The sequence below is a fragment of the Winogradskyella sp. genome (genome assembly GCF_045105575.1).
Lineage (GTDB): Bacteria > Bacteroidota > Bacteroidia > Flavobacteriales > Flavobacteriaceae > Winogradskyella.
In genome coordinates, this window is the sequence record NZ_JBGCDQ010000022.1 from 57672 (window position 1) to 108395 (window position 50724).

Genomic DNA, 50724 nt, shown 5'->3' on the forward strand with positions numbered 1-50724 from the left:
TAATTCGTTCTGGTAACCAGGAAGGTTTAAGTTTTGTAAACACAGATATGGTGCAGAATGTTGGGTTTTCTGCTGGCGGATTTCAGGCTAAATATGGAGATAAATTATCCTCTGTTTTAGATATTACGTATCGTAATCCTGTTGGTTTTGGTATCAGAACAGATTTAAGTTTGTTAGGCGGAAGCATTACTGCGGAAGCCGTTTCAAAAGATGGTAAATTTTCAGGAATTGCAGGTGTGCGTTACAGAGACAATACCTTATTATTAAATAGTCTTGAAACCGAAGGTAACGTAGAACCAATTTTTGCCGATGCACAAACGTACTTAACGTATCGTTTTTCGAGTAAATTTCATCTTAACTTTTTAGGAAACATTTCAGCTAACCAATATAATTTTCAACCTCAAAATAGACAAACTAATTTCGGAACTTTAGACGATCCAGTTGCGCTTTTAGTGGCTTACGACGGACAAGAACAAACCCAATACCAAACCTATTTTGGAGCCTTAAAAGCTAATTATTTTGTGAACGATAAGCTTACGCTAAAACTTATTGGTTCGGCCTACCATGCTTTAGAACAAGAATACTTCGACATTTTTGCACAATACCGTTTAGGAGAAGTCAATACCAATATTGGAGATGAAAATCTGGGAGAAGTAGAATTTAGTGAAGGCATAGGCTCGCAACTTACCCACGCACGGAATGATTTAGATGCCTTTATTGTGAATGCAGAGCATCGTGGTGATTATAAGATTGATGATGAAAGTACCTTAGAATGGTCGGTTAAATACACACATGAAGATATTAGAGATCGCCTGGCAGAATATGAAATTATAGATTCCGCTGGATTTTCCATCCGACCTCCACGTTTCAGTCAACCAAATCCGCAACCGTATGAGCCATTTACTGGACCTCTAACTGCTTTTGAAGACATAAGAGCTTTAAATTTTGTAAAAATAAATAGATTTCAAGCCTTTGTACAATATAGTAAGCGTACCGATTGGGATGGCCACGAAATATTTTACAATGCAGGTATTAGATCACATAGCTGGGAGGTTAGCGGAGAAGCTATTACAGATAGTAAAACCCAAACGGTATTTAGTCCACGAGGTCAATTTGCAATAAAACCCAATTGGGAAAAAGACATGCTCTTTAGAGTGGCTGCAGGTTTATATCACCAACCACCGTTTTATAGAGAATTAAGAGATTCTTCTGGAACCGTACAACCCAATGTTAAAGCACAAAAATCCTTTCATATTGTTGTAGGTAACGAATATAGTTTTGATATTTGGGACAGACCCTTCAAACTCGTCACAGAAGCCTACTACAAAGGCATGACTGACGTTAACCCTTACACGCTAGAAAATGTAAGAATTCGTTACAGAGCAAGAAATAATGCCGAAGCTTATGCTTACGGTTTAGATGTAAGAATTAATGGAGAATTTGTGCCAGGTACAGAATCCTGGTTTAGTTTTGGTTATTTAAAAACGGAAGAAAATATTGACAATCGTGGCTTTATTGCCAGACCAACCGATCAACGTTTAAAGTTTGGTGCTTTATTTCAGGATTATGTGCCCAATATGCCAGATTTGAAAATGTATTTAAATTTGGTCTATAATACTGGTGTTCCTGGTGGATCTCCAAGTTACGCGGATCCATACGATTTTCAACTGCGTTTGCGTGATTACAGACGAGCCGATTTAGGAATTTCATATCAATTGGTGAATCCTGAAAAAACATACAATTCAAAATGGAAAAAATCGTTTAGAGAGCTATCCCTTGGTTTCGAAATTTACAACATGTTCAACAATCAGAACTCTATCACCAATACTTGGGTCAGAGATGTGTATTCGCAACGTCAATTCGCCACGCCTAACTTCCTAACTCCTCGTGTTTTTAATCTGCGCTTATCTGCACGTTTTTAAAGAAAAAGTTGATTTTAGTGAAAATACCGTCAATTTTTTAGCGCAACAGCATAAAAACTCGTTGTTCCGCAAGCCAAAAAATCTATAATTCCTTAAATTTGAGATTAACTAACATCACTTTAGATTACCCTACTAAGCTTTAGTTTAAATCTTTAAGAATTATGAAATTTTCTTTCCTTACCTGTTTTATATGTTGTGTTAGCATTTCGTTTGCGCAACTTAGTGTTCAAAACGATGCTTATATTTTTGTTAATGACGAAGTGCTCTTCGTTACCGACGATGTTAATATTGATGATGCAGATTCTAAAATATACTTAAGGCAAGAAGCGCAACTACTTCAAGGAGCAGGCACGACTGGGAATTCTGGTGTTGGTGAATTGAGTGTTTATCAAAGAGGAAATGTAAACCAATGGAGTTATAACTATTGGTGTTCGCCAGTTGGTAATAATTCTGCAGCTTTTGGTAATGAACCTGCACGTGTTAATTTAATTGATGACGCTACAGGTGTCGCAACACCTGGTGATCCTTTGGGTTTAACAGCTAGTGTCGATGCCGCTTTCACAACATTACCTGACGGTACAGCAACACCATTAACAATTTCACAACGTTGGTTGTGGACCTTTCAAACATCAGATCAATATTTAGAATGGGTGTTTGTTGGAGGAGCAGGTAATATTAGACCAGGTCTAGGTTTTACAATGAAAGGTATGGGAACTGGCGTAACAGGTAATCAGCTTTACGACTTTCGAGGAAAACCAAATAATGGCACTATTACGAATGATGTCGCTACTGGCTTAAATACCTTAGTGGGTAATCCCTATCCTAGTGCCTTAGATTCTGCTGCATTTATTCATGATCCTACAAACCAAGCTTCGATTACTGGCACTTTGTTATTTTGGGAGCAGAGTGGTTTAGTTCCTTCCCATGTTTTACAATTATATCAAGGTGGATATTCTGCTTTTACAATAGATGCACTTGGCAACATTATCACCAATGCACCTGCCGTATTTTTCACTTATGATGAACAAGATAGCCCACCGACAAATTTACCTCCTGGTCCTGGAGGAATTGGCACTAAACAATCCTTAAGGTACATTCCAATAGGACAAGGGTTTATGGTAGAAGGCATAGTTGGTACACCAACTGCACCTGAAGATGTGGTTACAAGAAATTCACATCGTGCTTTTCAAAAAGTAACTGATGGTCAAAGTGTTTTTTTTAGAAGTAGCAGTAATAACTCTAACGATTTGGATGACTCTGAGGGTATTGAATACCAAAGTAACGGCTTATCAATTGTACCAGAAGATTACAAGCGTTTTAGAGTCAACGTCGATTTTACAGTCAACGAAGCACAATATACCAGGCAACTCGTTTTAAATTTTCATGATACAGCAACTGCTGGTTTTGATTATGGTTTAGAACTGATTCGTTCAGAGAATGCTGATTCAGATGCCTACTTTTTATACGATGAAAAAATATTTACAGGTCAAGCCTTCCCTTTCGACGAAACCTTAGCGATTCCTTTAGCTATCGATGTAGAAGAAGATCAACCCTTACGTTTTAGAATTTTTGATATTCAGAATTTTGATGATTCACAAGGTATCTACCTTCATGATACAGAAACTGATATCTACACAAATTTAAGAAATCTAGATCACGAATTGAATATCGTTGCAGGAAGTTATACCAATCGTTTCGAGATTGTATTCTCTAACCAAGCTTTAAGTATTGATGATAACTTGGATGTGTCGTCTGTAAAAATTCAACAAAACAATAACGATCACCAATTAACGATTTACAATCCAAATGGTTTAGATATTACAACCATTGAAGTTTTTGATGTTGCAGGCAAACGCATTATGCAATCAAATTTTGATAGTGTTGAATCGCAATACAATGTATCTACAATGCGTTTAAGCGATGGCGTGTATGTGGTTAATGTAGCATCAAAGGACAGTACTAAAACAAAATCTCAAAAGGTTATTATTAAGAATTAACAAATTCTTTTAAAACAGAAATCACATAATCGAGTTCTTCCTTAGTATTATAAATACTAAAAGAAAAACGTACCGAAGGTTGTTTTAATTTTTCAACATCTAAAATAGCACTTAACACATGCGATTGTTGATTGCTTCCGCTTTGGCAAGCACTACCTTTAGAACAGGCAATCCCTTTTAAATCGAGTTGAAACTGAAGCATCGGAGCTTTTTCTGGCGCAATAGGTAAACACACATTCACTAAAGTATAGGTGCTTTTTTCAGAATTATCGCAACTGCCATTGAAGCTAGCACCTGGCAAATGTGCTTTTATTTGATCTAAAAAATAGGCTTTTAAGTCTGAAACGTAAGTTTTATCAGCTTCAAGATTGGCATAAGAGATTCTTAAAGCTTCATCCATACCCACAATATTATGGATAGATTCGGTACCAGCTCTAAATCCGCGTTCTTGTTCACCACCGAAAATTAGTGGTTTTAGTCCAGATTCTTTTCTTACAAAACAAAATCCGACACCTTTTGGTCCATGAAACTTATGCGCACTTGCTGCCAAAAAGTCAATAGGTATATTTTTCAAATCAATATCATAATGACCTACAGACTGAACCGTATCTGTATGAAATAAAGCATTATATGTTTTACAAAGTTGCGCAACACGTTCAATATCTAAAATATTACCGACTTCGTTATTAATATGCATTAAACTGACAACCGCTTTCTTGCTAGACGCTAATAATTGTTCTAAATGTATGTAGTCTATAGAGCCACATTTCGCCACATCTACAAATTTCAGATTAACATTATATTCTTTTTGTAATTGTTCAGCAGTATGTAAAACCGCATGGTGTTCAATTTTTGAAGTTATAATTTCCGTTACGCCTAAATCTCTAACAGCACTTCGTAATGCTAAATTATCGGCTTCTGTACCACCAGAGGTAAAGACAATTTCAGAAGCATTGACATTAAAATAAGATGCAATATTTTTTCTACATTGTTCCAAAAGCGCTTTTGACGAGCGTCCAAAACTATGGGTCGATGATGCATTTCCGTAACTGTCTTTTAAAACTTGAGTCATACGCTCTATCACTTCAGGTCTTATGGCTGTCGTGGCTGCGTTATCTAAATATACTTGCTTCATCTTGCGTTCAGATTTATGTGCGGTTTAAAAAATCTTAAAAATTATCACCTAGCAACGCTTCATATAAAAAAATTGCTCATTGCAAAAATAGCTTGATAAAGGCAAATGTCATCTCATTTTGATTAAAAATTGTGGTTAACGTGAGTTGTGAGACATCTATTTATTCATAAAATTAATTTAATATTAAAGCGTTATAACTTTACTAATCTATATTTTTGTTTAAAATTAAATTTATGATACGTCAGTTTTATCTTTGTTTTGTTTTAGTGTTTTCAGCTTTTATTATGGGCTGCGATGATGGCGATGTTTTAACGGTAGACTTAGATTTTAGCCAAGAACTCGAGCGCTGTGAAAACTTTGAAGACTTTCATTTAATTTATGATACTAGAGACGATCCTAGTGAGGCACTGATATTAGTTTTTAATAAAAATAACGCAAATGATCAGTTTTTTTTAAATCCAACTACTGTAAATGAGCCTGTCATCCTTAACATTGATCAAAATAATGTGAGATTTATTTACAGAACCTACAATAGAAATCTCAATAGCACTGAACTTTGTGAAATCTTGCCACCTGGAACTTTAAATATACTTGATGACTACGAAGCAGATTCTGGTGAGGTTACAGTGAGTGTTACCATTTTAGACGACGATAATGATGGCATACCTACGGAATTTGAAGGACTCGCAGGCGAACCAGATGAATTTGGACGTTATATGGATTCAACAGATACTGACTTAGATGGTTTACCAGATTACTTAGATTCAGATGACGATAATGACAATGTACCCACACGCTTAGAAATTGATAATAGTGATGAAGATAATAACCCTTTTACGAACCCGATGAATACGGACTTTGGCCTAACTAACGGAGATAATTTGCCAGATCATTTGGATCCTGACGATGATGGAGATGACATACCTACACGGTTAGAAGATGTTAACGGTGATCAGGACCCAAGAGGTGTAGAAGACGAAGTTGTCAACACAGAAGGTGACGATATATTTCGTTATTTATACAATCACCCAATTGCCGAAGAAGGTTTTCCTGATTCTGGAAAAAAAGTAACACTTTACAATAGAGTAGTTACGACTCGGTTTACAATAACTGGAATTGATTTAGAAATCTTAAGAAGTACATTCGTTGATTTTGGAACATTAATTGGACCTTCATTACAAATTCTACCAGAAATATTTATAGAAGATGATGAAGACTAAGGCTCCACATTCTGTAAAATTTTTATCTCAGTAGCACCTAATCCATAGGTTTTATAATCTGCATCATAGCAAATGACATTATTATAACGACTAAACAGTGTTTTTAATTCTTGCCGAAGGACGCCTTCACCTACTCCATGGATAAATACAATTTTAGGAATGCGTTTGCGCATGGCAAATTCTAACTGCCCTTTAGCAGTGTCTAATTGTAAATTTAGCATATCAAAATTGGTCATTCCTCGAGACGACTTTGTTAAATGATGAATATGCAGATCGACTTCAAACTTAGGCGCATTGCGTTCTTTTGGTTTTACCGTTGGTACTGATTTTCGTTTTTTAGCGGCTTTCTCTCTTTTTATAGCTTCAAAATCCGTGTTATAAACGGAGTGTTCAATTGAATTTTCAGTACTAGAAAGGATCAGTTCATTGGCTTGAAATTGTAAATCGAAACCTTCAGCATCTTCAACTGTAATTTCGTTTTCCGACATTTTTGTAATGACTCCTCTAATGTCATCATCTATGGTTTCAACGCTGTCGCCTATCTTAAACCTCATCTTCTTTTTCCGTTTTAATAAATGATTCTTCTTCCTTATCGAACTTACTAGGAATATTTCGAGACATTCTATAGATGCCAAACATTAATACTACAATGCCGCCCATTAATAAATAGGTGTTTTGTGATTCCTCCGCTTGTGCATAGACGGCAATAATACCACCTACAACTATGCAGATAAAATTAATCATTCGAGATAGATTCATAATAACGTTTTAATACCTACAAAAGTAAGGTTTAGAAAAATTATTTAATGCAATTGAAGAAGTATTTCGCAAATTGTTAATTTAGCAGCATGTTATTATTTACAAAAGGACTCGAAGATTATATGCTCCCTTGTTTTTGGAAACAGACCTTTAATGTAGATTGCATGGGTTGTGGCACACAGAGATCTGTTGCCTTAATTTTAAAAGGCGATTTCATAGGAGCTTTCTATATGTATCCTGCTATATATTCTCTTATTTTAATGTTTCTATTTCTTTTAGTACATCTGAAATATAAATTTAAGCATGGTCATCGTATTATTTTAGGGCTATTTATCTTAAATATTAGTATTATTGTAATAAGTTTTATTTTAAAAACCTTTTAAATCAACTAAAAATGGAAAAACAACAAATACCAAATGGTACTTTAGTCCTAGTAATGGGAATTTTATCAATCATAGGCTGCTGCTTCTATGGTATTCCTGGATTAATTTTCGGAATCGTAGCTATAGTTCTCGGTGGTAAAGCAACCAAAGTTTATGCGGCTGCACCAGACGATTACACAGGTATCGGTAATGTAAAAGCTGGTAAAATAATGGGAATCATCGGTGTCGTTTTAAGTATCTTAATGATTTTATTTTATGTATGGATCTTAACAACTTTTGGATGGGAAGCCATGCAAGATCAAGAATTAATGCAAGAAAGAATGCAAGAATTATTTGGACAGCCAATGTAAGCTACCAAATGTTATAGAAACAAAAAAGCGATTTTCTTAATTGAAAATCGCTTTTTTTTATACGTTTTTTTGAAAAATCTATTTTTCAAATTGCTTTAAAGTGCTTGTGATTATAGACACACAATCTAATAATTGGTCTTTAGTCATTACCAATGGTGGAGCAAAACGAATGATATTACCATGTGTTGGTTTTGCTAATAATCCATTATCTCGTAATGCCAAACAAATATTCCAAGCCGTATCGCTATCTTCAGTATCATTTATTAAAATAGCATTTAATAACCCTTTTCCACGGACTCCATTAACAATAGAACTGGTTTCTATGAATTTAGACAATTCTGCTCTAAATAATTCTCCTAAGTCTTGTGCGTTGTTTGCTAATTCTTCATCCTTTATAACTTCTAAAGCTGCCATACCAATGGCTGCAGCAACAGGATTACCACCAAATGTACTACCATGATTTCCTGGTTTAATAACATTCATAATAGCATCATTTGCTAAAACTGCAGATACAGGATAGGCACCTCCACTCAAAGCTTTACCTAATATTAAGATATCAGCTTTTACTTCTGGTGTGCCAGAACAATGCTTATCGGTACAACTACAATTTCCGCAAGTGGCTAATAAGCGACCTGTTCTTGCAATACCTGTTTGTACTTCGTCTGCAATAAATAAGACGTTATGCTTTTCGCATAAGGCTTTTGCTTTAGCCAAATAACCATCACTTGGCACATAAACTCCTGCTTCTCCTTGAATTGGTTCTACTAAAAATCCAGCGATATTCGGGTTGCTATTTAGTGCGTTTTCTAAAGCTTCAAGATTGTCATATTCAATTTTAATAAACCCTTTAGTGTAAGGTCCAAAGTTTTTTCGCGCTACAGGATCATTACTAAATGAAATGATTGTTGTTGTTCTTCCATGGAAATTGTTTTCACAAACTACAATTTCGGCTTCGTTCTCTGCAATACCTTTAACTTCATAAGCCCATTTTCTACAGATTTTTAAAGCTGTTTCCACTGCTTCGGCACCTGTATTCATTGGTAACAATTTATCGAAATGAAACGTTTCGGCAGCATATTTTTCAAACTTACCTAGCATATCATTATAAAATGCTCTTGATGTCAAAGTTAAGGTTTGTGCCTGATTGGTCATTGCACCAACAATTTTCGGGTGACAATGGCCTTGATTTACCGCAGAGTATGCAGATAAAAAATCGTAATATTTCTTTCCTTCTACATCCCAAACATGCACTCCTTCTCCTCTACTCAGTACTACTGGTAAGGGATGGTAATTGTGCGCACCATACTTGTTTTCTAAATCTATCGCTTCTTGCGATGTTACTTGGTCTAAAACAGCCATAAAATAAATTTTTAAATGAATAAAATATCCATTCCTTATCTACCTTTATCCTTTCGAGAAGTCGAAAATTCAGCGTGGGAAAGAAATCATCCCTGAGAATTTGCAAATTACGAATAATCTTGCTGAATTAAAATTAGTTGGCGTCAGAAATTTTTCCAGAAAGTGATGACACCTGAAGTTCAAGGCGTTTTATTTCTCTAATAATCGCTTTCTTATCCATTTGCATCCAAGAAAATAATTTTAACATACTAGACCCAAAAAGACTTATCGTCCCGAAAATTCCCCATTTAATGAGCTCGTTAGTTGCTTCGGCACTACAGAATTGAATAGCGCAATAAATAAAGAAACCAAAAAAGACGACTTGTACTAAACTCATTATAATAACGATCCAGCTGTTTTTTCCTGAAAAAATTCCAAATACACTCTGTAAAAGGTTTTGCTCTTCTAAATCATCATAGAATTTAGCTTCTTCTTGCGTTAATGTGTCTTTAATTAATTGATCGATGTCTTCTGTGTTAGTTTTCATAATTTTTGTGTTTTAATGTTATTTTTAATTTTTCTCTAGCATGAAACAGTCGCGATTTTACTGTTCCAACGGATATGTTTAGTAAGTCACTTATCTGTTTTATGCTATACGATTGGGTATAGAAAAGGCCTATAATCACTTTCTGGTTTTCTGGTAATTGATTGATGGCTTTTAATAACCGTTGTTTTAACTGTTGGTTTTCTAAATCGTCTTCTGCGTCATCTTCAATGTCTTTATTATCATTAAATGGTTGCTTTTGTTGTTTTGATTGTAATCGTAACCAATCCGTTGCTTTATTAATTACAATTCTGTACGCCCAATATTTAAATTGCTTCGGTTCTTTTAAATGTTCTATTTTATTGATGATAATGCTCCAACTATCTTGTGCAATATCCTTTGCAGCCTCTTTATCTTTAACCAACCAATATGCTTTATCACAGAATAGTTTATGCCATCGCTTTACCAAAGCTGCGAGTGCTTTTTTATCACCAGCTTTGTATGCTTTTACTAACTTCTCATCTATTTCTTGGTTAGTTTTCAATATAACTTAGTTTGTTTGGTGGCTATTTATGACGCTTCTAATCTAAAGACGTAGAAAAATTAAAAAGGTTCAAATTATTTTAAATATTTTAAAGTTAAGCTAAATAATACAGATCCGATTCAGGCTCACTATTTGTAAAATTGCAGCTATATTTGCACATAAACAATCCTAAAAATGCCAAAAAGAGAACGCAATAAATTTGTAAAACGCGGACAAATTATAGACATCTTAATCGAAGGTTATGCTTTTGGAGGCAAAGGCATTGGACGTATACGAAACGAACATGGCGAATTTGTGGTGTTTGTTCCCAACACCTTACCTGGTCAGTTGGTGAAAACGCAAATTAAAAAAAGTAGTAAAAAGTACGCTGAAGGCAAACTATTTGAAGTTTTAAAACCCTCTGAAGACGAAATTGAACAACCTTACCAAAGTATTCCTGGTGCTCCATATATTAATCTACCTATTGAGAAACAACACGAGTACAAAAAGGAAAGTACCCTTCAATTATTTAAGCGTATCGGTAAAGTTGCTGATATTGAAGCTAAATTTGATGAATTTGTAACCTCTCCAAACACCTTTCATTATAGAAATAAAATGGAATATGGCTTTTCCGCGATTGGTTATAACCACGAGTTGAAAACTGATGTGGACGAATTCACGCTTGGCTTTAAAAAACGCGGCACTTGGTGGTGTGGAGATAATTTGAATAAAGATTCAGGATTGTTTGATGCTGAATTTGAAAATAATTTAAAACACATTAGAACCTATTGTATTGAAACAGGTTTAGATCCTTGGCATGCACCAAAACGCGAAGGTTTCTTTCGTTATTTTGTAGTTCGGAAATCCTTTAAAACCAATCAATTGTTATTTAATTTGGTGACCACTTCACCCGAATTAGATAAATTTGATTTAGATAAATTCGCAAAGTATTTGGTAGAACTTTTTGGCAATCGTGTCGCAGGATTGTTACATACCATAAACGATGAAACAGGAGATAGAACCATTGCTACGACAGGACGTATTTCGCTAGTTTATGGAGACGATAAAATTGTAGAAGAATTATTAGGTTTAAATTTTGAAATTAGTATGAAAAGCTTTTTTCAAACCAACCCAAAATGTGCTGAAAAACTATATACAAAAGTGGTTGATTATGCTTTAGAAAACAAAGACGCTATTGACAACACTATTGTTTTAGATCTATTCTGTGGTACAGGAACTATTGGTCAAATTATAGCCAATAAATCTACAAATACAAAAATTGTAGGTGTAGATATTGTCGCTGCTGCCATTGAAGATGCTAAAGAAAATGCGAAGCGTAACCATATTGAAGGTTTAAAATTCTATACAGCAGATGTGGGTAAATTTTTAACCGAGCATCCAGAATATACAAATAAGATACGTACTATTATTTTAGATCCTGCTAGAGCTGGTATTGCACCAAAAACGCTTAAAAAAATAATAAACCTCAATGCAGACCGTTTGGTTTATGTATCTTGTAATCCGGCAACACAGGCCAGAGATACAGAACAATTAATGGAAGCTGGTTATGACATTAAAAAAATGAGCTTGGTAGACCAATTTCCGCACACAGCACATATTGAAACCGTCGTTCTTTTTGAAAAATAACAAACTCTGAAAACAATTAATTTGAAACGCATACTTCTTTTTCTAAGCTTTATTTTACTAATAATTGTAATTACGTTTAGTTGCGAACGCGATGATATTTGCCCTGAATCAACTGAAACAACTCCACGTTTAATTATAGAATTTTATGATTTTGAAGATTCTGAAGTCTTAAAAAACGTACCACGACTTACAGTTTATGGAGAGGGCATCTTTGTAGATGACAATGGTGTACCGTTTGAACCCGAAGAAGCAACAGACGGGATTTTATTAGAAACATCTGCTGGTGCCGAACCTACCTTTGTTTTTAATACCAATAAAAACAGAATAGCCTTACCTCTAAAAATTGCTGATGATTTAGGAAACGACTTTGTAACAACGCGGTTTATTTTGGAGCGTGATACCAACTTAAGACTCGATACTGAAAATCCGACCACATCTAACAAAGATATTTTAGAAATCCGATATAATTCAGAATTTATATATGTGTCAAGAGCTTGTGGTTACAAGAGCTTATTTAATAGTTTAGAAGTTGAAGAAAATGGCAATGATGGCAGCTTATGGATACGCAATATTATAGAAGACCCAAGTTTGGAATCTGGAATAACCAATGAAAACACAACACATGTTCGCATCTTGCATTAGAAGTCTTGCTATACTACTGTTGTTTTCTACGATGGTATTTGCGCAAGATGAGAAAAAAATAGTTAACGATACTTTAGTCTTCAAACAAAAATATGGATTAAGACTTGGTGCAGATATCAGCAAACTGGCGCGCACTTATTTTGACGACAACTATTCTGGTTTTGAAATTATGGGAGATTACCGAATCACAAAACGCATCTATATTGCTGGAGAAATTGGTAACGAAGAACGCACTTTGGAAACAGACTTTTTAAATAATACTACAAAAGGCAGCTATTTTAAAGCTGGTATTGACATGAATTTCTACACCAACTGGCTCGATATGGAAAATATGATCTATGGTGGTTTCCGTGTTGGAGCAAGTTCCTTTAGCCAAACCCGAAATAGCTATACCATTTACGATGTTAATAACCAATATTGGGGCGAACAATTTATTGTCGATGAAGCCCAAGAATTTAATGGTTTATCAGCGCTTTGGGTAGAATTGATTGTAGGCTTAAAAGCTGAACTTTTTAATAATTTTTTCGCAGGTATTAACGTGCAATTAAAAGTGCTTGCAACTGAATCTGAAATTGACAATTATCAAAATTTATATATTCCTGGTTTTAATAGAACGTTTGATAGTAGCCGAATTGGTGCTGGTTTTGGGTTTAACCTGTCTTATTTAGTCCCAATTTTTAAGAAGGATAAAATTGTGGTTCAAGAGAAGGAAGTGGAATAGTAATAACTTTAAATTCCAAGCTCGATAACTATCGAGACAAAAACGAAATTCTAATTTAATACGCATATAATCTGTATTCTTAGTTTAAAAGCAAAGTGATCCTCATTCTAACAAAATAAATCCCTATCTTTTCTTTATTAAATTAAAGTCTATGCATAAAGATGATATTGCTGATTTAATTGAAGCTAAGCATGTTGAATTAATAGCGTGGTTAGAACATCAAACCGCTGAATCTTGGACACAAGGACCTGCAAATAAATGGACTGCAGGACAGCAGGCTTTGCATCTTTTACAAAGTATCGTTCCTTTGAATAATGCCTTAAGTATGCCAAAATTCTTATTGCGTTTTAAATTTGGACGTGCCAACAGACCTTCTAAAACTTACGATGATCTCGTAAAACGCTACCATGAACGTTTATTAGAAAAAAAAGGTGAAACGTTTAAAGGCTCTCGTAACATGAAAATACCTCCACTTTCAGATAAACAGTATATTTTAAACCGACTACAAACAGAGCACAAAAAACTGCAATACAAAACCAAACGTATTAGCGATAGAAATTTAGACCTTTTGGTTTTACCACATCCGCTAATGGGTAAAATGCCAATTCGTGAAATTATCATGTGGACGACTTGCCATGTGGACCATCATACTGAGATTTTGAAGCGTAATTATTAATAATCTCGTTTTGTATTACCGAATTTATTTAAACCTCTTATTGGTGAATAAAGTGAGATTCTGAACCAAGTTTAAAACCAGAACAATTAAAAATATTACAACTAAAGACGTTCTAAATACTCTAAAACATTCCCTTCAATCCGATTCTGAATATCAGAAACATCACCTTTCACAAAAGTGTCACCTGTAATATTTTCATACAATTCAATATAACGTTCACTTACAGACGTAATATAATCATCATTCATAAACGGCACTGTTTGGCCTTCTAAGCCTTGAAAGTTGTTAGCTATTAGCCATTGTCTCACAAATTCTTTAGACAGCTGTTTTTGAGCTTCACCTTTATCTTGGCGTTCTTGATAACCTTCTGCATAAAAGTAACGCGAGGAATCTGGTGTGTGAATTTCGTCAATCAATACAATTTTTCCGTCTTTGGTTTTCCCGAATTCGTATTTCGTATCTACTAAAATTAAACCGCGTTCTGCTGCGATTTCTGTGCCGCGTTGAAATAACTTTTTGGTATAATCTTCAAGCACTAGATAATCTTCCTCAGATACAATACCTTTTATTATGATATCTTCTCTAGAAATATCTTCATCATGGTCTCCCATTTCGGCTTTAGTAGCTGGCGTAATTATGGGTTCTGGAAATTTATCGTTTTCCTTCATGCCTTCTGGCATTGGCACTCCGCAGAGCATGCGCTTACCAAGTTTATATTCGCGTGCAGCGTGGCCAGACATATAACCTCTAATGACCATTTCTACTTTAAACGGTGTACACAAATGACCAATAGCAACATTCGGATCTGGTGCAGCAACCAACCAATTAGGTACTAAATCTTCAGTAGCCTTCATCATTTTGGTTGCAATCTGATTGAGAATTTGACCTTTAAAAGGAATGCCTTTTGGCATCACCACATCAAAAGCACTTAAGCGATCTGTAGCAACCATAACTAATTGCTCATTGTTAATATTATAAACCGCTCTTACTTTTCCTTTGTAAACGCTTTTTTGATTCGGAAAATTAAAATTGGTATCTATTATGGTATTTGCCATTATTTGAATCTATATTTTTTATTTAAAAATTTGGGATGGTACGAACAAGTCGAGACTTGTCCCTAAATACATCCCATACAAACTATTATTTCACACAATTTTCCCCTTTTGAATATTTTATTTTATAAGTATAAAAATGGATATTATTTATGTCAATGCTCTGTGCGGACAAGTCGCGACTTGTCCCTACGTTAATCCCGATTCTCAATACTCTTATAAGCCGCTATCACCTTTTTTACCAATTTATGGCGAATGACATCTTTATCATCTAAATATATCATGCCAATACCTTCCACATTTTTCAACACCAAAAGGGCTTCTTTTAATCCAGAAATGGAACGACGTGGGAGATCAACCTGACCAGGATCACCAGTAAGCATAAACTTGGCATTTTTACCCATTCGGGTTAAAAACATTTTCATTTGGGCATGCGTTGTATTTTGGCCTTCATCTAAAATCACAAAGGCATTATCCAAGGTACGACCACGCATAAAGGCTAATGGAGCGATTTGAATTACGCCTTTTTCGATATAACTTTCTAATTTTTCGTGCGGAATCATATCACGCAAAGCATCGTACAAAGGTTGCATGTATGGATCTAATTTTTCCTTTAAATCACCAGGAAGAAATCCTAAATTTTCACCAGCTTCTACCGCAGGACGCGTTAATATAATACGCTTAACTTCTTTGTTTTTTAAGGCTTGAACAGCAAGAGCAACACTAACATAGGTTTTACCAGTACCAGCAGGGCCAATAGCAAAAACCATATCGTTTTTACGCATGCTCTCTACTAGTTTACGCTGATTTGCAGTTTGTGCTTTTATCAATTTACCACCAACACCATGCACTATAACTTCGCCACTTTTAGTAGAGGTCTTATAATCATCACTGCTTTGGCTGGTTAAGACACGCTCAATAACATTTTCATCTAGCTTATTATATTTGGCAAAATGCTTAATGAGCATCGTCATTCTGCGATCGAACTCTTCGAGTAAATCTTCATCTCCATAAGCTTTAATTGTATTACCTCTGGCAACCAATTTAAGTTTAGGAAAATACTTTTTAAGTAAAACGATATTTGCATTTTGAGCACCGAAAAATTCTTTTGGTGTAATTTCTTCAAGTTCTATAATAAGTTCATTCAAAAGCCTGTTTGATTTAATGTGTTAATCTATTTTCTTTTCTTAGTTTTGTATACACACAAAGCTAATAATTTTACAACCACAATTCTTAAAAAAATATCAACAATCAATCCATGGCGATAATCACTTTAACGACTGATTTTGGAGAAAAAGATCACTTTGCAGGAGCCATAAAAGGAGCTATTTATAGCGAACTTGAAGCGATTAGAATTGTAGATATTTCGCATTCCGTAGCGCCATTTAATATTTCGGAAGCGGCATATATTATTCAAAATGCTTATAGTAGTTTTCCTCAAGGAACGATTCATATTATAGGAATTGATTCTGAGTTAAACCCTGAAAACAAACATATTGCAGTAAAACTAGACGACCATTACTTTATCTGTGCCAACAATGGTATAATGAGTATGGTTTGTGCCGAAATTGCTCCACAGAAGATCGTTGAAATTAATATCCATGATAGAGTAGAAACCAGTTTTCCTGTATTAGATATTTTTGTAAAAGTCGCTTGCCATATTGCACGTGGTGGTACCTTAGAGGTAATAGGAAAAGTTATTAACACTATTAAACCTATTAAAAATTTAATTCCGTTTGTTAATGACGAACAAAACCAAATTATTGGAAGTGTTATTTATATCGACAATTACGGTAATGTGGTGACTAATATTAAACGAAAGTTTTTTGAAAATGTTCAGAAAACCAGAAAGTTTGAAATTTCAGCAAGAAACCACAAGTTTGAAAAAATACACAATAGGTTTAGTGATATCATAGATTTTAAAATTGAAGAATCTAAACGCACCGTTGAAGGTAAAGGTTTGGTTGTTTTTAATTCGTCTGGGTATTTAGAAATTGCAGTTTATAAAAGTAATTGCAGTACCGTTGGTGGAGCTTCAACCTTAATGGGTTTAAAAAACATGGATACGGTTACTGTTAATTTTAAAAGTTTACCATCAGTGCTTCCGCGAGGTGTTGACGCCTAAAATCATAGTCATAATAGAATTTTCGTTAGTAAAGATTAAAATAGGGTTTTAAAATATGTTAGTAAGAATTGTAAAAATGAGTTTTGAACCTTCAAAAATTGAAGAATTCTTGGCTAATTTTGAAATGGTTAAAGAAAAAATTCGAAATTTTGAAGGCTGTCAGTTTTTAGAACTTTATCGTGATCAGAATAGCACCAATATATTTTTCACCTACAGTTATTGGAATTCTGAAGATGATTTGAATACGTATCGCCATTCAGACTTATTTAAAGGAGTTTGGGCAAATACGAAACCCATGTTTAATGCTAAGGCTGAAGCCTGGAGCGTCGATAAATTGGCGAGTTTGGATTGACGATGTACGAATTAAGAATTAAGAATTAAGGTAAAAAAAATGTATATCGCTAAGGCGCAAAGACGCAATACTGAATACTGAACACTGAACACTGAACACTGAAAATTAACAAATGCTCGCAATACTTAAAAAAGAAATAAACACCTTCTTCGCCTCGCCAATTGGTTATTTGGTTATTGGTGTATTTCTATTATTAAACGGATTGTCCCTTTGGGTATTTAAAGGCGAATTCAATATTTTAGACAATGGTTTAGCAAGTTTATCTCCGTTCTTTTTATTGGCTCCGTGGATTCTTATTTTCTTAGTACCTGCAGTTACCATGCGCAGTTTTAGTGATGAAAAAAAACAAGGTACTTTAGAGCTACTCGTCACTAAACCTATTTCTCATTTTCAAATTGTACTGGGCAAGTATCTTGGTGCTTTTGTTCTTATTATAATAGCACTGATACCAACGTTTCTTTATGTGTACACGGTTTCGCAATTAGGAAATCCGGAAGGCAATTTAGATATGGGAAGTACCATTGGGTCGTATTTTGGGCTGCTCTTTTTAATTGCTGCTTATACTGCTATTGGTGTGTTTGCGTCTACGCTTTCTGATAATCAGATTGTTGCTTTTATAATCGCAGTGTTTATTTGTTTCTTTTTCTATTTTGGATTTGAAGGACTGTCCAACTACACCCTTTTTGATAATTTGGTCTATTTAGAAAACTTAGGCATGTCTGCACATTATAATAGTATGAGTCGTGGAGTTATTGATACTAGAGATTTGGTCTATTTTATAAGTATTGCGTTTGCGTTCTTATTGTTTACAAAACTGAGAATCCAAAAACAATAATATGATTATTACACCTTTACTTGTCGTGTTTCTTGTGGTTGTTTTTATACTCCTGTTTCTGTTTTTAAACACGGTTGATAAACGCAAATGGTTATCTGCATTACTAAGTTTAGTCTTAACACCTTTGGCATTTTTCTTTATGTTTTATCCGATGCTAAATATTTTTAGTAGCTACCACCATCAAAAATATTTTGATAGCGAGGCTTGGCTCGAAAATCCAGCATTGCGTTACGAAATGATTGATAACACCATAACTTCAGATACGCTTATTGGTACTTCAAAAGAGGAGATCACAAATTTACTTGGTAAAGAAGAATGGTTATCTTGGGACGATGCAAAAAAAGCGCATGATACTAACAAATGGAATTACGGACTTGGCATAGAACCTGGTGCATTTACAGACACCAAAGATTGCGTGGAAATTACATTTCAGAATAATAAAGTCGTTGCCGTTAAAACTTATGAAGAACCAATAACGTACGAGAATGAAACAAAATAAATCTATACTTTATAGTGTGGCTATTGTCATCGGACTTATTGTTGTGAATGCAATAGCTGGTTCGGTGTACCATCGCTTCGATTTAACTAAAGACCAACGCTATACACTTTCGGAGGTTTCAAAAAATTTAATAAAAGACTTAGATTCGCCTTTAATTATAGATATCTTTTTGGAAGGTGATTTTCCTTCAGAATTTAGATTACTTCAAACTGAAGTGAAACAACTGGTAGATGAATTTCAGCTTGAAACCAATCAAGTTATCGTCAATTACATCAACCCTATTGAAGATGAAACCACACGTCAACAATATATTGAAGAATTGACCAAACAAGGCTTAGAACCTTACATCAATACTGACAATAGCACAGGTAAAGTGACGCAAGATATTATTTTTCCTTGGGCTTACGCTAGCTATAGAGACAAACGGGTTAAAATTCCACTATTAAAACGCAGTATTACTCAAGGTTTACAAGAACAAATTAACAATTCAGTACAAGCTTTAGAGTATGCGTTTGCGGATGGTTTTAGTAAATTGGTAAATGCAAAAGCTAAAAAGATTGCTATTTTAAAAGGCAACGGTCAATTAGATGATATTCTTATTGCAGATTTCCTTAAAACCATTAAACCCTATTACAATATTGCACCTTTTACTTTAGATAGCGTAGCCAGTAATCCGCAAAGCACCTTAAATAAATTAAAAGCATATGACCTTATAGTTTCAGCAAAGCCAAGTGTTGCATTTTCTGAAAATGAAAAATTAGTTTTAGACCAATACGCCATGAGCGGAGGAAAAAGCCTTTGGCTTACAGAAGCTGTGGTTATGGATAAGGATAGTTTGTATAACGACACAGGCACCAGTGTTTCTATAATGCGCAACTTAAATTTGAATGATTTTTTCTTTAAATACGGAGTACGCATTAACCCTGTTTTAGTAAAAGACCTCTTCTCTGCTCCCATAATGCTAGCCATTGGCGAAGGAAGTGAAGCACAAATGCAACCCATTCAGTGGCAATATTCGCCTTTGGCTGCCGCTAATCCTGGACATCCGATTACTAAGAATTTAGACCTAGTGCGATTTGATTTTTCGAGTCCGATAGACACTTTAAAAAATACTATTAAAAAGTCTATTCTTGTTCAGAGTTCACCAAAGTCTAAAACGGAAGGTGCACCAACTACCATTTCATTAGCCAACGTAATGAACGCGCCTGATGAAGCCAGTTACAATTTAGGACCTCAAAATTTAGCAGTCATTTTAGAAGGTGAATTTTCATCGGTTTACGACCAACGTGTATTGCCTTTTAAAGTCAAGGATTTTAAATCAAAAAGTATAGCGACCAAAATGGTTGTTATTTCCGATGGAGATGTCATTAAAAATGATGTGATTAAAAACAGACCTCAAGAACTCGGTTTTGATCAACTTACAGGAAAATCTTTCGGTAACAAAGAGTTTTTGCTCAATACCGTTAATTATCTATTAGACGACAACGGACTTATAAACATAAGAGCCAAAGACATCAACATTGCATTTTTAGATGCCGAAAAAACCAAGGAAACTAGAGGCACTTGGCAATTTATTAATATGGCTTTGCCACTTATAATTTTAGGGTTATTTGGATTTTTATTTAATTACTTAAGAAAGCGCAAGTACGCCTCTTAAAATTTAGTACATTATTAGAAAAAAACCATCATTTGACTTCTATATTTGTTAATAAGTTTGTTTTACAAAACCCTTGGATTAAGATATATTTGTAGGACGAATTAAAGTTTTAAATACATATATTCAACATGAAATTTATTGTTTCAAGTACCTATTTACTAAAGCAACTTCAAATATTAGGTGGAGTTATTAATAACAGCAATACCTTACCTATTTTAGATAATTTCTTATTTGATTTGAGCCAGTCTAAATTATCAATTTCGGCTAGTGATTTAGAGACAACGATGTCTGCAACGATTGACGTAGAAAGTGATTCTGAAGGTAGTATTGCATTACCAGCACGGTTGTTATTAGATACGTTAAAGACGTTTCCGGAGCAACCTTTAACTTTTGTGGTTGAAGAGAATAACACCGTTGAAATAAGTTCTAATCACGGTAAATATGCTTTGGCCTATGCTGATGGTGCAGAATTTCCCAACGCTGTGTCTATTGAAGATGCAAGTACCACAACCATCATGGGTGATATTTTAGCCACTGCCATTAGTAAAACGATTTTTGCTGCTGGTAATGACGATTTAAGACCTGTAATGAGTGGTGTCTTCTTTCAATTTTCTCAAGATAATTTAACCTTTGTCGCTACTGATGCGCACAAATTGGTGAAGTACACAAGACATGATGTTAATGCAACTGAAACTGCAGAATTTATTATGCCTAAAAAACCTTTGAATCTTTTAAAAGGTATTTTAGCAGGAAGTGATGACGATGTTTTAGTAGAATACAATGAATCTAATGCGAAGTTTACTTTTGAAAATTCCGTGTTAATTTGTCGTTTAATTGATGGGAAATATCCGAATTACGAAGCGGTAATTCCTAAAGAAAACCCGAATAAATTAGTTATCGACAGAACACAGTTTTTAAACTCTGTGCGTCGTGTCAGTATCTTTTCTAACAAAACCACACATCAAATTCGTTTGAAGATTGCTGGTGCGGAATTAAATATTTCTGCAGAAGATATCGATTACTCTAACAAAGCAGAAGAACGTTTAACTTGTGATTATCAAGGTGACGATATGCAAATAGGATTTAACTCGCGCTTTTTAACAGAAATGATTAATAACCTTAACTCAGATAACGTACAGTTAGAAATGAGTTTGCCAAATAGAGCTGGAATCTTAACACCAATTGATGGTTTAGATGAAGGTGAGCATGTGACCATGTTAGTGATGCCTGTGATGTTGAATAACTAACAAATTCTTACCAAGGCAAGAATCTCATATACAATACGGTATACATAAATATTAAAAAAATGCTTATCAAATGATGAGCATTTTTTTTTCTTTACATCTAAATTTACGTCTTTCGAGTTAGAGATTCCTGCCTTCTCAGGAATAAAAAAGGCTCACCATACGGTAAGCCTTTTCATGTCCATTTCTTTAATTTAACTAACTAATAAAATTAATAGACAATGGATAGCTTGGTAATTCTCCATTACTAGCTTTTATGGCGTTAATAATTGGCATTACAAATGCCAAAATTCCGATGAGTATTAAAGTTACGATTCCTAATCCAAAAACAAGAATTAAAGGAATACTTAATAGGGAATAGATGAGTACACTCAATTGAAAATTCAAAATAGCCTTGCCGTGAGTGTCCATACTATCCACTTGATCTTTTTGTGTTGCCCAAATAATTAATGGTGCTAAAAGCCCACCAAAACCTGTAACATAAGTTAGCAGTTGTGATAAATGAGTAATAACTAACAATTGATTATCTGTGCGTTTAAGGGTGTGGTAATTTGATTCCATAGTTATAAATTTTACATCTATAGGACGCATATCAGTTTCAAATGTTACAAAAATAAAAGACTTTTTTTTTTAGTGATTTAGAAAAAACAAAAAAAGTCTCAGTCGTTATTAGCTTCATCCTTCTTTTTACCACTAGCCATAAAATTGACCAGTATACCAACTAAGGTAAGACATACTGCTGCAAAAATGGCGATCATAACGACACCATTTGTCCAGCTATATAATGAGATATTTTGTAAAATCATGGTATTAAATTTAGTTATTATAATACCGTAAAAATAACAATCATGCTTAGAAACAAATATGATATTTATCAGGAAATAGATTATTGTAAAATAAAAATGCTAATCAGCATTTTATGTCGCTTTAGTGAGAATTTATAATAGCAATAAGTTCATCTTTTTGAAGCACGCCAGATTGTCTCCAAACCTGTTTCCCATTTTTAAATAAGAGCATCGTTGGCACACCTCTTACTTTGTATTTAGTTGCTAAAGCTTGATTCTTATCGACATCGATTTTAATAATACTAACATCCTCTCCTAAAGCAGCTTTTACATCTTTTAAAATTGGAGCTAGAACTTTACAAGGTCCACACCAATCGGCAAAAAAATCAACTAAAACAGCTTGATCTTGATTTATTAACTCTGAAAATTTACTCATAGCTTAGTTGTTTACTTTATACATCAAAGGTAATTTATTCTTTTATTAGAACTTTTTTTCAGACTTCCCTTTTTGTTTTTTAAAATGAGTTTCAAACCAAATGGGTTGCTCAATTTCAAAATCATACATATACTCAGCAATTTGAGTAATTATGGCTTCGGGAAACGCCTGCTTTGGCATCACTCCAAAGCGTTTTACGGCACCAAACATTTTAACATCTTCTGCATTCGGGTTTTTAATCCAAGCTTGCAATGCTGCTACAAAGGCTTCTTTTGTAATAGTATCATTGATATAATGCTTCTTAATTGCAATCATTGGTGGACCAATTCTCGCATCTTGTGTCGCCGTTGGACTATGGCAGATGTAGCAATTAGTCTCCATTAATGTCTTTCCTGGGTGGTCTTTTGCCTTTTCTGTTTTAGGGACAGCACTGTAAGCATCATTCTTCTTTTCACCAGAATTACAGCTCATTAAAATCATAAATAAAACGAGTATTCCTGTACTATTTTTCATATCAGATTGATTTTTAATAAAAATACAACGGTAATTATTCTCAAACCGTAACTAATGTTACAATAGCAACGGATACAAACGACAGAAAATGTATTTTTGCTATTAGCTATGGATTCACTCACACAAATTGTTTTAGGCGCAGCCGTTGGCGAAGCTGTTTTAGGTAAAAAAGTTGGTAACAAAGCCATGTTATATGGAGCTATTGCTGGTACTATTCCAGATTTAGATGTTTTAGCCTCAAACTTTACAGATACCGTTTCGGCTTTAGCCATTCATCGCGGCTTCACCCACTCTATTTTGTTCTCAGTGCTATTTGCTCCAGTTTTTGGATGGCTCGTTTCGCGTTATGAAACCTTTAAAGATTTTAAAGGGTGGTCATGGTTATTTTTCTGGGCGTTTTTAACACATCCTATTTTAGATGCACATACCACTTGGGGCACACAATTGTTTTGGCCTTTAGATTTAAGATTAGCGTTTAAAACCATATTTGTGGTCGATCCGCTGTATACCGTTCCATTTTTAGTGTTTTTGATTTTAACTATGTTTCAAAAACGGACGTCTAAAAAACGACAGATTTACAATACTATCGGACTCACAATAAGCACCATATATTTAGGTTTTACTTTTATTTTGAAAGATGTAGCATTTACCAAATTTGAAGATGCCTTGCTTACCCAAAGCATCGCTTACAATCAAATAGACACAAGGCCGTCACCTCTCAACACTATTTTATGGAATGCTAATATTGAAACCGAAAACGACTATCTATTAGGTACGTATTCGTTTTTTGACAGTAAAGAAATCACTTTTGAGACCTATCCAAAAAATCATCACTTGTTAGGAAACCTAAGTAACAACGAAAAAGTACAACGCATGATTGCCATTTCGGAAGGTTGGTATACCATTACTAAAACTAACGGGAAAGTATATTACAATGATTTACGATTTGGACTACTGAGTTTAGAACCACAATCTGAAGAATTTGTATTTAAATTTGAAATTATTGAGGACGCTTCGGGTAATGTAAGTTTTATAGAACAAGAAAAAACACCACAAGATGCTAAAAAATTAATGTCTAGTTTGTGGGAACGTATTAAGGGCAATTAATTCGTGTTAATGCAAACGTGTTGAACAGAATACGGCACGAAGAACAGTCGCGTAAAACTAAAATAACTCTTAACTTAAGAAAATCAATTAAACATCCTTGGAGCTAAACTACTATCTAGCACAAACGGATTACTATTACCTTGGTAGGTTTCAATAAGCGTATTTCTATCTAATTCTGCCTGATCGACAGGGTCATTGCTGTGCCATATGAGTAAGATTGCCTTCATATAATCAAAAAAAACATCATTTGCAGTAGACATGTAACTGTTGATATTAGTCGCATTATAAATGCTATAAAAATAAAATACCACACGTGCAATATCTCCTTTTTTTTGCTCTTGTGGCTCTAAAGAAAATTGTTGAATTAAAGCTAATAGTGGATAAGACGTTTCATTATCAATCTCTGTATAACGCTCAATATTTGTAACTGGAATTGTATTTAAAGTTTGGTTTAAATAATACCAAGACTCGGTATCACCATCGGTAATCTCATTAAAAGGACAACTGCCTCTTGCCGAATTTACCTCAACACGAGACGGAAATAAATTAAATAAATCACTTCGAGCAGGCTCTTCTGACGCTCCCATACTTTGTGGAAAAATATGTTCTGCATTCATACCTAAATTAAAAGCATGGATGGAAGGATCTAAATCGGTGCTATAATCCATTAAAATTGTAAAATCTGTATAGACACCTTTTAATTCTTGAGTTATTGGGTTGACATCAACTACACTATACATAATATCTCTAGCATCAGTATAACCTAATGTTTGATCTGGAGTATAATTAGTTTGCAAACAGGTTAAAAATTCAACTAATGTAGAGGCAGTTGCGCAAATTTGTTCAGGTTGTGATGTTACAATAGCATGCCACGTCACACCATCAAAAATGTTAAGCTTATTGGAATCTGTATTATAAATAATAAGCCCTTTAGAATCTGTTGTAACTGCAATTGCATCACGTTGTACCGAAGTCATTCGTGGTGGAAGAAATCCTTGGGTTTCACTGTCAATATGCAATGCAGCTGAATTATCTGGTGTGTTTGTACCAATACCAACTTGACTGAATAAAATAGTAGTCCATAAAAAGGCTAGTAAAAGAAGTGTAATATGCTTCATAAACTATTTGCTGCACCTTTAGTATTAGCCGTTGCACTTACACTCCAAACTCCAGATGAAGAGCGTTCTAATGATCCATCTGGGTCAGTAGCATTAGTTTCTGAAACACCAATATCTGTACTCAATATACCAGAAGCTATACCATCTGCAGCAGTGAATGTTCCTTCATAACTGAAAAATTCAATAAGACCAGAAGGACCGCTTAACGCTATGCCATCGGGAGTACCATTTTGAATTTGAACAGGTTCAAATACATAATAACAATATAATCCGTCGCACGTTTGTGTTAGATTATTTAAAGTTTCAGTATCATAAGAGGATTGATTATTGCCATTATATAACGTTACCGTGTACAGCGATAAATCAGCTGGCTGACTTCCTAAATTCCCTGTTAACCTCACTTCTACAAACTCATTAACATCTGGCGAACCTGTATTATCATAATGAAATTCATTTAGTCTGGCTATACTCGCACTCGCTGTGCCTACAGCACCTGCATAATTGGTTCTAACTTCCAAACCTGTTAAGGCTCCTGTTGCTGAAGTAGGTGTTACTCCAAAACTGATATATTTACCATCATCAGTACTTGTGAGTGTATAAGCCAAATTCGTTGCTCCAGTTATAACCACCTCATTAGCACCAGACGCATCATCTGCGCGATACCATTGATAAATAGAATTATTTTCAATATCTAATTCTGCGTCTTGATATGTGTAAGACGCACTAAGCACAGCTCCAACATTTAAACTTCCACTAAATGATACATTCGTAGCTACAGGAACTGTATTTGTTGTTGGACAGTAAATCGTCTCCCAACCACTACCATTATAAACTTGCAAACACTGCTGCGTGCCTTCTATAAGATAGATAAGCAAACCGGTTGCAGGATTTGCAATACCATTGCGTTGAACTTCATTCATGCGAGGTAAAAGAAACCCTTGTGTGGTAGAAGATATATCTAGTATGGCAGAATCATCTGGTGTTGTGGTACCAATACCGACTTGAGAAAAAGCGGTATAAGAGCATACCAATAATATAATGAGTAATCGTAGTCTGTTCAAAATCTATCTAGGGCACATTTTTTTCAAATATAAGGCTTAAAATAGATAAGATACTCATATCACGATAAACGTTCTTTTTTAACTATAAACAGATGCTAAACATGATCCATAAAGCCTTTTCAAAACGTTATTAACTACTCTCTATGCTCACATACACCTTACTAAAATACCTTTAGCCAAATCACTTTTATGGATCACAAAAAACACCTCTGAAATGCCTCTAATTACGAGAATCACAGATAGCATATTCTACTTCGATTTTAAAAGATACCAAAACAAGTTTGGTATAAGTAAAATTACAAAAAAATTACAGCTTTTCTATTTTACTCACTTCCCAATACAAAAATTAGCAAAAATATTACCTAGCAAATCATCATTTGTAATTTCGCCTGTGATCTCGCCAAAGTGATACAAGGCTTGGCGAATATCAATAGCCAACAAATCTCCTGAAAGTCCTGTTTCTAGTCCTTCTTTTACTTTTGCAACTTCTTCAAAAGCTTTCAGTAAAGCGTCATAATGACGCGAATTAGTTACAATAGTTTCGTTATTTCGTAATGCGCCCGTATTAATTAAATTGAGTAGTTTATTGGTTAGCTGTTCCACTCCAAAACCTGTTTTTGCAGAAATAGGGATTAAGTTTACCGTATGAGGTTCTAGGTGTGTTCGTAAATTAGCGAGTTCTGAATCTGTAATTTGGTCAATTTTATTCAAAATCACCAACAACTGCTTTTGTGGAAATTTGTTTTTTATTTTTTCAATTTCGATCGCAGCAACTTTAGACTTCTCGACTGCGCTTGAAGTGACAGCATCTAACAAATAAATAACCACTTGCGCTTGTTCAATCTTCTCAAACGTCTTTTTAATTCCAATATTTTCAACAACGTCTTCGGTTTCACGTATACCTGCTGTATCAATGAATCTAAAACCGATGCCGCCAATGGAAATTTCGTCTTCAATCGTATCTCTTGTGGTTCCTGCAATTTCAGAAACTATCGCTCTGTCTTCATTCAATAAAGCATTTAATAAGGTGGATTTCCCAACATTTGGTTCACCCACAATTGCCACAGGTATACCGTTTTTAATCACATTACCAACCGCAAACGAATCAATTAAACGTTTCAAAACAAAGGTAATCCGATCAATCAATTGTTTAAATTGTGTGCGATCTGCAAACTCTACGTCTTCTTCGGCAAAGTCCAATTCCAACTCTATTAACGAAGCAAAGTTTAATAATTCTGCACGAAGCTTGGCAATTTCAGAAGAAAACCCACCACGCATTTGTTGCATGGCTATTTGGTGAGACGCTTCATTATCACTTGATATTAAATCGGCTACAGCTTCTGCCTGACTCAAATCTAATTTACCATTTAAAAATGCGCGCAACGTAAACTCACCAGCAGTGGCCATTCGGCAGCCTTGTCTTAAAAATAATTGAATGATTTCTTGTTGAATATAAGACGACCCATGGCACGATATTTCAACCACATTTTCACCTGTATAAGAATTTGGATCTTTAAACAGCGAAACCAAAACCTGATCTATAGTACGTTTACCATCTAAAATATGACCTAAGTGAATGGTATGCGTCGCTTGTTTAGTCAAGTCTTTTCCCGAAACCGATTTAAAACATGTTGACGCAATCATAATGGCATCACTTCCAGATAATCGTAAAACAGCAATAGCTCCGCTTCCAGAGGGTGTCGCCAAAGCAACAATTGTATCGTTATGCATGTTCAAAAGAGTTTAATGCAAAAGTATTGTAAATTATGGAATTCCTTAACCATTGCACCGCACACTTTAACAGATTGTATTTAAGTAGGCATTTTTAAAGCTTTGTTTTTATATTTGCACTACAGTAGATAATTTTAAACCATAATATTCATTTAATCATGAAAAAACTATTCATTTTCATTTGCGCTAGTGTGATACTTTTTAGTTGCAAAGAAGAACCAAAACGAACAGATTTTGTAATTAACGGTACCGCTAAAGGCGTTTATAATGGCATTAGAGTGCATCTTAATAGTATTGATGCTAGAGGTAGAGATAAAATAATTGATACCAAAATGATTGTTAATGAAAGTTTCTCTTTTGAAGGAAGCGTAGAAGCTCCAACCCTCTACAACATTACCATAAATAGTATTAAAGGGAAACTACCTATAATGGTAGAAAACAGTGAAATCTCTATTGAAATAAATAAAGACCAACTTACCGAATCTACCATTACAGGTTCCAAGTCACAAGCCAATTTCACTGCCTATCAAAACGGAATAAAGGCAATTGAAAAGGATATACAAGCGAAAAAAACAGAAATGAGAAGAGGCTTTAAACAAGAAAGCGGAACTAATAGGAATCAACTTGCTCAGGAAATGGAAGCACTTGAAGATAAAAAACTTCAATATAACATAGACGCCATCAAAGACAATAGCGACAGTACGTTTAGTTTATATCTAATGAATCAAGACCTAAAGAATCCAAAAATTGATATTGAAAAATATATGGAACTCTTTAATAATTTATCTTCCGAGTTAAAAACGTCTGAAACTGGCAAGGCTTTAAAAACAACATTAGACACGCGTTACAACGCCTTTCAAAAAACAGCACAATTACAGATTGGTAAAAAAGCTCCTAGTTTTGAAGCGCCTAAGCCTGATGGTTCAATGTTATCCTTAGACGAGGTGAAAGGAAAAGTAACCATTATCGATTTTTGGGCAGCATGGTGTGGGCCTTGCCGAAGAGAAAATCCAAATGTGGTTAAAATTTACGAGCAATATCACAACCAAGGTTTAGAGATTATTGGAGTATCCTTAGATGGTTCGCGGACGCAAAAGGAACCTAAAAAGCTATGGTTAGATGCTATTGAAAAGGATAAGTTAACATGGCATCAGGTATCTAACTTGCAGTATTTTAATGATCCTGTAGCAAAACTTTACAACATTACGTCGATACCTGCCACTTATATCTTAGATAAAAACGGAAACATTGCTGCTAAAAATCTTAGAGGACGCGCCTTAGAACTGAAGGTTGCAGAATTAATAAATCAATAATCAAAAAATACTTAATAGTGTTGGTTGAACACTGCCAACAGCTTTTGGGTAGAAGCGATACGTGTGATTACTAGAGTTATCCCTAAGTTTAGGCAGATACCTATGTATATTTGATGTGACTGGTTATAGTGCTATCAGTTCAATTTTCCTGTTTTATGTAATACAAACAAGATCACAATTGGTATGGCTAACAAACCTATGTAGCCTAAATTGGTTTGAAATAAACTGGGCATCATAATTAAAGTGACTACATAACCACCAACGGCTCCACCGAAATGCGCATCGTGACCAATGTTATCCCTTTTATTTTTCATACCATAAATGGAATACAGGAGATAGCCAATACCAAACACATAACCTGGAATTGGAATCGGGATAAAATACATATACAAACTCATGCCTGGCTGCAATAAAATAGCAGCATATAACACTCCCGTTACAGCTCCACTGGCACCAATGGCGCTATACCAATATTCATCTTTATGAAAGTAAAACGATAACAAATTACCAAAAATTAAGCTGGCAAAATAGATAATAATAAAATTAAACGTACCGAGGATTTCAACCACTCCATCTGCAAAAAAATAAAGCGTAAACATATTAAAGAAAAAATGGCTAATGTCGGCATGCAAAAAACCAGAACTTAACATTCTTATTTGCTCTCCGCGTTTGATGCTCCCAATATTAAATTTATATTTTTCAAAAAAACTAAGATCTTCTAATCCCTTGAAAGACATAATGCCGTTGGCAGCAATAATCACCATGGTAATAATACTAATACCCAAATTATCCATAAATTCTAATCTTATAAATCAAATATAATATATTTGTGCTTCAACACTAACAAACCTTAATGCAACTTATTGCTTATATTCTTGTTTATCCTATTTTGTGGCTCATCTCAATGCTACCATTCAGATTGCTCTACGGCCTGTCTGATGTGGTTTATCTTTTTATGTATAAGATATTTGGCTATAGAAAATCAGTGGTTAAAGGAAATTTAAGATTGGTTTTTCCTGAGAAGTCCGAGCAAGAAATCTCCACAATTACAAGTAAGTTTTACCATCACTTTTGTGATATGATGGTAGAAGCCATTAAATCCATGACTATTTCTGAAACCGAATTACTAAAGCGTTACAAATTCACCAACGTAGAACTACTCAACGATCTCGAAAAGAAACAACGCAGTGTTATTTTAATGTGTGGTCACTATGGCAGTTGGGAATGGATATTTATACTTCAAAAGTACGTTACACACAAAGGTTATGCGGTTTACAAACGTTTGGCCAATACCTATTTTGATAAATTAGTAAAACGCATTAGAGCAAGACATGACACCTATCTTATTACTACAAAGGAAACTTTCAAGGTTTTATACGCTGCGAAGCAAGAAGGACAACTCACCATTAACGGATTTGTTTCCGATCAGTCTCCCAAAGCAGATAAAGCCATATATTGGAATAATTTTATGGGTATTAAAGTACCTATGTATGTTGGTGCTGAAGTCTTGGCAAAAAAACTAGATATGGCTGTGGTATTTTTTAGTGTGAAACGCATTAAACGCGGTTATTACGAAACGACATTTACCACCATAACTGAGCATCCAAAAGAACACGAAAGTTACGAGATTACCGATCAGTTTTTCAAATTACTTGAAGAACAGATTAAAGAAGCACCACAATATTATCTTTGGACTCATAAACGCTGGAAGCATAAGGATAAAGTGCCTGTTGCATAAATAATCCCAGAGAAAAAGCTTGTAACGTTTAGTTCTAGAACAAGTCTACTCCATCTCAAACCAAGCATCCACATCAGTAGCAGTGCAAGGCTGATCGATAAGCGATTTATGAATAAATTCATTATTGCACTTAGAATACTCGTAATCTTTAGCCCAAGACTCATGGTGTTTTGCCAAGTCAATAAGGCTATCACAAACAAACTCAATTTCTTTATTAGTGGTCGTAGGATGAATAGACATTCGTATCCAACCTGGTTTACGGACTAAATCTCCAATAGAAATTTCGTTCGTCAGTTCATTAGACATCTGCTGATCAACATGTAATAAAAAGTGACCATACGTGCCTGCGCAACTGCAACCACCACGTGTTTGAATTCCGAATTTATCATTCAATAATTTTACAGCCAGATTAAAATGTAAACCATCAATATAAAATGAAATAACACCTAAACGCTCACGATGCTGGCCAGCCAAAATATTGAGATTAGATACATGATCTATCCTATCGAATATGATATTGACCAATTCATGTTCACGTTTTAAAATATTGTCCACTCCCATTTGCTCTTTTAAACGAATGGAAAGTGCTGTTTTTATGGCTTGAAGAAATCCTGGAGTGCCACCATCTTCTCGATCTTCAATATTATCAATATACTTGTGTTCTCCCCAAGGATTCGTCCAACTTACAGTACCGCCTCCAGGACAATCAGGAATCATGTTTTTATACAATTTTTTATTAAAAATCAACACACCAGAAGTACCAGGTCCACCTAAAAATTTATGCGGTGAAAAGAATATGGCATCTAATTGCGCGTCTTCATCCTCAGGATGCATATCAATAGCAACATAAGGTGCAGAACAGGCAAAATCCACAAAACAAACACCACCATGTTGATGCATAAGCTTCGCAACCTCATGATAAGGAGTTTGAATTCCTGTGACGTTAGAACCACCTATGATTGAAGCAATCTTAATGGTACAATCTTTATACTGCTCTAATAATTTTTCTAAATTTTTAAGACAAAACAGACCATCTTCATTTGGTGGCACTACTTCTACTCTAGCCATGGTCTCTAACCATGTCGTCTGATTAGAATGATGCTCCATATGCGATACAAAAACGACTGGTCGCATTTCATCTGGAATCTTTGTGAACGCTTTTAAATTCTCTGGGATTTTTAAGCCTAAAATACGCTGAAACTTGTTAATCACTCCTGTCATCCCATTACCAGAAACAATAAGGATGTCATCTTCTTTAGCATTGACATGATCCTTAATAATATGCTTCGCTTTATGATAAGCCTTAGTCATAGCCGTACCCGAAACCGTCGTTTCCGTATGCGTGTTAGCCACAAAAGGACCAAAATCATTCATTAATTTTTCCTCTATAGGACGGTACAAACGGCCAGAAGCGGTCCAATCTGTATAGATGATTTTTTGTTTGCCATAAGGAGACACAAACGTTTGCTCTTGACCAATGATATGACGCCTAAATTGCTTAAAATAGGTTTCTAAATGGGTAGCGTCTGTCGTGTTTTTTTCTAAAATCATCCCCTTGACATTTTATAATAATTTAAAAAAGAACTTATTTAAAGCCCTATATCGCATTCAAGATCTAAGACTACAAATTACCTAATTTATAGTCATATCTTTAAAATCAAAGATACTAAATATTAGCAATAGCCTTTATTTCTGAAATAATACGATCTGCCAAAGTATCAGCCGCTTCTTGAGAAGGTGCTTCGGTATAAATTCTAATAATTGGCTCGGTATTACTCTTACGAAGGTGCACCCAACTGTCTGCAAAATCAATTTTCACTCCATCGATAGTAGTTAATTTTTCGTGACTATAATTGGCTTCCATCGTTTTTAAAATTCCATCAACATCCAATTCCGGTGTTAATTGAATCTTCTTTTTACTCATAAAGTAATTTGGGTAAGAGGCTCTTAATTCGCTCACTTTCATTTGCTTCTCTGCCAATAAGCTTAAAAACAAAGCCACACCAACTAAAGCATCGCGTCCGTAATGCGATTCTGGATAGATAATTCCACCATTACCTTCACCACCAATAACTACATTGTTCTTTTTCATTAGGGTTACGACATTCACTTCACCTACTGCACTAGCTTCGTAAGTACCACCATGCTTCTCGGTAACATCGCGTAATGCACGTGTAGAACTCATGTTACTCACCGTATTTCCTGGCGTTTTACTTAATACGTAATCTGCACAAGCCACTAAGGTATATTCTTCTCCAAACATTTCGCCTGTTTCATCCATAAATGCCAAACGATCTACATCAGGATCTACTACAATTCCGAAATCAGCATTATGTTTTACAACTTCTTTTGCTAAGTCACCTAAATGTTCTTTTAAAGGTTCTGGATTATGAGGAAAATGACCTGTTGGATCACAATATAATTTGACAGCTTCTACTCCTAAACGCTCTAATAATAAAGGAATAGCGATACCTCCTGTTGAATTGACACCATCGACAACCACTTTAAAATTAGCGTCTGCAATGGCCTTTGTATTGACTAATTCTAAGTCTAAAACTTCATCAATATGAATATCAATATACGCATCATTCACCGTTATTTTACCTAAATCATCTACTTCTGCAAAGTTCATCTGGTTAGATTCAGCAATCTCTAATATTTTCTGACCTTCTTCACCATTTAAAAATTCGCCCTTCGCATTTAAAAGTTTTAAAGCATTCCATTGTTTTGGGTTATGACTAGCGGTTAAAATAATACCACCATCAGCATGTTCCATCGGTACTGCAATTTCAACTGTTGGTGTTGTTGACAAACCTAGATCAATTACATGAATACCAAGACCAACCAAAGTATTCATCACTAAATTCTGAATCATTTCGCCTGAAATCCGCGCATCTCTGCCTACAACAACACGGTAATTTTCTTTGTTACGCTGTTGCTTCAACCATGTGCCATAAGCTGCTGCAAATTTAACGGCATCAATTGGTGTTAAATTCTCATCAACTGGACCACCAATGGTGCCACGAATTCCTGAAATAGATTTTATTAACGTCATAAATTTTTGATTTTGAGCAAATATAATATCTAAATGCCATTATGCCATTGAACTCAAATGCTTTTTCGGTTAAATCAAAAAATAGCGGTTCAGTTCTGTTTAGATTTGTAATTTCGTTCTATGAATTTTTTGGCACATATTTATCTTTCTGGAGATAACAAATTAATCACTATCGGCAATTTTGTTGCTGACGGTATTAGAGGCAATAAATATAAATCATACCCTTCTGAAATGCAGATTGGTATTCAACTGCATCGCCAAATTGATACTTTTACAGATGCACATCCGCTTTTTAGACAATGTACCAAACGCTTGCATAAAGGTTATGGTCATTATAGTGGAGTCATTGTAGATATCTTTTTCGATCATTTTTTAGCCAAAAATTGGACGACTTATTCAAACGTGCCACTCGCTGATTATATTTCTAATTTTTACAAAATACTTACGGAACATATAGATTTGCTACCACCACGTTTTCAAAAATTGACTCCAATTATGATTGAAGGGAACTGGCTGCTGAGTTACGCAACGGTTGAGGGTATTCAAAACGTTTTAAATGGTATGAATCGTAGAACCGAAGGACGTTCTAAAATGAATGAAGCCACAAAAGAACTTAAAGAACATTATGAAGCTTTTGAAAAAGACTTTACCTTATTTTTTGAAGAACTTAGAGACTTCAGCACCATAAAACGTTTAGAAATTGAAAAAGCGTTCGATAATACATAAATTAGTTCCAACAACATACTAAGACCATATGGCAAAACCATCCAAACTCAAAAAAATATTAAAAATAATTGGCGGCATTATCGTCTTTTTTACATTGCCGACACTCCTACTCTTTGGATTTATGTATTTAAAATACAACGAAGACTTACCAACGGGAATACAAGGTGAACAAGCAGACCAACTAGCAACAAAGATGCTGCAAGCATTAAACGAAGACGCCTATTTAAACACGGATTACCTTGAATGGACTTTTAAAGGCAATCACCATTATAAATGGTATAAATCGGATCGTAAATGTGAAGTCTATTGGGATCATTTTACCGTGATTCTAGATTTTGAAAACTCAAACAATTCTAGTGTTTTTGTTGCTGAACAAGCCTATGATGGTATAGAAAAACAAAAATATATTCAGAAAGCCCAAAGCTATTTTAATAATGATTCTTTTTGGCTTGTAGCACCTTACAAGGTATTTGATAGTGGCACAGAGCGACGATTAGTTACTACTGAAGGACGCAAAGAAGCACTTTTAGTCACCTATACTTCAGGAGGCTCAACACCAGGAGATTCGTATTTATGGCATTTGGATACTGAGGGTAAACCTCAAAGTTTTCAAATGTGGGTGGCTATTCTACCTATTAAAGGTTTAGAAGCCACTTGGGAAAATTGGATAACTACAGATAGTGGTGCACAATTACCTACCTTTCATAAGTTGTTATTTTTGGGTATTGAAATGGGTGATGTAAAAGGACTTCAATTATAAACTTGATCGTTTAAGCAGCAGCTATTAAATAAAATAAGCAATAAAAATACCCAAACAAATTGCGATCAACTTTGATAAATTAAATTTATGCCCTTCGCCAGTTTCAAACAAAATCGTGGTAGAAATATGTAAAAATATTCCAATAACCACAGCATTAATAATATCCACATAGCCAGACATAAAACTCGAATGGTTAGAGATAAAAGTACCTAAAGGCGTCATCGCTGCAAATACGGCCAAAAAGCTTACAATTTGTAATTTACTATAGCTAGATTGTAATAAAAATGCGGTTATTAAAATGGCAATCGGTATTTTATGAATCAAGACTCCATAGACCATATCGTTGTGCTGATGAATAGGAAAACCCTCTAAAAAGCTATGAATGCATAAACTTACAAATAGCAGCCAAGGAAATTGCGTATCGTCTTTGTGCATATGCACATGGCCATGTTCAGCACCTTTAGAGAAAAACTCTAACACAATCTGAAGCAAAATACCACACATAATATACAAACCAGTTTGTTTGGCATCAATGTGATGATACACTTCTGGTAATAAATCAAAAAGCGTTAGGGCTAATAAAAAAGCACCACTAAATGACAGAAGTAATTTAGTGTACGTTGATTTCTGCTTTTTAGTTAAAAGCGCAATGATAACTCCGATAACAACGGCCAGCAATGGTAATAGGTAACTCCTCATACGTGTAAATTACTTAAAAATCATGATTAAGCGTTCAGAGGTTTTAGAATGGTATTTATGTAATTTAAAATCACCGAAAACATCTAATAAATGGACGCCTACTTTTTCAAAGAGTACCTCAAAATCTTTTAAGGTGAAGGCTCTAACACGTTCTTGAAATTCAAAGGATTCACCATCAACTTCAAAACTAATGTCTTTAATAATATACCCATTTTTTACCGAACGTTTTTGATGAAAATCGATACCTTCAACGGTTTTCACATCTGCGGCTACTAAATTTTCAATGATGTAATCGACATTCATAAAATCAATGACACCAAAACCAAATTCATTTAAACCTTCCTTAATAGATTTAATGGTTTCGAGATTACAATTTTCATCTTCAAAATATCCAAAACTTGTAAAGAGGTTAAACACAGCATCAAAGGTGTCTTGATAGGGTTTGCTCATATCGTGTACGGTAAACTTTAGCTTCTCATTTTCAAATTGCTTGGCATGGTTAATACTTTGTTCAGATAAATCCACACCTGTCACCTTATAACCTAAAGAATTTAAATATACGGAATGCCGTCCCTTACCACAGGCCAAATCTAGGATTTTACCATGCTCAGGAATGTTAAGATAGTTGGTGAGATTATCCATAAACCCTTGAGCTTCGCTATAATCTCTGTCTTTATATAGAATATGGTAATAAGGTGTGTCAAACCAAGAGGCATACCATTGTTTTGTTGATTTTGTCATAACATTTCCTGCGAAAGCAGGAATCTTTTTAATTTATAGATGGTCTCTAAAAGCAAAGCGAGGACTCTCAAAAAAGAGAGCGACTGTTGCAACTTTGTTCTAAAGATTCGCAATGACAAATCCTGTTTTTATTTTAGGATGTCATCCTGCAAAAATACTGTATTTTTGCAATCTATTTGACGGAAGTTATGGACAATAATTACAAGATGTTAGCCAAGACCTTATTTGGCTTTGAAGATATTTTAGCAAAAGAACTCACACAACTCGGTGCTATGCATGTGGAAAAAGGGGTGCGAAATGTCAGTTTTGTTGGCGACAAAGGTTTTATGTACAAAGCCAATCTTGGGTTACGTACAGCGATTAAAATACTAAAACCCATCCATTCATTTAGAGTCCACAAAGAAGAGGATCTTTACAAAAACGTAAAGAAAATGAAATGGGAAGACTATCTTAAATCTACAGGTTCTTTAGCTGTTGATGCCACCGTGCATAATAGTGTATTTACGCATTCATTATACACCGCTCTAAAAACTAAAGACGCCATTGTTGATCGTTTTAGAGAAATTGATGGTGTACGTCCAGATGTAGATTTGCGCTTTCCAGATTTAAAAATCAATGTGCATATTGACCGTCAAGTCTGTACCATTTCTTTAGATACCTCTGGCGAATCCTTGCACAGACGTGGTTATAAAACCGCCACCAATATTGCACCGATTAATGAAGTGTTAGCCGCTGGATTAATTATGATGAGCGGTTGGGATGGACAAACGGATTTTATGGATCCGATGTGTGGTAGTGGCACCATGCTGGCCGAAGCTGCCATGATTGCATGTAATATTCCACCCAACTTAATGCGAAAGGAATTCGGATTTGAACGTTGGCAAGATTGGGATGTCGAATTATTCGAAACCATTGAAGATTCTCTTTTGAAAAAAACACGCGATTTCCACCATAAAATTATAGGTTACGACAAATCACCTTCAGCTGTTGTAAAGGCTAAAGAAAACATAAAAAATGCCCATTTAGATGAATTTGTGCACATTCAACATGAAGATTTCTTTAAAACTCAAAAAGGTGGCGACAACAAACTACATATGGTTTTTAATCCACCATATGGTGAACGCTTAGAAAATTTGAATGTGGAAGAGTTTTACGGAAACATTGGCACCACATTAAAACACGGTTATCCAGGAACAAATGCATGGTTAATCACTTCTAATCTCGAAGCTTTAAAATTTGTAGGATTACGACCTTCACGAAAAATAAAAGTGTTTAATGCCAAGTTGGAAGCGCGTTTGGTAAAATATGAAATGTATGAAGGTAGTAAGAAGGCTAAGAAGCAGTTGTAGGGACAACTCGCGAATTGTCCTTACAATTGTTCCAACTTCAAATTGTAATCATACTGCAAATCTTCATGCAGCACACTGACCTTTTTCTTTATAAAAAGAATCTGACGTTCGTAAAGATTACTCAGCATTGTGTTTCTATGAATAGAAGGTTTTAAATCGTTGAGACGTTCGCAGAAATAAAGTAAAAGCTCAATTTCAGTTGTTTTTTGAGCTGAATATCTGCTGTAAACTCTAATTTGTCTTAAGATTTTCCGAATTGTTTTCTTCATATAAAAATAACTATCCGAATTTATACCTTCAAACAATTCGTCTAAGCTTGATTTAACACTCTCTATATAGCCGTCTTCGTCATGCGATTCGAATAACAAATACGTCAGTAACGCTTTATTCTCTTTTTTAAATTTTCCCAAACGCAAGCACAATTCTAAAAGCTCTTCTTGCGATAAGTGTTTTAATTCTTTTTTAATGGTAACGATAGATTCAATCTTCATATCACAAATTTAAAGCTTTTAAAACAGTTTGTTTATAGGTTTGTCCGATAGGAATAACATGTGTGTCAATAGTAACTTGATTACCAGAAAGCCGATTCATACGATTAAGGTTGATACTATAGGATTTATGTATTCTAAGAAAATAGTCTGGCAAAGTGGCTAATAATTTTGAAAACGTACTATGGGTCATAATAACGCTATCTTCGGTGTGGACTTTAACATAATCACCAAAAGCTTCAACATATTGAATATCTTGATAGAACACTTTGTGTAAGGTCTTATTTTCCTTCAGAATGATAAAATCATCAATAGTTTCAGTCGGACTTGATTGATGAATAACTTTGTTTATAGCCGTTAAAAAACGGTCGTAAGCAATCGGTTTTAGTAAATAATCTACAGCATTAACTTCAAAACCATCCACAGCATACTGCGGATAAGCGGTTGTAAAAATAACTTGTGGTGGATGTTTTAAAGTCTTGTAAAAATCTAAACCTGACTGTTGTGGCATATTAATATCTAAAAACAGGACATCTACAGTTCCATGTAATTGCAAGTATTTGAACGCTTCAGCCGCATTGTTGCAGGTCGCTTTTAAATCTAAAACTTCTGTTTCTGAAACAAAATGCTGCAGTACACGCTGAGATGATAATTCATCATCAATAATTAAACAGGTTATGGATGTCTTAGGCATTATTTGTAATTTTTAGAGTCACTTTGAAGATAGTATCTGTCGCTTCAATAGTAAATTGATGTGCGTTAGGATACACTAAATTTAAGTTATTTCTCAGGTTTTCTATACCCACACCAGAATGTTTATCCACAAGTGTATTCTTGGTATTTAAATTGGCATTAGTAATTTCAAAATGAAATTGGTCGTTTTTTTGAGAGAGTGCAATAGTTATTGGCGTTTTGGTTTCGCCAGCGATAATGCCATGTTTATAGCTATTCTCTAGCAATGGCAGCAATAACATCGGATAAATTTTAAATTGCTTATCAATAATATCAATTCTAAAATCAGTAGCAGTCGGTGTTTCTACACGATGATTCTGAAAGGCGATATAATTCTGAAGTAGGGTAATCTCATCTGCTAGTGCCACACGTTGGGTATCAGAATCATAAATCACATAACGTAAAATATCTGAAAGCTGAACAATGGCTGACGTAATCCCTTCCTTTTTATCAAGTGCCAAGGCGTAAACAACATTTAAAGAATTGAATAAAAAATGCGGATTTATTTGTGCTCGTAAGGCAGAAAGTTGCGTTTCTATTTGTTGGTTTTTTAATTTTAAAATGTTGTTTTCATTGGTATTAAAGTAAAACCAATCTTCTGCTAATTTTAAAAGCGTTGCGGCGAATAAAAAGATCACAAATACCAATAATATGTCCACTTGCGATAAATATGAAATAAAGAAATAACTCGGAAAAAGGATATCTAAAATGGGTTGAAGCAACCATGAGCTTAATCCAGCAAAAACGATTAAATTAAGTGAAAAAAGTATGATATAAGCCAAATACTTTTCTTGTTTTAAAAACTTCGGAATGAACATATAAAAGTTAAGACTAACAGGAATAGCAAGTAGTACCAAAAACGTAACAGTATACATATAGTCTACCGCAATAGGAACTTGTCCTTTGGAAAATACAAAGATTAAAATCACAAAAGCCAATAACCACAGTACACCATTAAAAATAAGTGGTCTGTGGTAATTGGCTTGTTTTATGAGGTAATTTAAGTTAAGGCTTTGCATCTACTTTAGCTAAAGTTAATTGGTCTGAAGATTTCCATTTCTTTTGTTTTTTCTCGTAAGATTCAAATAAGCCTGCTTTCACATATTTGGTTAAAAAAGCATATAATTCTTCAGATGATGCTGTGAGTAGTAACGTGTCTTCTGGACCTATTTTTTCGTGCTTTATTCTAATTTTTTCACCTTCAAATAAATCTTTAAGGCGTTCTTCACTGAGCCAAGATAAGGACAATTCTTCGTCAGAAGTCATATCTAACTTACTTACAGAGTGGGTCTTCAATAAATGTTCTGCAGCCAAACTATTAATTTCATCGTCTTCAATTTCTAAAGGTATAAAATCCATAAAATAGTGCTGATCTATTTTAAAAGGCATAGCAATAAAACCAGCTTGCTTTTCATTTTTAATATAAGTTACATAATAGCCGTCTTTATAAGCCTCAAAAGCAATTAAGTCTTCTTTAGATCTGACTTCGGAAGGGTTTCGATCTTCTTCAAATTTAGCACGCATAGACTCTATTGTCCAAACCCCTTTTTTCTGATCGACCCAATTGCCCAATAATTTTTCATTAAAACTCAAACTGTCTTTGGTGTAAAACGGTTGTAGCGATTTTACAATACAAGAGCTGAAAAGTAAAACAGCTAAAATTAAAATAATGCCTTTAGTTTTCATAATATATAGGTTTTAAAAGTTCTGGCTAAATTCTACATATGGGTGCGTTGCTGCAACTAATTTCGACAAACAAGAGTCAACGCATGCTAAACAAAGTTATTGCAACTAATAAAGAAGGCCAATTGCCTTCTTTATTAATAAATTTAAAATATGATTTGTAAAGGTTACAGCTTATCGCAACTTAGGAAAATCCATAGGACTCAATTCGTACATCACATCATAAACCGCTTCAAAAATATCTTCAACAGATGGTTTTGAAAAATAATCACCATCCGTACCATAAGCTGGTCGGTGTGGTTTGGCTGCTAAAGTTTTTGGTGCACTATCTAAATACTGAAATGCATTTTGTGTATTTAAAATTTCATTCAGAATATAAGCCGCAGCTCCACCTTTCACATCTTCATCAATCACCATTACCCTATTGGTTTTGGTAATACTTTTTACAATATCATGATTAAGATCAAATGGAAGTAACGATTGCACATCAATGATTTCTGCATCAATACCAACCGCTTGTAATTCTTTTGCCGCTTGTTCTACCAAACGCAAGGTAGAACCATAAGACACTAGCGTAATATCATCTCCTTCTCTAATGGTTTCAACGACACCAAGTGGTGTTTTAAATTCACCGATGTTATTAGGTAACTTTTCTTTTAGTCGGTAACCATTTAAACATTCCACCACTAAAGCAGGCTCATCACTTTCTAATAATGTATTGTAGAAACCCGCAGCTTTGGTCATATTTCTTGGTACCAAGACATGAATACCTCTTACGAGGTTTAAAACGCCTCCCATTTGAGAACCAGAATGCCAGATACCTTCTAAACGATGGCCTCGTGTTCTTACAATTAAGGGAGCTTTTTGACGTCCTTTGGTTCGGAATTGAACCGTTGCCAAATCATCACTCATAATTTGTAAGGCGTATAAAATATAATCTAAATATTGAATTTCTGCGATAGGACGTAATCCACGCATCGCCATACCAATGCCTTGACCAATAATTGTGGCTTCTCTAATGCCTGTGTCAGACACTCTAAGTGCTCCGTATTTATCTTGAAGTCCTTCTAAACCTTGATTGACATCACCTATATAACCAGCATCTTCTCCAAAGATTAAAGTTTCAGGATACTGACTAAAAATAGCATCAAAATTATCTCTTAAAACCACACGTCCATCGACCTCTTCAGCATCAGCATCGTAAGTAGGAACAACCTCACCTTGGTTTAAAGCATTTAGTGAAGATTCACTATGTAAATGCGAACTGTATTTAGGTTGAATCGCATTGATATAGTTAGTAATCCAATTTTGAAGTGTTAGTTTTTCAGCAGACGATTCTGACACTACAAAGCGCAAAGCTTTACGTGTTGCAGATAACAGGTCTTTTCTCAGCGGCTCATCTATAGCTTCTAAATCATTTTTTAGTTTTCTAATAAATACACCATTTGGACTTGACGCGGCCAAGTTTTCTAATAAGCTAAGCGCTTCTTTACGTTCGGCAATAATAGGATTGATAAATGCCTCCCATGCTGCCTTTTTGCCTTGTCTTACGTCTTTTTTAATATTACGCTCTAAAGCAACAAGTTCATCATCTAAGGCAATATTATTTTCAATAATCCATTTGCGCATTTGCACATTACAATCGTATTCTGCCTCCCAAGCCAAACGCTCTTGATCTTTATAGCGTTCGTGAGAACCAGAGGTTGAATGTCCTTGAGGTTGAGTCAATTCTTGTACATGGATCATTACTGGCACATGCTCTTTTCGAGATATTTGAGCAGCACGTTGGTAGGTATCCATTAATTCAGGATAGTTCCAACCGTCAACTCTAAAAATTTCGTAACCTTTTTCTTCTCCGTTACGCTGAAATCCTTTTAAGATTTCTGAAATATTTTCTTTAGTCGTTTGGTGTCTTGCATGTACTGAGATGCCGTAATTGTCGTCCCAAATGCTAATCACCATTGGCACTTGTAACACACCTGCAGCATTAATGGTTTCAAAAAACAAGCCTTCGCTTGTACTTGCGTTTCCTATAGTTCCCCAGGCAATTTCATTCCCTTCCTTAGAAAAGTTAGTGGTATCGATACCTTTAACTTCTCTATATATTTTAGAGGCTTGTGCTAAACCTAACAGTCTTGGCATTTGCCCAGCGGTTGGCGAAATATCTGCACTCGAATTTTTCTGTTCTGTAAGATTGTTCCAATGGCCATTGGCATCTAAACTGTGCGTGGCAAAATGACCTCCCATTTGTCGGCCAGCAGACATCGGCTCTTCTTTTATGTCGGTATTGGCATACAAACCTGCAAAGAATTGCTCAATGGTTAATTCACCAATCGCCATCATAAAGGTTTGATCTCTGTAGTAGCCAGATCTAAAATCTCCATTTTCAAAGGCTTTAGCCCAAGCAATTTGAGGAATTTCTTTACCGTCACCAAAAATGCCAAACTTTGCCTTACCTGTTAACACTTCTCTGCGACCAAGGAAACTGCACTCACGACTTGTAACCGCAAGTTTATAATCGTTTAAAACCTCAGCTTTAAAATCTTCGAACGTAATCTCTGTTTTGGTGTTAGGGTTTGTCTTCATGTAGGTCATTTTTAAGTCATGCGAAAGTACAAAAAATTAAAATTTTACGCAACCGCAAAGAGGCTTATAATTTTGATGTATTCTCAATAAATTAAAGAAATATTAGCGAATTCTTCAAATAAAAATAATAAATTAACATTTCAATAAGAATTTACTAATACCACCTCCTTGTAAAAAGCCCTACAAGTACTTTAGGGTCTACCGTAAACATAAACCGAATGCGTTGGTCGTAATCGGGTTGTGCAATTTCCCAACCTCGGTTAGAATAAATAGGAAAATAGATTTCAAAATAATCTTCTACAAGATTTAAACGAATACCAGAATCGTAAACGAATTGCGCTGAACTAAACCTATTTTTCACCAATCCAACATCACCATAAGCTTGAATATAACGCCAAATAGACGTATTGAAATTGGCCGTGGTCATCCATTGATTAGCAAAAGGAGTGTCTAATTGCGATTTAAAACCACCTTCTGCAATGATAATTTGTTGACTGAAAAGTCCGGCATCTTCCGAACGTCCTAAATAATTAAAATCGAATAAGTAATCCGTCGGTCGGTCTAAAGCAAAGCTGAAAAAATTTGAATTAGGATCGGTGCGATTATCTAAAAAGACACCTGCAAAAAATCTAAAATTAATATTTCGGTTGCCCTTTGTTAGTTTTCTAAATTCATAATTCACAGAAAGCTTACTGAATTTATCAGCGAGTTGAAAATCCGTATTAAATCTCGAAAAATTAATAAGCCCTGGACTAAAATGTGTATATCTTAAATTAAACACACCATAATCTGGTTCATCAATAATAACGGTAGCATCAGGACCAAGAGTACGCTCAATGCTGACGTATCTCGCCAGAATCTGATCCACTTTATCAGATCTTAAATCCGTATGATCTCTAAAACGAAAAGAAATTGTAGGACGTATACGACTAAAAAAAGCATCTTCTGCAAACGATTGATAACCGGCTGAAATGCCATAAGTGATATCAAAAAGATTGGTGTTCTCTAAATTATGGGTATAAAAAACAGAGGTCGAACCCGTTAAAGATCGCGACTTTGTAGCATATTGTGGCGAAAATCGATAGTTAAGACGCTTTCGTAAAACCGTTTTGTTGTAAACTTTAGTCCCGAGGGTTAGGCCATCATAAATATTATTGAATTCTACGAGTGGCATTAAAAATACCTGATTGTAATCTGGATCTTCAATATCTTTAAATACACGAAATTGAAAGGGCTTATTATTCAAAAATGAGCCTTTTACCGATTTATAATTATCGCGTTGATTAAATTCTGGAATCACATTATCATAATCCAATACAAACTTGTCAGTACTATCTTTTGGTAAGGTAATGGTCTTTTTACCTTCAATGTTTTCTACCCATAACTGATCAATAACAGAATCGTTCTTCAATTTAAAGAGCGAAATTGGCATACTATTATTGCGCTTATTCTTAATAGTCAACGAAATAGAATCTTCAGTTGTCTTGAGAGACGAAATTTTAAAATCAATTTTTTTACGTGTCCCAATATAATCTGTAAAGAACCAACGAACGTCTTTTTTAGTTTTTGAAGTAATAAAGGTTTCAAAATCCGAAATGGAAACCGGTTGTAATTGACGTGCTTTTACAAATTCGGTAATAGCATCCGACAGGTTAATGTCGTCCGTAAATTGATCTAAATAATTCAAACCAACTCCAGCCTTGTATTTTCCTGCGATATTAGCGTTAAATTTTGTCAAGGAATCCTTTGGCATGGCTATAGGCTGATCTAAATTTTTGCGCGCAATTTCCATAGAATACAGGAAATACTGAAAATTAAAATCTAAGTCTGAAACATGAAATGCTCTGATTCCCCAAAAATCAGCGAGTGATCCCAGAAGCTTCATGTCTGGGTAATAATCCTCAACATATTTTATTAAATAATAAATTTGAAGCCCTTCACTCAACCAATGCTCTTTTCTTGGATTGAGCAAAAGCGTATTATCAATATATTTTTTTAAAGCGGTTTTAAGTAGTTTCAATTCATATTGAAAATCTTTAGGAAATGGTCTAAAAAAGTCAGGAAGCTGGTTTAACCCATAAAGCGGATTCTTTTTATAATCAATAGACGTAACGAGTAATTGATTGTGCGGATAAGCACCAAAATGTTCGGTAAGATAACGTGTTATTTTGTCTGTTAATATGGCTTTTTCTGCGCCTTGTAAGCCTTTCTCATTAATATTAGAAATTATGGTGAAGTCATCGGTTTGCACAAAACCAAAACTCGGCAAGCGATGCAACGATAAATACGTATCCACACGATCTTTACCTTGAAGGATGGTGGTTTGCATTTGGTTGGCATCGTTAAGTGTATTGGCATTAAAATCGAGCTCTGAAGTCACTTTATAATTTCGAGGATAGGTAATACTTAGCCGAATGTCAGACTTTGGCACAAACATATCATCCAAGTTTTTATTACTATAATACTGCCATGCTCCATTGTAAATTGCAGGAGTGATGTACCAATATTTTAAATCAAAATTTTTGTCTTTAGTAATGCCGTAATCGGTAAACGTAGCATCTGGAATTTGAAGTTGGTAGTTTAAATTTATACGATACGAAGCATTTGGAACCAAGGGTTCTTTCAACACCACTTCTATAACATCTGGATGTGCTTTGAGTCGGCTATAATCCAGTTGCACACCAGTATCATTTTGAAGCGAGGTTATTACGGTAAAACCACGTTGTTCATTCTTTGCCAAATGAAATTTTGTGCTGAAGGCTTCTTCAAACCGTTTGGCTAAGGGTGTTGACTTGGTAGAATAGCTATGATTCCAATCATTAAGGTAAATGGTATCAAGAACCGTATTAGACGTGTTTTTATAAACAATCGTTTGTGCTATGGTAATGGTTTTGGTATCTACATTAACACTGGCATTAATGTCCATACTATTTTGCGCCAAAAGCATGAAGCCAGAAAGCATTAAAATAGTCGTTATGATAAGGGATTTGTTCAATTAGAAATAATGAATTTAATAGGATTTGCATTTCGACCAGCAACATTCAGAAAAAACAGACCGTCTTGTAAATCTGAGACTTCAAAGTATTGCTTAGAATTTGTAGTCATTTGAAACGTTTTTACCAATTGGCCTAAACTATTGTAAATCTGTAAATGCTTATTAAACAAATCTGCGTCAGTCACATGAAGGACTAAATGATTAGTGACAACAGTGGCTTCGAGATAAAAGCCAGATACTAAATTAACCTCATCCACACTCAAAAAGCTAGCAGCCGTTTCTAGTGTTAAGGTAACGGGAAGATGGTCACTAAAATTGTGTAAAGCATTTCTAATATCAAATTGAAATTCAGAGCCTGTCGTTTCACAGTCTGAAGAATTAATGGCTTGGTTGTAACAAGACGTTAAACCGTTATTACCAAATACCTGATACGAATCGCTTACATAATTTAAATTAGAAGACCCAAGCATATTTTCTGAGGTTAGAATAAAATCGAAACGATCATCAAAACCTCCACGTGTACCACCAAAACCAACAGCTGTTCTTGTAGATTGGGTAAATACATCTACAAAACTGCTGTTATTACTCCAACTGCCAACACGGTTTACAGGATCGGTAAACGTAATAGCATTAGAGGTATCTAACAATTCCTGAAAAGCAGATTCATTAGCCGTATATAAATTTAAATCACCTCCTAAAAGCACATTGACATCTGTAGGCAGTGTATTTAAATAAGCCTCTAACTCAACCACCATATCAAAACGACGCTGTGCATTTACAGTACCACTCGAAGCCTTGAGATGACAAACCACCACATACAATTCTACTGGATTTATATCTTGATCTATGGTATTGAGCTGCAATTTATAAACATTAAAATCCCGTAAATCCGTGGGCACAATAATTTCGGCTTCTAATGTAAATTTTGTGCTATCGTAATACAGTAAGTTCTGAAGATCGTTTTGGTTAGTCCCATTGTCATCAGATGTGTTAGATACATAAGTTGCCATTTCAAAATTAGAATTGATGGCGGTTTGTGTTGTATTAAAAATCGCTAAAGCACCATCGATATTGTTTAGTTCACAGACTAAAAACAAATCGGGTTGATAGTCGTTAAGAATGACGCTCAAATCATTAATACGATTAGGCACTGCATCTTCCAACGGGTAATTGAGTACATTATAAAACATCACCTTAATCGTTTCTTGTGCAGAAACATTAAAACATGCGCATAACATAACAATTAAAAAACCTGAGAATGTCTTCTTCATAGCATAGAACAAGGGCTTCAAAAAAACGTTTTGATTTTTTTGAAATTAAAAGGTTTAGAAATTAGGACTGAATCCATAATCTTTATAAAAGTCATTTAGAATAGTGATGACTTCATCTGCAGTATCTACAAGATGAATCAAATCTAAATCTTTAGCACTGATATTACCAGCATCTAATAAGGTTGTTTTGACCCAATCCATTAAGCCTCCCCAAAATTCGGTACCGACTAAAATAATAGGAAAGGTTTCAATTTTATGCGTTTGAATTAAAGTAATCGCTTCAAAAAGTTCATCCAAAGTACCAAAACCACCAGGCATCACTACAAAGCCTTGTGAGTATTTTACAAACATCACTTTTCTTACAAAGAAGTAATCGAAATCTAGGCTTTTATCATTATCGATATATGGATTGTCGTGCTGCTCAAAAGGCAAGTCAATGTTTAAACCTACAGACGTTCCGCCTGCCATATGCGCTCCTTTATTACCAGCTTCCATAATCCCTGGACCACCACCTGTAATCACACCATAACCTTGATCTACAATTTTAGACGCCATTTCTACGGCTAATTTGTAATACTTATGATCGGGTTTGGTACGTGCAGATCCAAAAATAGAAACACAAGGTCCTATTCTACTTAGTTTTTCATATCCGTTTACAAACTCACCCATGATTTTAAAAATCGCCCATGAGTCATTCGTTTTTATGGCATTCCAACCTTTGGTTTTTGCTTCGTCTTGCATATGTTTTTTTGTTTATTATTTATTTGGCTTTTGGCTGTTGGCTTTTGGCTGTTGGCTTTTGGCTGTTGGCTGTTGGCTTTTGGCTGTTGGCTGTTGGCTATTGGCTGTTTGTTTAGTAATTCTATTCGTTTTGAACTTTGAACTCTGAACTCCAAACTTCATGCTTCAAACTCCCAGCTTCATGCTTCATGCTTCCAGCTTAATGCTTCCAACTTCACGCTTCCAACGCTTCCAGCTTTCCGCAATATAATTCTTTTACCTAAACATCAGCAAAAGCCATTGGATATAATTACGCGAGTTCCTTTTTCAAGAATTTAGCCGTGTAACTCTTTTTATCTTTTATAATTTGTTCTGGTGTGCCTTTGGCAACGACTTCACCTCCACCTTTTCCGCCTTCGTAACCAATATCGATGATATAATCAACGGTTTTAATAACATCCAAATTGTGTTCAATAATTAAAACGGTATTGCCTTTGTCGGCTAATTTGTTGAGCACTTTCATCAATACACGAATATCTTCAAAATGTAAACCTGTCGTCGGTTCATCTAAAATGTAAAAGGTATTTCCGGTGTCGCGTTTACTTAATTCTGTAGCGAGTTTGATGCGTTGCGCTTCGCCTCCAGACAGCGTGGTACTTTGTTGTCCTAAAGTAATATAACCCAAACCAACATCTTTAATAGTTTTTAGTTTTCGGTGAATTTTAGGAATGTGTTCAAAAAAACCAACGGCTTCTTCAATCGTCATATTCAACACATCACTAATCGATTTGCCCTTGTAGCGAATCTCTAAGGTTTCACGATTAAAACGTTTGCCTTGGCAGGTTTCGCATTCCACATACACATCTGGTAGAAAGTTCATTTCAATGACACGCAAACCACCACCTTGGCAAGTTTCGCAACGTCCGCCTTTCACATTAAAACTAAAACGACCTGGTTTATAGCCACGAATCATTGCTTCAGGAATCTTAGAAAACAAACTACGCACCTCATCAAACGTCTTAGTATAAGTAGCAGGATTACTTCGTGGTGTTCTGCCAATGGGAGATTGGTTGATATCAATCACCTTATCTAAATGCTCTAAACCTTTGATGCTTTTGTACGGCATCGGTTTTTTCACACCATTAAAATAGTAGGCATTAAGTATAGGATAGAGGGTTTCGTTAATTAAGGTCGATTTCCCGCTGCCTGAAACTCCTGTAACACCAATCATTTGTCCTAAAGGCAAGGTAATATCTACGTTCTTTAAATTATTACCTGTGCAACCTTTTAAAACCAACTTTTTACCGTTGCCTTTGCGTCGGGTTTTAGGGATTTCAATTTCCTTTTCACCATTGAGATACGCTGCGGTTAAGGTGTGTTGTTTCAATAAGTCTTGTGGTGTGCCTTCACTAATGATTTCACCACCAAACTTTCCTGCAAAAGGACCAATATCAATGACATGGTCGGCACGTTCTATCATGTCCTTATCGTGTTCT

At 34.9% G+C, this 50724-nt stretch carries 49 protein-coding genes and 1 pseudogene (1 of these 50 cut by a window edge); 21 read left to right on the forward strand and 29 right to left on the reverse strand.

Annotation, left to right across the window (positions count from 1 at the left end; genetic code table 11):
- Both AB8B52_RS05320 and AB8B52_RS05325 read left to right on the forward strand, forming a co-directional pair.
- Positions 1-1922: the 3' portion of a carboxypeptidase-like regulatory domain-containing protein gene (locus AB8B52_RS05320; RefSeq protein WP_406025958.1), read on the forward strand. It extends 547 nt beyond the left edge of the window; the window shows 1922 of its 2469 coding nt (coding positions 548-2469); the start codon falls outside the window, past its left edge; it ends in the stop codon at positions 1920-1922.
- Between the two features lie 161 nt (positions 1923-2083).
- Positions 2084-3919, forward strand: a complete 1836-nt coding sequence (locus AB8B52_RS05325; RefSeq protein WP_406025960.1) for a T9SS type A sorting domain-containing protein — start codon at positions 2084-2086, stop codon at positions 3917-3919.
- Here AB8B52_RS05325 and AB8B52_RS05330 read toward each other — a convergent pair.
- Positions 3909-5054 (reverse strand): cysteine desulfurase family protein, encoded by a 1146-nt coding sequence (locus tag AB8B52_RS05330; RefSeq protein ID WP_406025962.1) that lies wholly within the window; start codon positions 5052-5054, stop codon positions 3909-3911. The two genes, AB8B52_RS05325 and AB8B52_RS05330, sit on opposite strands and share 11 nt — an antisense overlap.
- Positions 5055-5287: 233 nt before the next feature.
- On the opposite strand from AB8B52_RS05330, the gene AB8B52_RS05335 reads away from it, so the two are divergent.
- Entirely contained in the window at positions 5288-6274 is a 987-nt protein-coding gene (locus tag AB8B52_RS05335) for a hypothetical protein (RefSeq protein WP_406025964.1), read from the forward strand.
- On the opposite strand, the gene AB8B52_RS05340 is transcribed toward AB8B52_RS05335, so the two are convergent.
- Both AB8B52_RS05340 and AB8B52_RS05345 read right to left on the reverse strand, forming a co-directional pair.
- Complete coding sequence (locus AB8B52_RS05340; RefSeq protein ID WP_406025966.1) at positions 6271-6828, reverse strand: DNA mismatch repair protein MutS; 558 nt, start codon at positions 6826-6828, stop codon at positions 6271-6273. The genes AB8B52_RS05335 and AB8B52_RS05340 overlap by 4 nt on opposite strands.
- Positions 6818-7018, reverse strand: a complete 201-nt coding sequence (locus AB8B52_RS05345) for a hypothetical protein (protein WP_406025968.1) — start codon at positions 7016-7018, stop codon at positions 6818-6820. Before AB8B52_RS05345 ends, AB8B52_RS05340 begins: the two co-directional genes overlap by 11 nt.
- A 137-nt stretch (positions 7019-7155) precedes the next feature.
- Between AB8B52_RS05345 and AB8B52_RS05350 the strand changes: the two genes are divergently transcribed.
- Both AB8B52_RS05350 and AB8B52_RS05355 read left to right on the forward strand, forming a co-directional pair.
- Entirely contained in the window at positions 7156-7416 is a 261-nt protein-coding gene (locus AB8B52_RS05350; RefSeq protein WP_406026049.1) for a DUF2752 domain-containing protein, read from the forward strand.
- A gap of 11 nt (positions 7417-7427) precedes the next feature.
- Positions 7428-7766, forward strand: coding sequence for a CCC motif membrane protein (locus AB8B52_RS05355; protein ID WP_406025970.1), 339 nt, complete (start codon positions 7428-7430; stop codon positions 7764-7766).
- A 78-nt stretch (positions 7767-7844) separates the two neighbouring features.
- Here AB8B52_RS05355 and rocD read toward each other — a convergent pair whose 3' ends face one another.
- The 3 genes from rocD to AB8B52_RS05370 form a co-directional block, all read right to left on the reverse strand.
- Positions 7845-9125 carry an ornithine--oxo-acid transaminase gene (gene rocD, locus AB8B52_RS05360; protein ID WP_406025972.1) on the reverse strand — a complete coding sequence of 427 codons (1281 nt, stop codon included), beginning with the start codon at positions 9123-9125 and terminating at the stop codon, positions 7845-7847.
- 133 nt (positions 9126-9258) lie between these two features.
- Positions 9259-9651: a DUF6768 family protein gene (locus AB8B52_RS05365; RefSeq protein WP_406025974.1), complete on the reverse strand. Its 393-nt coding sequence runs from the start codon at positions 9649-9651 to the stop codon at positions 9259-9261.
- On the reverse strand, positions 9641-10192 hold the full coding sequence (locus AB8B52_RS05370) for an RNA polymerase sigma factor (RefSeq protein WP_406025976.1): 552 nt from the start codon (positions 10190-10192) through the stop codon (positions 9641-9643). Before AB8B52_RS05370 ends, AB8B52_RS05365 begins: the two co-directional genes overlap by 11 nt.
- A 174-nt stretch (positions 10193-10366) precedes the next feature.
- Between AB8B52_RS05370 and rlmD the strand changes: the two genes are divergently transcribed.
- The 4 genes from rlmD (at position 10367) to AB8B52_RS05390 (ending at position 13857) form a co-directional block, all read left to right on the forward strand.
- Entirely contained in the window at positions 10367-11818 is a 1452-nt protein-coding gene (rlmD, locus tag AB8B52_RS05375; RefSeq protein ID WP_406025978.1) for a 23S rRNA (uracil(1939)-C(5))-methyltransferase RlmD, read from the forward strand.
- A 21-nt stretch (positions 11819-11839) separates the two neighbouring features.
- Positions 11840-12460, forward strand: a complete 621-nt coding sequence (locus tag AB8B52_RS05380; protein WP_406025980.1) for a DUF6452 family protein — start codon at positions 11840-11842, stop codon at positions 12458-12460.
- Positions 12426-13181 (forward strand): DUF6048 family protein, encoded by a 756-nt coding sequence (locus tag AB8B52_RS05385; RefSeq protein WP_406025982.1) that lies wholly within the window; start codon positions 12426-12428, stop codon positions 13179-13181. The genes AB8B52_RS05380 and AB8B52_RS05385 overlap by 35 nt, the downstream gene beginning before the upstream one ends.
- 151 nt (positions 13182-13332) lie before the next feature.
- A complete protein-coding gene (locus AB8B52_RS05390) occupies positions 13333-13857 on the forward strand; it encodes a DinB family protein (RefSeq protein WP_406025983.1) in 525 nt (174 codons plus the stop codon).
- A 101-nt stretch (positions 13858-13958) separates the two neighbouring features.
- Here AB8B52_RS05390 and AB8B52_RS05395 read toward each other — a convergent pair whose 3' ends face one another.
- Positions 13959-14912: a phosphoribosylaminoimidazolesuccinocarboxamide synthase gene (locus tag AB8B52_RS05395; RefSeq protein ID WP_406025985.1), complete on the reverse strand. Its 954-nt coding sequence runs from the start codon at positions 14910-14912 to the stop codon at positions 13959-13961.
- A 191-nt stretch (positions 14913-15103) separates the two neighbouring features.
- Positions 15104-16057, reverse strand: a complete 954-nt coding sequence (locus AB8B52_RS05400; protein WP_406025987.1) for a PhoH family protein — start codon at positions 16055-16057, stop codon at positions 15104-15106.
- Positions 16058-16167: 110 nt separating this feature from the next.
- Between AB8B52_RS05400 and AB8B52_RS05405 the strand changes: the two genes are divergently transcribed.
- The 6 genes from AB8B52_RS05405 (at position 16168) to dnaN (ending at position 21624) form a co-directional block, all read left to right on the forward strand.
- Complete coding sequence (locus AB8B52_RS05405; protein ID WP_406025989.1) at positions 16168-17034, forward strand: S-adenosyl-l-methionine hydroxide adenosyltransferase family protein; 867 nt, start codon at positions 16168-16170, stop codon at positions 17032-17034.
- Positions 17035-17089: 55 nt separating this feature from the next.
- A complete protein-coding gene (locus tag AB8B52_RS05410; RefSeq protein WP_406025990.1) occupies positions 17090-17386 on the forward strand; it encodes a putative quinol monooxygenase in 297 nt (98 codons plus the stop codon).
- Between the two features lie 112 nt (positions 17387-17498).
- Positions 17499-18221, forward strand: coding sequence for a gliding motility-associated ABC transporter permease subunit GldF (gldF, locus tag AB8B52_RS05415; protein ID WP_406025992.1), 723 nt, complete (start codon positions 17499-17501; stop codon positions 18219-18221).
- Between the two features lies 1 nt (position 18222).
- Positions 18223-18720, forward strand: coding sequence for a hypothetical protein (locus tag AB8B52_RS05420; protein ID WP_406025994.1), 498 nt, complete (start codon positions 18223-18225; stop codon positions 18718-18720).
- Positions 18707-20377 carry a gliding motility-associated ABC transporter substrate-binding protein GldG gene (gene gldG / locus AB8B52_RS05425; protein WP_406025996.1) on the forward strand — a complete coding sequence of 557 codons (1671 nt, stop codon included), beginning with the start codon at positions 18707-18709 and terminating at the stop codon, positions 20375-20377. Before AB8B52_RS05420 ends, gldG begins: the two co-directional genes overlap by 14 nt.
- A gap of 128 nt (positions 20378-20505) precedes the next feature.
- The gene (dnaN, locus tag AB8B52_RS05430) at positions 20506-21624 is read left to right on the forward strand and encodes a DNA polymerase III subunit beta (protein WP_406025998.1); all 1119 of its coding nucleotides are present in this window, start codon (positions 20506-20508) and stop codon (positions 21622-21624) included.
- 195 nt (positions 21625-21819) lie between these two features.
- Here dnaN and AB8B52_RS05435 read toward each other — a convergent pair whose 3' ends face one another.
- From AB8B52_RS05435 to AB8B52_RS05450, 4 genes are all read right to left on the reverse strand, one after another.
- On the reverse strand, positions 21820-22182 hold the full coding sequence (locus AB8B52_RS05435; protein WP_406026000.1) for a DUF4870 domain-containing protein: 363 nt from the start codon (positions 22180-22182) through the stop codon (positions 21820-21822).
- A gap of 98 nt (positions 22183-22280) precedes the next feature.
- Positions 22281-22427: a hypothetical protein gene (locus tag AB8B52_RS05440; protein WP_406026001.1), complete on the reverse strand. Its 147-nt coding sequence runs from the start codon at positions 22425-22427 to the stop codon at positions 22281-22283.
- Positions 22428-22548: 121 nt separating this feature from the next.
- Positions 22549-22842: a thioredoxin gene (gene trxA, locus AB8B52_RS05445; protein WP_406026003.1), complete on the reverse strand. Its 294-nt coding sequence runs from the start codon at positions 22840-22842 to the stop codon at positions 22549-22551.
- A gap of 45 nt (positions 22843-22887) precedes the next feature.
- Positions 22888-23355 carry a c-type cytochrome gene (locus AB8B52_RS05450; RefSeq protein WP_406026005.1) on the reverse strand — a complete coding sequence of 156 codons (468 nt, stop codon included), beginning with the start codon at positions 23353-23355 and terminating at the stop codon, positions 22888-22890.
- A 108-nt stretch (positions 23356-23463) separates the two neighbouring features.
- Between AB8B52_RS05450 and AB8B52_RS05455 the strand changes: the two genes are divergently transcribed.
- Positions 23464-24462, forward strand: coding sequence for a metal-dependent hydrolase (locus AB8B52_RS05455; protein WP_406026007.1), 999 nt, complete (start codon positions 23464-23466; stop codon positions 24460-24462).
- An 83-nt stretch (positions 24463-24545) separates the two neighbouring features.
- Here AB8B52_RS05455 and AB8B52_RS05460 read toward each other — a convergent pair whose 3' ends face one another.
- The 3 genes from AB8B52_RS05460 to mnmE all read right to left on the reverse strand — a co-directional run bounded on the left by AB8B52_RS05460 (position 24546) and on the right by mnmE (position 28372).
- Positions 24546-25580 carry an endonuclease gene (locus AB8B52_RS05460; protein ID WP_406026009.1) on the reverse strand — a complete coding sequence of 345 codons (1035 nt, stop codon included), beginning with the start codon at positions 25578-25580 and terminating at the stop codon, positions 24546-24548.
- A complete protein-coding gene (locus AB8B52_RS05465) occupies positions 25577-26641 on the reverse strand; it encodes a hypothetical protein (RefSeq protein ID WP_406026011.1) in 1065 nt (354 codons plus the stop codon). The genes AB8B52_RS05460 and AB8B52_RS05465 overlap by 4 nt, the downstream gene beginning before the upstream one ends.
- A 327-nt stretch (positions 26642-26968) precedes the next feature.
- Positions 26969-28372: a tRNA uridine-5-carboxymethylaminomethyl(34) synthesis GTPase MnmE gene (gene mnmE / locus AB8B52_RS05470; RefSeq protein WP_406026012.1), complete on the reverse strand. Its 1404-nt coding sequence runs from the start codon at positions 28370-28372 to the stop codon at positions 26969-26971.
- Between the two features lie 158 nt (positions 28373-28530).
- Between mnmE and AB8B52_RS05475 the strand changes: the two genes are divergently transcribed.
- Complete coding sequence (locus tag AB8B52_RS05475) at positions 28531-29685, forward strand: redoxin domain-containing protein (protein ID WP_406026014.1); 1155 nt, start codon at positions 28531-28533, stop codon at positions 29683-29685.
- Between the two features lie 134 nt (positions 29686-29819).
- Here the strand turns inward: AB8B52_RS05475 and AB8B52_RS05480 are convergent, their stop codons facing one another.
- Entirely contained in the window at positions 29820-30479 is a 660-nt protein-coding gene (locus AB8B52_RS05480; RefSeq protein WP_406026016.1) for a rhomboid family intramembrane serine protease, read from the reverse strand.
- A 59-nt stretch (positions 30480-30538) separates the two neighbouring features.
- Here AB8B52_RS05480 and AB8B52_RS05485 point away from each other — a divergent pair, with 59 nt between their 5' ends.
- Positions 30539-31423, forward strand: a complete 885-nt coding sequence (locus AB8B52_RS05485; RefSeq protein WP_406026018.1) for a lysophospholipid acyltransferase family protein — start codon at positions 30539-30541, stop codon at positions 31421-31423.
- 45 nt (positions 31424-31468) lie between these two features.
- Here AB8B52_RS05485 and AB8B52_RS05490 read toward each other — a convergent pair whose 3' ends face one another.
- Together AB8B52_RS05490 and glmM are read right to left on the reverse strand one after the other, a co-directional pair.
- Complete coding sequence (locus AB8B52_RS05490) at positions 31469-32974, reverse strand: aminotransferase class V-fold PLP-dependent enzyme (RefSeq protein ID WP_406026020.1); 1506 nt, start codon at positions 32972-32974, stop codon at positions 31469-31471.
- 115 nt (positions 32975-33089) lie between these two features.
- Positions 33090-34478, reverse strand: a complete 1389-nt coding sequence (gene glmM, locus AB8B52_RS05495; RefSeq protein WP_406026021.1) for a phosphoglucosamine mutase — start codon at positions 34476-34478, stop codon at positions 33090-33092.
- A 120-nt stretch (positions 34479-34598) separates the two neighbouring features.
- Between glmM and AB8B52_RS05500 the strand changes: the two genes are divergently transcribed.
- Together AB8B52_RS05500 and AB8B52_RS05505 are read left to right on the forward strand one after the other, a co-directional pair.
- On the forward strand, positions 34599-35204 hold the full coding sequence (locus tag AB8B52_RS05500) for an ACP phosphodiesterase (protein ID WP_406026023.1): 606 nt from the start codon (positions 34599-34601) through the stop codon (positions 35202-35204).
- Positions 35205-35232: 28 nt separating this feature from the next.
- Positions 35233-35964, forward strand: a complete 732-nt coding sequence (locus tag AB8B52_RS05505) for a hypothetical protein (RefSeq protein ID WP_406026025.1) — start codon at positions 35233-35235, stop codon at positions 35962-35964.
- 24 nt (positions 35965-35988) lie between these two features.
- Here the strand turns inward: AB8B52_RS05505 and AB8B52_RS05510 are convergent, their stop codons facing one another.
- The gene (locus tag AB8B52_RS05510; protein ID WP_406026027.1) at positions 35989-36663 is read right to left on the reverse strand and encodes a ZIP family metal transporter; all 675 of its coding nucleotides are present in this window, start codon (positions 36661-36663) and stop codon (positions 35989-35991) included.
- A 9-nt stretch (positions 36664-36672) separates the two neighbouring features.
- Positions 36673-37404 (reverse strand): class I SAM-dependent methyltransferase, encoded by a 732-nt coding sequence (locus AB8B52_RS05515; protein ID WP_406026029.1) that lies wholly within the window; start codon positions 37402-37404, stop codon positions 36673-36675.
- Positions 37405-37592: 188 nt separating this feature from the next.
- Between AB8B52_RS05515 and AB8B52_RS05520 the strand changes: the two genes are divergently transcribed.
- Positions 37593-38753 carry a class I SAM-dependent RNA methyltransferase gene (locus tag AB8B52_RS05520; protein ID WP_406026031.1) on the forward strand — a complete coding sequence of 387 codons (1161 nt, stop codon included), beginning with the start codon at positions 37593-37595 and terminating at the stop codon, positions 38751-38753.
- Positions 38754-38773: 20 nt separating this feature from the next.
- Here the strand turns inward: AB8B52_RS05520 and AB8B52_RS05525 are convergent, their stop codons facing one another.
- From AB8B52_RS05525 to AB8B52_RS05565, 9 genes and pseudogenes are all read right to left on the reverse strand, one after another.
- Positions 38774-39244, reverse strand: coding sequence for a hypothetical protein (locus tag AB8B52_RS05525; protein ID WP_406026033.1), 471 nt, complete (start codon positions 39242-39244; stop codon positions 38774-38776).
- A gap of 1 nt (position 39245) precedes the next feature.
- A complete protein-coding gene (locus tag AB8B52_RS05530) occupies positions 39246-39935 on the reverse strand; it encodes a LytR/AlgR family response regulator transcription factor (RefSeq protein WP_406026035.1) in 690 nt (229 codons plus the stop codon).
- Positions 39928-40992 (reverse strand): sensor histidine kinase, encoded by a 1065-nt coding sequence (locus AB8B52_RS05535; protein ID WP_406026037.1) that lies wholly within the window; start codon positions 40990-40992, stop codon positions 39928-39930. Before AB8B52_RS05535 ends, AB8B52_RS05530 begins: the two co-directional genes overlap by 8 nt.
- A complete protein-coding gene (locus AB8B52_RS05540) occupies positions 40979-41659 on the reverse strand; it encodes a hypothetical protein (protein WP_406026039.1) in 681 nt (226 codons plus the stop codon). Before AB8B52_RS05540 ends, AB8B52_RS05535 begins: the two co-directional genes overlap by 14 nt.
- Positions 41660-41830: 171 nt before the next feature.
- A complete protein-coding gene (locus AB8B52_RS05545) occupies positions 41831-44242 on the reverse strand; it encodes a thiamine pyrophosphate-dependent enzyme (protein ID WP_406026041.1) in 2412 nt (803 codons plus the stop codon).
- Between the two features lie 154 nt (positions 44243-44396).
- Positions 44397-47237: a metalloprotease gene (locus tag AB8B52_RS05550; RefSeq protein ID WP_406026042.1), complete on the reverse strand. Its 2841-nt coding sequence runs from the start codon at positions 47235-47237 to the stop codon at positions 44397-44399.
- Positions 47234-48508: a T9SS type A sorting domain-containing protein gene (locus AB8B52_RS05555; RefSeq protein ID WP_406026044.1), complete on the reverse strand. Its 1275-nt coding sequence runs from the start codon at positions 48506-48508 to the stop codon at positions 47234-47236. Before AB8B52_RS05555 ends, AB8B52_RS05550 begins: the two co-directional genes overlap by 4 nt.
- A gap of 54 nt (positions 48509-48562) precedes the next feature.
- Complete coding sequence (locus AB8B52_RS05560; protein WP_406026045.1) at positions 48563-49249, reverse strand: TIGR00730 family Rossman fold protein; 687 nt, start codon at positions 49247-49249, stop codon at positions 48563-48565.
- Between the two features lie 289 nt (positions 49250-49538).
- Positions 49539-50724 (reverse strand): annotated as a pseudogene (locus AB8B52_RS05565) (excinuclease ABC subunit UvrA); the annotation flags it as partial.

Excerpts from the sequence above, each read along its gene's own strand:
- AB8B52_RS05510 (WP_406026027.1), bottom strand. The coding sequence starts at position 36,663 with ATGAGGAGTTACCTATTACCATTGCTGGCCGTTGTTATCGGAGTTATC.
- AB8B52_RS05485 (WP_406026018.1), top strand. The coding sequence starts at position 30,539 with ATGCAACTTATTGCTTATATTCTTGTTTATCCTATTTTGTGGCTCATC.
- AB8B52_RS05535 (WP_406026037.1), bottom strand. The coding sequence starts at position 40,992 with ATGCAAAGCCTTAACTTAAATTACCTCATAAAACAAGCCAATTACCAC.
- AB8B52_RS05395 (WP_406025985.1), bottom strand. The coding sequence starts at position 14,912 with ATGGCAAATACCATAATAGATACCAATTTTAATTTTCCGAATCAAAAA.
- AB8B52_RS05540 (WP_406026039.1), bottom strand. The coding sequence starts at position 41,659 with ATGAAAACTAAAGGCATTATTTTAATTTTAGCTGTTTTACTTTTCAGC.
- trxA (WP_406026003.1), bottom strand. The coding sequence starts at position 22,842 with ATGAGTAAATTTTCAGAGTTAATAAATCAAGATCAAGCTGTTTTAGTT.
- AB8B52_RS05475 (WP_406026014.1), top strand. The coding sequence starts at position 28,531 with ATGAAAAAACTATTCATTTTCATTTGCGCTAGTGTGATACTTTTTAGT.
- AB8B52_RS05500 (WP_406026023.1), top strand. The coding sequence starts at position 34,599 with ATGAATTTTTTGGCACATATTTATCTTTCTGGAGATAACAAATTAATC.
- AB8B52_RS05420 (WP_406025994.1), top strand. The coding sequence starts at position 18,223 with ATGATTATTACACCTTTACTTGTCGTGTTTCTTGTGGTTGTTTTTATA.
- AB8B52_RS05450 (WP_406026005.1), bottom strand. The coding sequence starts at position 23,355 with ATGAAAAATAGTACAGGAATACTCGTTTTATTTATGATTTTAATGAGC.
- AB8B52_RS05365 (WP_406025974.1), bottom strand. The coding sequence starts at position 9,651 with ATGAAAACTAACACAGAAGACATCGATCAATTAATTAAAGACACATTA.
- AB8B52_RS05325 (WP_406025960.1), top strand. The coding sequence starts at position 2,084 with ATGAAATTTTCTTTCCTTACCTGTTTTATATGTTGTGTTAGCATTTCG.
- AB8B52_RS05350 (WP_406026049.1), top strand. The coding sequence starts at position 7,156 with ATGCTCCCTTGTTTTTGGAAACAGACCTTTAATGTAGATTGCATGGGT.
- AB8B52_RS05440 (WP_406026001.1), bottom strand. The coding sequence starts at position 22,427 with ATGATTTTACAAAATATCTCATTATATAGCTGGACAAATGGTGTCGTT.
- AB8B52_RS05525 (WP_406026033.1), bottom strand. The coding sequence starts at position 39,244 with ATGAAGATTGAATCTATCGTTACCATTAAAAAAGAATTAAAACACTTA.
- AB8B52_RS05545 (WP_406026041.1), bottom strand. The coding sequence starts at position 44,242 with ATGAAGACAAACCCTAACACCAAAACAGAGATTACGTTCGAAGATTTT.
- rlmD (WP_406025978.1), top strand. The coding sequence starts at position 10,367 with ATGCCAAAAAGAGAACGCAATAAATTTGTAAAACGCGGACAAATTATA.
- dnaN (WP_406025998.1), top strand. The coding sequence starts at position 20,506 with ATGAAATTTATTGTTTCAAGTACCTATTTACTAAAGCAACTTCAAATA.
- rocD (WP_406025972.1), bottom strand. The coding sequence starts at position 9,125 with ATGGCTGTTTTAGACCAAGTAACATCGCAAGAAGCGATAGATTTAGAA.
- AB8B52_RS05455 (WP_406026007.1), top strand. The coding sequence starts at position 23,464 with ATGGATTCACTCACACAAATTGTTTTAGGCGCAGCCGTTGGCGAAGCT.
- AB8B52_RS05385 (WP_406025982.1), top strand. The coding sequence starts at position 12,426 with ATGAAAACACAACACATGTTCGCATCTTGCATTAGAAGTCTTGCTATA.
- AB8B52_RS05340 (WP_406025966.1), bottom strand. The coding sequence starts at position 6,828 with ATGAGGTTTAAGATAGGCGACAGCGTTGAAACCATAGATGATGACATT.
- AB8B52_RS05490 (WP_406026020.1), bottom strand. The coding sequence starts at position 32,974 with ATGATTTTAGAAAAAAACACGACAGACGCTACCCATTTAGAAACCTAT.
- AB8B52_RS05555 (WP_406026044.1), bottom strand. The coding sequence starts at position 48,508 with ATGAAGAAGACATTCTCAGGTTTTTTAATTGTTATGTTATGCGCATGT.
- AB8B52_RS05530 (WP_406026035.1), bottom strand. The coding sequence starts at position 39,935 with ATGCCTAAGACATCCATAACCTGTTTAATTATTGATGATGAATTATCA.
- AB8B52_RS05515 (WP_406026029.1), bottom strand. The coding sequence starts at position 37,404 with ATGACAAAATCAACAAAACAATGGTATGCCTCTTGGTTTGACACACCT.
- AB8B52_RS05330 (WP_406025962.1), bottom strand. The coding sequence starts at position 5,054 with ATGAAGCAAGTATATTTAGATAACGCAGCCACGACAGCCATAAGACCT.
- AB8B52_RS05410 (WP_406025990.1), top strand. The coding sequence starts at position 17,090 with ATGTTAGTAAGAATTGTAAAAATGAGTTTTGAACCTTCAAAAATTGAA.
- AB8B52_RS05520 (WP_406026031.1), top strand. The coding sequence starts at position 37,593 with ATGGACAATAATTACAAGATGTTAGCCAAGACCTTATTTGGCTTTGAA.
- AB8B52_RS05390 (WP_406025983.1), top strand. The coding sequence starts at position 13,333 with ATGCATAAAGATGATATTGCTGATTTAATTGAAGCTAAGCATGTTGAA.
- AB8B52_RS05560 (WP_406026045.1), bottom strand. The coding sequence starts at position 49,249 with ATGCAAGACGAAGCAAAAACCAAAGGTTGGAATGCCATAAAAACGAAT.
- AB8B52_RS05405 (WP_406025989.1), top strand. The coding sequence starts at position 16,168 with ATGGCGATAATCACTTTAACGACTGATTTTGGAGAAAAAGATCACTTT.
- AB8B52_RS05480 (WP_406026016.1), bottom strand. The coding sequence starts at position 30,479 with ATGGATAATTTGGGTATTAGTATTATTACCATGGTGATTATTGCTGCC.
- gldG (WP_406025996.1), top strand. The coding sequence starts at position 18,707 with ATGAAACAAAATAAATCTATACTTTATAGTGTGGCTATTGTCATCGGA.
- AB8B52_RS05345 (WP_406025968.1), bottom strand. The coding sequence starts at position 7,018 with ATGATTAATTTTATCTGCATAGTTGTAGGTGGTATTATTGCCGTCTAT.
- AB8B52_RS05505 (WP_406026025.1), top strand. The coding sequence starts at position 35,233 with ATGGCAAAACCATCCAAACTCAAAAAAATATTAAAAATAATTGGCGGC.
- glmM (WP_406026021.1), bottom strand. The coding sequence starts at position 34,478 with ATGACGTTAATAAAATCTATTTCAGGAATTCGTGGCACCATTGGTGGT.
- gldF (WP_406025992.1), top strand. The coding sequence starts at position 17,499 with ATGCTCGCAATACTTAAAAAAGAAATAAACACCTTCTTCGCCTCGCCA.
- AB8B52_RS05335 (WP_406025964.1), top strand. The coding sequence starts at position 5,288 with ATGATACGTCAGTTTTATCTTTGTTTTGTTTTAGTGTTTTCAGCTTTT.
- AB8B52_RS05460 (WP_406026009.1), bottom strand. The coding sequence starts at position 25,580 with ATGAAGCATATTACACTTCTTTTACTAGCCTTTTTATGGACTACTATT.
- AB8B52_RS05355 (WP_406025970.1), top strand. The coding sequence starts at position 7,428 with ATGGAAAAACAACAAATACCAAATGGTACTTTAGTCCTAGTAATGGGA.
- AB8B52_RS05435 (WP_406026000.1), bottom strand. The coding sequence starts at position 22,182 with ATGGAATCAAATTACCACACCCTTAAACGCACAGATAATCAATTGTTA.
- mnmE (WP_406026012.1), bottom strand. The coding sequence starts at position 28,372 with ATGCATAACGATACAATTGTTGCTTTGGCGACACCCTCTGGAAGCGGA.